Below are 51,184 nucleotides of genomic sequence, written 5' to 3'. Positions count from 1 at the left end.
ATTGACCGCACGGATGCGGTTGCTCTTAGCGGGGCTACCATCAATAATTAGACTCAAACGAGCCAAACTAGTTTTCCTAGCTCCCTACACGATTCAGTTTTCAAAGAACGACTTGGCGCTTTAGCGCCTTAGCGTTACTTGTGCCCTTGCGGTGCAAAGAACGACTTAGATCAGGATGATCCACTCCAGGTTATCGCCATGAATGACGATTTTCTTAGTGGAGATCCTCTCATTTTCCACGAAAGCGACTCCACTATATTAACACATCCAAATTACCATTTCAACTGGTAATTTTTAGATCAGGATGATCTATCCCGCGTGTCACCATGGACGGTGACGTTCTTAGCCGGGTGTCCTCTTGTTGTTCTTTCCTTCGCTCTCTCGCGAGGCGACAAAAGTTATACTATCACGAACCGGACTGGAGACTCAACTTAATAGGCAGAACAAAAAACGACAAAACACTTCAAGTTTCCCGTTTTGAAATCATTTATCTCACTTTTTCTCCGCCTAATCCCTGCTTCGGCTTAAACTTCAATTCACCCGCATAGTTGTTTTTTTTCCGTACATCCTACTAAAGAATCTAGAAAAATGAGGTGACCGTCCGATGGACATCCCCAGATGGAGGATTGCCTTGGCAGTGTTATCTTTAACGACACTGTTGAGCAATCCCCATGCTGTTGCTGAAGCGCCTAGTGCCGTACACGCAGCAGCGACCTTATCTCCCGTTCGTTCTTTTTTTACTTATGAAGTTCAACCAGGAGATACACTTTGGAAAATCGTCCAACGCTTTCAAGTGGATCTGGATCAGCTTACAGAAATAAACCCTGATGGCAATCTAAAAAAGCTTGGACACGGCACAAAATTAAGCATTCCCGGAAAGCCGGCAGTCGCTACAACCCAGCCCGTGCTTGCCCCTCAAAAGCAAGTCGTCTACAGCCGATCAGGTCAACCTCTCCGGTATAGCCGGGCGTTGAACTGCAAACTGACGGCCTATACAGCAGGACCGGAATCTACCGGAAAGCATCCCGGCGATCCGGGCTACGGAATCACCTATTCCGGGAAACAGGCCGCTGAAGGACGAACCATCGCAGTAGACCCTGCGCTGATTCCTCTTGGCAGCAAAGTATATATAGAAGGGATCGGATTTCGAACCGCGGAGGACACCGGAGGCGCCATTAAAGGAGAACATATCGACGTATTCTTCAACGATATACGAACCGCAGTTGAATTTGGAGTCCAAAAAGGCATCGCCGTCTACATCTTGGAGTGACGGCGATAAAGAAAACTTGGCTCCGCCAAGATTCTGGCGCAGGTGGAGCCTTAGTTGCCCTTATGTCGATAGGACAAAATTTATAATTTCCTATCGACCAAAAGAAAGTGGCATGGTTATTTCCAACCGTGCCACTTTAGTTATGAAAGAACCGGTTTCAACTGCTTGCAGACGTATAAAACCGCAAAGCACGTTTCCAAAACCAACGGCTTAGAAGAAACGTGACCCACGCTATCACGATTGAGATCCCGACATGGCCGAATTCCAATTTTCCAATTAACGAAGCTGCCGGGAAAGTTGTGAGCACTGCAACAGGAAACACATAGGTAAGCAGAAAGCGCAACCAGTCCCGGTAGAGTTGAACCGGATACCGCCCCGTCTCAAACAGAGAAGAAAACAGAAACGAGATATTCTCCACCTTCACAAACCAGAAAGAAAGCGTCATGACCCCCATCCACAGGGAATACAGCGTCACAACCGACGCAAGCATCAGCAGCATAAACAAAAGTACGTCGTCAAACTCCAACCGAATTCCGGCCCCATATACCCCAAAGGCCACGATCGCCAACCCCATCAGGATATCAAAAAACTTCCAGATTCCAATGTGACGAAACGATATGAAAAATTGGCTGTCAACCGGCTTGGTTAAGATGAAATCAAGTGTCCCTTTGCGGATGTGCTGCACAATGCGGCCAATATTAGGCCGCAGCACCATGTCCACAAAACCTTGTAACGCATTAAAAACTCCCAACAAGATCAACACTTCATAGAAACCCCATCCACCAAGGCTTTTCGTTTGATAAAAAAAGACCTGCACCGTTAACACAGCCATGGCTACTCCGAACAGAGTCATCAAAAGATTCGATACAAAGTGGGAACGGTATTCCATTTCCTCTACCAACGCGGCCCGGAGAAACTCACGAAGAATCCTCAAGTGACGCATTACACCGGACATCCCATCAACCTCCTGCAGCCCCGTATTTCTTCAAACCCCTCCGCCATAATCCTGCATACATCAGCAAGCAGAGAACCAACCATACACTCTGAAACATAAATCCGCGTACGACATCGATTTCCGACCAGGGACGGGTTAACAAATCGACCGGAAATCCGAGCATCCAATAAAAGGGGCTGATCTCAGCAATCGTCCGGACGAACGGCGGCAGCAAAGCCAAGGGAGCTATCAACCCGCGCAGAAAGTATCCGATACCGTCTATCAATGTGAAAAGAGCCACTGAACGGTTGGTCCAAAAAGCCAGCAATCCAATGCAGTAACCGAATAAATAACGAATCGCTGCAGCAAACACAACCGAGATAATGGCGCCGCCCCACTGCAGTCCCGTCAGTTCCAGCCGGATCACCGGCAAAAAGATCCATGAAATTCCCCACGCCAAGACCATAAGAACCAAATAGAACAGTTTATAGACCAGATTCTCCGCAATCCGCCAGTGAATGGGGTTAAAGGGACGAACCAAGTAGGATGAAAACGTACCTTCCCGAATCTGCGCATCCAACTCCCAGACATCCCACGAAATGGTCAATCGCATGACAAACATAGCGGCTAAAAAGTAACGGATAAAATCAGCCTGCCCGTATCCGCCCACCGTCCCTTCGCCTGAAACAGCCAACCAGACGGCAAGCGTCACCAGCGGCGTTACAAAAGAACCGAACATGTAAAAGAAAGTTTCGCCCCGGTATTCCACCAGAATTAACCAGGCCACCCGCATTAATTGACTGTACTTATGAAAGAGCCGCTGCATCCGAATCCCTCTCAAACGCCCGCGAGATAACATCTTCCATAGACGGGTCTTCGATTGTGAAGTCCACTATCGGAAGCATCGCCAGAATTCCGGCAGAGCGTGAAGAAACTTCCTCACGCGGCACACGCAACGAGACCCTGGGATATTCGGAGGACAAAATTTCGCCGTGCATCGATAATTCTTCAGATGACACCGGATGTTTCAATACCAGGTTCGCTACCTTATAGGGTGCAAATCGCTCGACCAGCGCATCCAATTCCCCATCATACAAAATTTGCCCCCGATTGATGATAATAACACGCTTACAGAGAGCGACCACGTCCGCCATGTAATGACTCGTCAACAGAATTGTCGCTTTGTACTTCTCATTGTATTCCTTAATAAACCGGCGAATCGACTCCTGCATATTCACATCCAGCCCGATCGTCGGTTCATCCAAAAACAGAATCTGCGGACGGTGAATCAAAGAGGCAGCCAGCTCACATTTCATTCGCTCCCCCAAAGACAACTGCCGTACGGGCTTGCGAAGTACCGGTTCCAGCTCCAATAGCTCAATTAGGCCGTCTAGAGTCTGCCGGAATTCCTCATCGGGGATCTCATAGACCGCCTGGTTCACCAAAAAAGTCTCCATAGGCGGCAAATCCCATATCAATTGCGATTTCTGTCCCATCACAAGTGAAAACTTTCTTTTAAATGAAGTCTCGTGTTTAAACGGAACATGTCCCGCCACCTCAACCGTACCCGATGTTGGGTACAGCAGCCCGGTCAACACCTTCATGGTCGTAGTTTTCCCGGCCCCGTTGGGTCCCAAGAATCCAACAATCTCGCCGGGTTCGATATGAAAAGAGATATCCTCAATCGCTTTTACCAAACGGTATTGCCTCCGGAACAAGCTTTGCACCGCCCCGCGAAAACCTGCTTCCCGTTCATGCACTCTGAAAAATTTGCTCAACTGCTCAACGCGGATCCCTTCCGTCATGCCTAGCTCCCCAATTGTACGTAGTCGGCCACATAGTTCCGGAAAGCTGCAAACTCCAGCTTATGAGTCTGTATCATGAAGAACAATCGATCGATATCCCGTTCCAAATAATCATGGGCAAGCACACGCCGGAATTTTACGGCTTCCATGAACGACTGGGCAAATTCCTTCGGGAACATATTCTCTTCTGCAAGAACCTGCACAATATCTTCGTAAGAACTGGGATCCCGCATAATCAATGCATCAATAATCAGATTTCCCACATCGGTAACGCATTCAAGGGCAATATGGAAAGCGCGTTCTCCAGCCGCCTGCAGGATTCCGTCAGCACAGAAATCTTCGCGTGACGTGTCAGCCACTTTTTCCAAAATCTCGACACAGCGATTCATCTCCGTAAAATACTGCCGAATCTGCTGCCTATGTTGATCGGTAATGAACATCTTCTCTCGTCCTTTCCATCATGCTTCCTCTATTGTACATATTTCGTACCCAATTTTACCATCCCCGATGCGGTATCCCATGGAGGTTTTGGGGTGATAGTAATTCTGTAACAATTGTACAAGGGGTGAGGAGAGCACTTGTTGAATCTGCCAAACACTTTGACAATCGCCCGTCTCTTCTTGATTCCTGTCTATCTTTTTGTTTTCTTTTCCGATTTTGAATCCAAGAGTCTGCTGGCGTTTGCAGTTCTCTTTCTGGCTGGACTTACGGATATAGCCGATGGATACTTCGCCCGAAAGTACAAGTTAAGTACTGAACTGGGAGTCATACTTGACCCATTGGCTGACAAAATGTTTATGATTTCGGTCCTTGGCTCCTTTATTATCTCCGGGACGATCAGTTGGTGGGCTGCCGGCAGTGTAGTGGTCCGTGATTTGAGCATGATTATCGGTTCGGCGGTGTCACAAGTTCGGATGGGAAAGATTCTGCCGGCGAATATGTACGGAAAATTAACGACGCTGCTGTTTTATGTTTCCTTTTTCTTGCTTATTTTGGAATCCCCTATCGGACAACTGTTCTTGTGGTGCATCATCTTGTTTTCCTTTGTAACCAGTACGTTTTATCTTGCGGAATATAAGAAAATGAGCCGCCTGCAGCATGAAATTTAAAACTGGTGGATTCGTCAGAAAGGCGGGATGAAAACTGCATGGAATTATCACCGAAATGGTACCATTGGTTCGTCCGTCCCAAATGGGTGACCCACAGATATATCCATAATGTCATTCAGGATTATTTTGATTTTAACGGAAAAACGGTTATCGATTTCGGCTGCGGGGTAGGATCCAACAGCTCAATGTTTGCCCCGGCTTCTTATCTCGGATTGGATTGTGATTCACAAAGGATCTCCTATGCACAGCGGTTATACCCCGATTATAGTTTTCAAGTGTTTGACAGGAACCGTGTGCCTGTTGCAGACAATTCGGTGGATTATATCCTGATCGTGGCAGTCTTGCATCACATCCCCTCTGAGGAACTGCATGCTTATCTGCAAGAGTTTCGCAGAATATTAAAACCTTATGGAAAAATCATTGTCATGGAACCGTGTTTGGATCTCAATTCTCCGGTGTCGAACTGGTTTATGACATTTTTTGACAAAGGTCATTATATTCGAAACGAAGATGATTATATGAAGTTATTCCTCCGAAATGAATATCAAATCAACAGGCTGAAACAGTTTAAGAAGCTTCTTTTATACAATGAACTGTTTTTTTCTGCCGTTCCCAAATAATCATATTCATTGATTGACCCTGTTTAAAAATGGGTGTTACAATGAGAGACAATAGACTGGTACAGTAGAGTGAAACTGGCCGCCATCCACCCATAGTCACATCGTCGACAGACTCTTTGTCACTATGAGGTAGAGCGGTTTTTGTTTTTGAGTCAACGAAACGGTTGAGTAAGAACCGAATTGCAGTAAAACGAATAGGAGCAGCTTGCATGTCAACAAATCAACGGTTTCAATTGCACATGATTACAGATGGAATGAAACAAGCGGAGGAACTGCGTGTAATCGTCGCTAAAGCACTCCACGGGGGTGTGGATGCGATTCAACTCCGTTACAAATCGGCTCCGGCACTCGATATCTATTTGTTGGGAGAGATTCTAAAACCGGCCATTGACCGGTCTGGAGCCAATCTGCTCATCAATGACCGGGTGGACGTCGCACTCGCCTTAAATGCGAACGGCGTCCATCTTGCGGGAAAAAGCCTGCCCGTAGATGCCGCAAGAAAAGCAACCGGTCCCAATATGCTTCTGGGGTGTTCCGTTCATTCTGTGGATGAAGCGAAACGTGCGGAAGAACTGGGGGCTGGTTATATAACGTATGGCCATATTTTCACCACGAATTCGAAGCCGGGGTTGCCTCCCCGCGGTGTGGAAGGACTCCAGGAGGTCGTGGATGCCGTCTCCATTCCTGTTTTGGCTATCGGCGGCATAACGGCTGAGAACATCGATCAGGTGTTGGCGACAGGTTGTGCGGGTATCGCGGTGATTGGAGCCATTTCCCTGGACCGGGATCCGGAGGCTGCAGCGCGTCTGCTGCGGGAAAAGATGGATAGAAGTCCACATAAACCGCGCTTCTGCCTGCCGCGAGGATGAATGTTACGGTGAGGGGGAATACGGGAATGCAAGGGTACGATGTTTGTATTGTTGGCGGCGGAATCATTGGATGCTCGATCGCGTATAACTTGGCGAAAAGAGGGCTGCGCTCTGTCGTGATTGAGAAAAACGCGCTTGGCAGTGAGTCCACACAGGCGGGTGCAGGAATGCTTGGTGCACAGGTCGAGATGGAGAAACCGGGTGCTCTCTTCGATCTCGGGATACTTAGCCGGGCACTTTTCAGAGACCTCCAGCAGGAATTGAAAGAGCTATCCGGTGTAGATATCGAACTGCAAACTTCGGGCATACTCCGGCTGGCGGTGTCGGAAGAGGATCGTCGCAGTCTGCTTGATCGACGAGAATGGCAAAGTGCTGCGGGCCAAAAAACCGAGTGGCTGGAAGATGACGACCTGCGTAAAGAGGTCGGCGACTTGTTTGGCTCTACATATGGCGCCCTTTTTCTGCCGAAGGATCACCAAATCCGCGCCATGGCGTTTCTGAGAGCCCTAGTTTCTGCTGCCGGGAGACTTGGAACCGTTTTTCTAGAACACACAGAACTGATTGGATTTGTGCGGAAAGGCGATCGGATTGTCGGTATCGAAACCAACAATGGGCCGTTTGCAGCGGATGCGGCGGTGATTGCCGCCGGGGCTTGGAGTGGGATAGTAGGGAAAATGGCAGGACTCGAATTGCCGGTCTTCCCCGTCAAAGGACAGTCAATTCTGGCGGATTTTCCGACACCGGTTACGCCATTCACCGTCTTTACTCATGGAACCTACATGGTACCGAAAGTCACTGGTCATCTTTATATCGGTGCTACTATGGAAATGGCCGGATTTGATAAAACTGCAACGCTGCAGGGATTGAATCGATTGCTGTCTGATGCGGCCCGTATTATGCCATCGGTTGGAAAACTCGGCTGGAGCGGGAATCTGGTTGGACTGCGGCCAGGATCGCAGGATGGCCTGCCATTTTTGGGGCAGGTGCCGGGGCTGGACGGACTTTATGTGGCATCGGGACATTTCCGCAACGGTCTGCTGCTTTCACCTATCACCGGTGTTGTAATGGCTGAACTGATTACCAGCTGCACTCCTCGTGTGGATTTGTCGCCTTTTCGTGTTAGCCGTTTGTGGTGATAAGGGATTTCAGCCGATCCGGATAATTTGTGATGATGCCATCGACTCCCATCTGCAGGATCCTTTTCATCGAGAAGGCTCTGTTTACTGTCCATGTATTAATTTGAAAACCAAGTTTATGAAACTGTTCCACTTTTTCTTTTGTTACCAATCGGTAGCTTGGGTGGACCGCATCGCCACCCAGTGACTGCAGATACTCAAATAGATTTGCCGGCTCCCGATCGTAGAGGGTTCCTGTCCGAATATGGGGAGCCAATTTTTTTATTCTTCGAACGGATTCATGGTTGAAAGAAGACACGATTACTTTCTTACTATCACAGTAACTGTCAATCAGAGAAACGACTTTTTCTTCCAGTCCGGGGTAAGGCACCTCGGAGTTCTTGAGTTCGATATTCAGATACATTCCATTAAATTCCGCGAGTACCTCTTCAAGCGAAGGTATCTTTTCCCCCTTCCACCGTTTTCCTTTCCAGCTTCCTGCATCTGCCGATTGGATCCCATTCCATGTATACGTGGACACTTGTCCACGTTTATCCGTGGTCCGGTCCATTTTTTCGTCATGAATTACAACGGGAATCCCATCTTTTGTAAGCTGTACATCGAACTCCAGTCCATGACACCCCATTTCTTGAGCCAATCGAAATGCCGAAATAGTGTTCTCCGGCGCATAAGCAGAGGCTCCACGATGTCCGTAAATCAATGGATTCATAATTAACAACTCCAATCTTTTTTAATCAATAAAATTTTAACGAAATGTGAAATTTCCCTTTCAGATAGTCGTGTATTGGAGTATAATAATAACGAAAGGGGACTTGGATTAATGGATTAGTCCAATTGCTCTTTGGCAGTACCAATATGGGGGGTGAAGTTGATGCCGTTTCCGATTGTCCGTAAAAACGGAATTCCGTTATATGTACAAGTAAAAGAAGCAGTAATGGCGGAAATTAAAAGTGGACAATGGAAAGCGGGCGACAAGCTGCCCACCGAGCGTGAACTCTCCGAGAAATTAAAGGTTAGCCGGAACACGGTCAGCCAAGCCTATCAAGAGTTGGAAGCAGAAGGTGTTTTAACCTCGGTTCAAGGCCGGGGCACATTTGTGTGCGATCGCGATGATGCGGTTTTAATCGAGAACCGCAAAGACCTTTTGCATAAAATTATTGATATTGCGATGGAAGAGGGTTTGCAGCTTGGATTTACGATCGACGAATTTGTCGAGATGACCGAATTGAGAGCCAAGGAAAAGAAAGAGTTTCTTAACAATGTACAGGTTGTATTTATTGAATGCAACCGGGAACAGGTTGATTTCTTTGCCAAAAAGCTTCAGTTTGGATCCGGAGTTACCATTACGCCGCTTGTGTTGGATGAGTTTCGACTGAAAACGGAAGAATACCTTCCTACAGTACTTTCCTCTGACCTTGTCGTCACCACTTTCTTCCATTATGAAGAAGTGAAAGAGCTGGTCCAAAACCGCAATCAGGTTTTGGCAATTGCTTTGGATCCACAGCTCGAAACGATCGTGAAGATCGCTCGGGTTCCACACGGAAAACGGGTAGGTCTCGTCTGTCGTTCCGACAATTTTGCAAGCAAGGTTCTCCTCGCCTTGAAAAATGCGGGTCTCGATATGACCATTAACGTGTCCACCAGAATGAACCTGGAAGAACTTGCTTCATTTGTCTCGACACATGATGTATTGATCGTTTCACCCGGACGCCGCCGTGATGTTGAATCTTTACTTAACCGCAGGCAGGAAATCATTGAGTTTGTTTACAAACCGGATGTCGCTTCCATTAACTTGTTGCGCGCTGCTTTGATAGATATTCGACGCCAATAACAGTGCGATACAGATTACGGTGAAAGCGTTGTCCAAGGTTTTGTATATAGGCGCACTGCGCCACTATTAGTCATTAGGGAGTGTACAGGATGCTAGAACAACTTTCATGGAAGGTTGGAGGGCAACAAGGGGAAGGGATTGACTCCACGGGTGAAATCTTTGCCACCGCTCTCAACCGTAACGGGTACTTTGTTTACGGGTACCGCCACTTTTCATCCCGGATCAAAGGCGGTCATACAAACTACAAGATCCGTGTAAGCACGAAACCGCGTCCAGCGAACGCTGACAATCTGGACATCTTAATTGCTTTCGACCAGGAAACAATCGATTTTAATGCCCATGAGCTTCGTCCGGGCGGTGTCATTATTGCCGATGAGAAATTCAAACCGGTTGCACCTGAAGGACTGGACGTGCGTTTCTTTATCGTTCCTTTAACCAAATTTGCCGAGGAAGCCGGTTCTGCAATCATGAAAAACATGGTGGCCCTGGGTGCTTCTGCCTGTGTACTCGGTCTTCCTGCATCTACATTTGAAAGCTTGATCTCCGACATGTTCCTTCGGAAGGGACAAAAAGTCGTGGATTCCAATATGACAGCGATCCAAAAAGGGATCGAATTTATGAAAGAAAACGGCGGAGAGATCGCAGAATTCCGCCTTCAGCCGGGCGACGGCAAACAGCGCCTGTTCATGATGGGAAATGACGCGATCGGACTCGGAGCATTGGCTGCCGGTGCGCGCCTCATGCCTGCTTACCCGATTACTCCTGCATCCGATGTGATGGAATACTTGATCAAGAAGTTCCCGAAAGTTGGCGGACACGTAATCCAAACAGAAGATGAAATCGCTGCGATCACGATGACAATCGGTGCCAGTTACGGCGGTGTTCGCTCGCTGACTGCGACTTCCGGTCCGGGACTTGCGCTCATGATGGAAGCGATCGGTCTTGCCGGCATGACAGAAACTCCGGCCGTAATCATTGACACTCAGCGCGGCGGTCCGTCTACCGGTATGCCGACCAAACATGAGCAATCTGACATGTATGCAGTGCTGTTCGGTACACACGGTGAAATTCCAAAGATTGTACTTGCTCCTGCTACAGCGGAAGAATGTTTCTATATGACGGTTGACGCATTTAACTATGCTGATCAGTACCAGCTGCCGGTTATACTGATCACTGACCTTGCTCTGTCACTCGCAAAGCAATCAGTAGAGCCTCTTGAGTACGACAAGGTCACAATCAACCGCGGTAAGTTGGCAACTCCTGAACAACTTGCAGCAGTTGAACCCGGAAAGCTGTTCAAGCGTTACGAGTTCACCGAAGACAACATTTCACCGCGGGTATTCCCTGGACAAAAAGGCGGAATTCACCACGTAACCGGTGTCGAACATACTGAAGTTGGACGCCCAACCGAAGATGCGGCAATCCGGATCAAGATGATGGATAAACGCCTCAACAAAGTTCAAGGTGAACTGCCGAATTCTGTATCCTATACTGGTTCTGACAATCCGGATCTGCTGGTAATCGGAATCGGATCCACAATCGGTGTTATCGATGAAGCTTTGGAACGTCTCGCAGCGGAAGGCATGAGTGTTGGCCACGCTCAAGTTCGAGTGCTGTCCCCATTCCCAACCGAAACGCTTCAAAAATATGTTGATAAAGCGAAAAAAGTGCTGGTTGTTGAGAACAACGCCACCGGCCAGTTGAAGAACCTGATGCAGTTCTTTGGTGTTAAGGGAGAATTCCACTCACAGCTTAAATATGACGGAAACCCTTATCTGCCGCATGAAATTTACTCCCATTGTAAGGAGCTGTTCTAAGATGGCAACAGTTAAAGATTTCCGAAATGAAGTCCGTCCGAATTGGTGCCCTGGCTGTGGAGACTTCTCCGTACAGGCAGCCATCCAGCGTGCACTTGCCAATACAGGTAAAGAGCCTGAAGAAGTTGCAGTAATCTCCGGTATCGGATGCTCCGGCCGTATCTCCGGTTACATTAACTCTTACGGTCTGCACGGCATTCACGGGCGTTCACTTCCAATTGCGCAAGGTGTTAAGCTTGCAAATCGCAATTTGACTGTCATCGCGTCCGGCGGGGACGGAGACGGCTTCGGTATCGGTTTGAATCACTTTATGCATGCGGTTCGCCGGAATATGGACATTACCTATATCGTGATGGACAATCAGATTTACGGTTTGACCAAAGGTCAAACTTCTCCGACTTCGGCTCACGGGTTCAAAAACAAAACAACCCCGGAAGGGAACATCGAGCATGCATTGACTCCAACCCAAGTGGCGCTTGGAGCCGGCATCTCCTTCCTGGCACAGGGATTCTCAACTGATATTAACCAGTTGACCCATTTGATCGAAGAAGCAATTAACTACAAAGGATTTTCACTTGTGAACGTATTCTCCCCTTGCGTAACGTTCAACAAGATCAATACCTACGACTGGTTTAAAGAAAATATTGTCAACCTTGACAATGACCCGAACTATGATTCTTCCAACCGTGCAGCGGCAATGGCAAAGGTTGTGGAAACAAACGGTCTTTGCACCGGCCTCATCTTCAAAGAAGACCGCGTTGCTTACGAGGAACTCATTCCGGGTTACAAGCCGGAACCGCTTGTCAATCAGGACATTGCGCTCGACCGCGCCCTGTTTGATCAGTGCCTGAAAGAGTTTGCTTAATATCTAAGAAAAGCTTCCTCAAAGTATCGCGCTATCCTCAAGGGTATGCTTCGATTGAAGCTTTTCTTAATAAAAAACGGACCCCTGCTCCCAGCAAAGGAAGCAGGGGTTCTTGCTTCATTTTTTATCGGTTAACCAAGTCTGGTTCCAACATATTCCTCCAGCATCCGGACTTTTACTTCAACTCGCGTGATTTTGCCGCCCACGATGTCAGCGAGACTGTCCAGCATACGCTCCATGTTTTTTTGGCCTTCTTTTAGTTCTGTGACATCGGATTTAAGTTGTCCGATGTTCGCTTTCATTTCTTTCATATCCGTTTCCATCGACACCAGTTTCTCAAAAATCTTTTGCGACAAATCATTTTCCACAGGGCGACATCCTTTCAAATATTTTCAACTCTAGCGTATCACAAAGAGAATATGCGAACGAGTGTTTGTTTTCACTTAACCTTCCCTCTTGCAATCACTTGCCATCGGTCCCTGAGTCCTCTATCGTCCACTACAATCAATTCATCCGCCAGGTTGACTACCGGACAGGCGTGATTTGGGATGATTTCGAGCAAATCCCCAACCTGAATCGGGTCAGCCGGTGAAACTTTCACCACTCCATGCTCTTCCGACAACCGCTCGATTTCCGCAGCAGGATAGTCCACAATCAAACCGTATCCCGAGACTCCTTCCACTCCGTGAGCACCCCGATCCAGTGCCAGTGTTTTCGCACCAGCATCAGTCACAATTCGATCAGGAGCCGGACGGCTTACGACTTGGGTCAATATGCGGAGTGCACAACGCTCCATCGGCACCACCCCCAACCGGACTTGGGTCATGTCATAAAACACATAATTCCCGGGTCGGATTTCAGTGACTCCCGGTACGGATCCTGAGATTTTAACCGTAGGCGTAGAACCAACTGAAATCTCGGAAACCTGAAGCCCTGCCTGATTGAGAAGTGCCGCTGTGTCTAACAGACTCCTAGCTTCGTCCCGTGCGATTTTTTCAAGCAAATGGGGTTCAGAAGCCCCGTAAGCGTGTCCGGCATGAGTCAGCAATCCGATCAACCGGATCCCCGGCAAATCGGCTATCCGCCTTGTGAAGTCGGCTGCTTCCTGCCCGGGCTTTTTCCCGCATCGCTGCAGCCCGCTGTCCACTTTCACGTAGACATCGATTCGTCTGTTCTGACTCGCAAAAAAACTGGAAAGAGCCTGGGCCCCCTCGAGAGAATCAATGATCGTCGAAACCTGAATTTGTTCGGCAAGAGCCAGTAGCCTCTTCAGTTTTGAGTGTCCGATGATCGGATAGGCAATCAGAATGTTCGCGCATCCTCGGATTGCCATTTCTTCCGCTTCCCCGATTTTTGCGACGGTTATTCCTATGGCTCCCCGTTCTCTTTGAAGTTGTGTGATCTCTGCCGTTTTGTGTGTCTTCGCATGGGGCCTCAATTTAACCCGGCTGGCTTCGGCAAATTCCGCCATATCATCGAGATTCGCGATCAACTTGCCATAGTGCACCAGCACCATGGGAGTATCTGCCGAATCCGTTTTCCAGAACCGTTCCATCCATCTTCCCCCGATATCCGTCATTTTGAATAAGGGTGATCCAACTCGCGAATTCGTTCCATCACATAGGGATACACGCTGTCCCGAAGAATGGGAGAATATGTGGCGTCGTTTCGGATCTCATCCGGACTGGGCGACTGGTCACAGATTCGAACATCCTCAGTCTCAAAATCGGCAGGCAAAGGGTGCAGGCGTGCCACACGCGCAATATAGATCGATTTGATCATCGTTTTACGCTCTTCGGTTATTACATACTGCCCGATCCATTCGATGGCATCGATTTCCCCCCCTGTTTCTTCAAAGGTCTCCCGGATGGCCGCCAGAACGGGCAATTCATTTACTTCAATCGTCCCGCCTGGAACTTCCCAGCCGCGAGTTCGATGTTTTGTAAGCAGCAGTTTCCCTTGATAGAAAGGGATCACGAGGACATATCCCGCCGGTTGCAAATTCGCCGGATCGAACGACAAGGTCACTTGACCTCCGTAAGCCCCCGGAAATTGAAAGGTAGTAGGCTTTCCAGAAGTCATTCCGCCACCTCCCCGGCTTCCAGCCGGCAGGAGATTGTTTTGGCTGCTGCCATACCTTGTGCGGCCGACCCTGCAATACTCGAAAACAGTGGACGTGTACAGAGATCCCCTACGGCAAAGATATTGCGCACACTTGTTTCACCAACCTCATTCACCCGTACATACCCGTCTTCATCCAACTGCACTTGACCTTTCAAAAGATCACTGTTAGGGGCGACACCAATCCTCACAAACACAGCGTCCACAGGAATTTCTTGCAAAGTCCCCTGGGTGTTCGCCACAATCGATTCTACGCATTGCTTGCCTACAATCTTCTGCACAACTGAATTTGTCTGCACATTGATCCTTGGATGCTTCAAAACGGGATCTAAGAACTCTTTTCTTGCACGAAATCGTTCATTGCGATGAATCAAAATGACATTCGCTCCATTCTCAGCAAGCAGGAGAGCCCCTTCTGCGGCACGGTCTCCGCCCCCGATCACCGCCACATTTTTTCCGCTGAATTTTTCTTTGTCGCGAGAGGCTGAATAGACTTCATTCCGCGCAATCATCTCCGATTCGCCGGGAATTTCAAGCCTCCTGTCCCGTGATCCGAGTGCAAGAATGAAAGCTTTGGCCCGGTATTCGCTATCCTCCGTAATCAATCGTTTCTCGTGCAAGCGCAATTCCCTTACCTCAACACCACATTCGTACAGGCTGCCTGCTTCTTTCACATGGGAAAGAAAGCGTTTCTGCAGCTCTTTGCCATTGGGTGCCGGAATCCCTAAGTAATCGATAATCGGATTGTTAATGCCCCGCAGTTGGCCGCCCAGTTCATCGCTTCGTTCCAGCAAAATCGCATGCAAGCCTAACCGGTGGCACCAAATCAGAGCCGAGAGTCCGCCGGGCCCGCCTCCGACAATCACTACATCATACATCCGCACCTCTCCCATCACTTGAGCCCACCGAATGCCAAAAAAGAATCAACTTTCTCCTCAAATTCCAGCCAGCCGGATACACGCAGACAAGAGACATCCCGGTTATAGGGGTAATCCATTGCCACAGCCACCCTTCCGCTATCGAGGAATGCCTGCAGATTGTGAGGCGCATCGTCAAACAGGAGATCCCCGCAGATCATGTTTTTCCGGTGAGCAAAAATCAAATTTTCCCGTCCGATGAATGGCAGATATTGCGCCACCCACTCTTCTTTTTCCCGGTAAGCAAAAACTGATGGGGATGCTGTTACAATCAGGATATCAAACCGTTTTGACAGCCTTTCGAGAACCTCAATCGCATGCGGCACCGGTTTTAAAACGGAAAAGAGACCGGGCTCGTTCAGATAATCATAGATTTTTGTCCCGCATTCCGGCTTAACGTAAGATTTCGCATCCCAACGAACCACCCGTTCCACCGTCAAATCATCCGCAAAATCCCGGTTGTAGCGCCCGTACCACTCGCTCATCAAATCCACAATCACAGAGTCCATATCCATACAGAGTACTTTTTTCAAAATCAATTCCCCTTCTCTTGTATCAGGACTTTACAATCTTCTCCCAGCCCCTGCGGCAAATAAAGTGTCAGCATCTTTTGCAATTCAAAATCGGCCCGCAGATCCCGAAACGCCAAGCGCTGCAGTTCCGTTACCTTTTCAAGAAATCCGAGTTTCTCCAAGAACTCCGATTGAGTGACAAAACGAATCGTCTTGACCCCTTTGTTCGCCCCTTCTCGCTGCAAATAACTGAAATCCACATCGGCTGTAATGTCCTGTTCCCCGACTCGTTCGTAGGGGTTGGAGCCAAGCGTTTGCTTGTAATAACATCGAATGCCGCCTGAACGAACAGACTTCCAGTAGACTGCCGGGGAAAGATCCCCATAATCGACCGTTAGGATATACCCGCGCTGCAGCGCATCTGCCATATCCATAATGACCTTGCCCGCCAGTGGACAGACCTCCAACCGGTCCCTTTCTTCCAATTGGGACCGCACGCCTTCGTCAAGAATATCGGCCAATCTGGCATCCGACAGCGGGCCGGTGATTTCTTCAAAAATCCACCCCTCCTCCGTTTCACGAAGGGTCACATATCGCTCCTGCAGGTGCCCGTTCTCCATAATTAATCGATGTACCGGGAGGGCGTCAAACAGTTCGTTGCTCAAAATCACACCGGTCAAAGAACCATAGCCCGGCACCTCCTGCAAAGCGGAGTGCCAAGAAATACGCCCGCCACTAACTTCTTTCGTAGTTTCTCTTTGGGTCTCCCGCAAAACCGGGCTTTGCTCAACAATTGCATATTCTAATTCAACGCCGGTTGTTCCAAGTCTTCCCCATTCAGTTAACAGGTCGCTAGCCAGGGCACCGGTTCCTGCCCCCATTTCAACAACCGTAAATGCAGCCGGAGAACCAAGCCTCTGCCAGAATTCAAAGATCTGTCGGGCAACGCACTGTCCAAAAATCGGATGAACCATTGGCGATGTATAGAAATCACCGCGCTCCCCAATTGTCATGTTCTCTCGATTGTAGTATCCCAATGTCGGATGGTAAAGGACTTCATCCATATATTCGGCAAACGAAATCCGCCCGTTTGAAGACCTGATTTTCGCCGCGACCACCTTATGTAACTCATTCATAATTCCACCTCAAATCTGCCTGCCGCCGCAGAGAACAACAGCCACTCGCCTTTATTGTACCAGAGATGCTACAATATGGGGGAATCAACGGGAAGGAGTCGAATCGCAATGTCTGAAAAAAACACCTGGCACACAGTTGAACTCCCTGAAGGGGCGGAACTCTTAAAGAAAGAACTCTATGACTACAACAGCGAAAAAGGCCGGTATCAAATCGAGCTGTTTGAAACCATTCAGGGAAAATTTTTCGCCATTGGCACCGATAAAGATCCTGATGCCAAGATGATTATCTACGGCAGCAACGTGGTTCCCGACAAATTGATGGCAATCCAAACCGTCATTGAAAAAATCGAACGGGAAGGTGCCTGGTGTGACTAAGGCAAAAAAACGGCCACCGCACCGCGGTGACTAAATATTGTCATCGTAATCATACCGGAATCCGTCCTGCTGTGCCTCTGTTCTCTCTTGCCCGACCGTCGGTTCAAGGTCCTGCCACGTCGCCGGGATCGCCTGTTTTGCAGCGCGGCGGATTTCTTCCTCCAAACTTGGGACAGGTGGTTCTTCAGGCTGGTTTTGACGCTCCATAAGCATTCCCCCTTTCAGTGTGCAGCTTCTCAATCAACGCGCTGCGGATCGTCAGGATAGCTTGCCGGTCTGTTTTGTCCTTCTTCCCTTTCAGCCCTTTGTTCCGCAACCTCTGTCATGGAAGCGGTTTGATCGGCCGTCTCGCCGCCGATATTTGCCCGAATAGATGTTTTGATCATGGCAGCTTGGATCGCTTCATCCGCTGTATCCTCAACCTCACTTAACGTTTCTTCAATCAGTTCCGGCTGGTTGTCCACCATATCCCCGCACCCCCTAGGTGAAGTATTTCCGAGTCACTTCCAGGCTTGATAAAACAACAGCGCCCATACACTCCCGAGCATTGCTCCGACCAGTACCTCAATCGGTTGGTGTCCCAGCATTTCCTTTAACCGTTTATGTTTGCGCCGGTAGTCGCGGAGAGTTTTCCCTTTGTATTCTTCCTCGATATGCTTGTCAAAATCCGCCTCCAGCTGATTCAGTGCCATTGCTGTTTCTCCCGCGTGTCTGCGTACGCCCATCGCATCGTACATTACAATGAGCCCGAGAATCGCTGCAATAGCGAACAATGGAGATCCAAATCCTTGTGTCAAACCAACACTGACAGCCAGGCAGGATACAGCAGCCGAATGGGAGCTCGGCATTCCACCGGTATTGATCAGCTGCCTCAGATCCCATTTTCCATGTGTCAAAAAAAAGATCGGTACCTTCACCAGTTGAGCAACCGCGGTAGCGAGCAGCGAGGCAATGAACGGAAAATTCAATAAGATGGTTCTCATGGTTCCCTCCTGAAACAATGGTTATAGTATGCGCCAAAAAAAGAAAAAACCTTCTCGGGCGGCACCCAAGAAGGTTTCGGCTTGCATTATTTCAGAATGGATGCCAATGTTTTATCATCCAACTTCTTGATGACAGAGACAAGCAGTTTCGCAGCATTATCAAAATCGTCACGGTGCATAATTGCGGCATGGCTGTGAATATAGCGGGTCGGAAATCCGATCACGAGCGACGGCACTCCTTTGCCGTACAAATGGACTTTTCCCGCATCGGTGCCGCCGCCTGGCATAGATTCAAACTGTACCGGAATCCCTTCTTCTTCGGCGGTGTCCAACACAAGATCCAACAGCTTTTTGTGGGGGACCATCGAGTAGTCATAAAGCACAATCAACGGTCCCTTCCCTAACTTGCTGTTCGGCATCACTTCTTCCGACATGCCGGGTGTGTCACCTGCGATCCCAACATCCAGCGCAAAAAAGATATCCGGTTCTACAACGTGAGGCAGAGTTGTCGCCCCTCGCAATCCAACCTCTTCCTGTACAGTTGCTCCGCTGTACACGGTGTTCGGGTGCTGCACCTCTTGCAACTGATGGAGCACTTCCACCGCCAATGCGCAGCCGGCCCGATTGTCAAGGGCTTTTCCCATCATGAATTTCTCGTTGTTCATCAATGTAAACGGGCAAATGGGGAGAATCTGGTCACCGGGACGGACGCCGAAATCTCTGGCTTCCTCCGCACTTGAGGCACCGATGTCAATAAACATCTCCTTGATTTGCACCACTTTATTTCTTTCTTCCGGCGGTAAAATGTGAGGCGGTTTGGATCCGATAACCCCCATAATGTCCCCTTTGCGAGTTTTTATTACCACACGCTGCGCCAGCATAACCTGCGACCACCAACCGCCAAGCGGCTGAAACTTGATATACCCCTTGGAGTTGATATGAGTCACCATTAACGCAATCTCGTCGAGGTGTCCTGCCAGCATGATCTTCGGACCACCCTGGGAACCGGTTTTCTTTGCGATAATGCTGCCTAAGTTATCGGACAGGATTTCTTCGGATACAGGTTCCAAATAACCCCGCATCAGCTCCCGAACTTCATCTTCCTGTCCCGGTGCGCCCGCTGCTTCGGTCAATTCTTTAAACATAGTTGTAACTCTGTCCACATGCAGCCCCCCTTGTATATGTAAAAATATCCAGTTTTAATTGTAGTATAAACAACTAAAAAAGTATACCAATCCCATCTCTCTTAGAATATGCAGAAAAAGGGCGACCCATGAGGTCGCCGTCAAATTGTTTGCATATGGGTGCTATTCTGCTCCACCACGAAATAATCGGCTGTCCCGGCTTGCCGGTGGGGTTCATCATAGAAGACCACAACCGTACTCCTTTCTTCTCCGGTTTGCATTGTTTCCGGGTGGAGAACCGCTTTCGCAACATCACAGTGCAGCGTTAGAATAAAGGCGTTTTTCCGCAACAAATGGGACGGCACGTTCGCAAGAACGGGAATGTTGGCTTTCCGCCACTCCTCATCCTGCAGAACGCGGTAGGTTTCCTCCACCTTCTTGTCGTCTTGCTCCTGCCGGATCCAATCCGGCCATTGACGGGATCGTTCGTGCAGTGCGATGTCCAGCTTTAGCAATTCCACAATTACACCAAGGTTCTGCGCATTTTTCGATTTCAAGAAGTTATAGAGGTGTTCATACAAAGCTTTCAGGCGGTGTCCGATTTTAAACAGACCGTTAGCTTCCCAGTAGTCGGCAAACTCTTGAAAGAAGTCAAAAGGAGTCTCAAACTCCCCGGCAATAATATAGGGCAGTGAAACATTAAACTTGCGGGAATTGCCGTAGCGTTCCAGAATATCTTCCACGCCTTTTAAGCGGAGAACATCTTCGTAAGACAGCACATTGTTATAGAAAATCTCGTACGGAGGCTCATCGTTCCACACATATCCGTGTTCAGCAGCCCGAATCTTGACCCCAACCCCTTTCAACATCTTGAGAAAGCCGAGTTGAAGCTCGTCAGGTTTGAGAGCATACACGTCATTAAACGTCTGGCGAAATGACATGTAATCCTCTTCCGGAAGACCTGCGATCAAATCCAGGTGCTGATGGATTTTGCCGCCTTGCCTGATTTTTGTCACCGTGTTCGACAGCTTCTCGAAATTCTGTCTGCGCTGCACCAATTCATTTGTCAGGTCATTCGTCGACTGAACCCCGATTTCAAATTGAAACAACCCTTTTGGGGCATGTTCATTCAAGAAATCAACCACATCCGGTTTCAGAATGTCGGCTGTAATTTCAAAGTGAAAGGTCGTATCCTTCCGATTGTCGATCAAAAATTGGAATACCTCCAATGCATAGCGTTTATGAATATTAAAGGTACGATCCACGAATTTGATCTGCCGAACACCGGCATCAATTAAAGCCTTAAGGTCTTTCTTGACACGGTCCAAATCAAAATAGCGAACCCCGTCCTCAATCGAAGAAAGACAGTACTGACATTTGAACGGACAGCCGCGCGAACATTCAAAGTAGACGATCCGGTTTTCCAATTCCTCAAACCTGTGTTGATAAGGGGACGGTATCACATTCAGGTCGGCCAGCAGCGGCCTTGGCGGATTTTCCCAGATCAAGTCCCCATCACGATACGTAACGCCCCGGATTCCCTCGACTCCTTGCCCCTCCGATAGAGCCTGCAGGAGTTCAAGAAATGTCTGCTCCCCTTCTCCAACCACTACAAAATCGATATAGGGGTGCTGTTCCATAAACTGCTTGGTCTCGTAGGTGACTTCAGGTCCACCGAGAACAATCTTGGTGTCAGGAAGAACTTTTTTCAACCGTTTGATCACCGAAATAGTCTCGGAAATGTTCCAAATATAGCATGAGAAGCCGATGAGATCCGGCTTTTGTTTATAAATGTCGGCCGCGACCTTCTCGGCCAAATCGTTGATCGTGTACTCAACCAGGCGAATCCCCGGAAAATGCGGTTCTGAAAAACTCCGCAAATAGCGGAGAGCCAGTGAAGAGTGGACATATTTCGCATTCAACGTCGTAAGCAGAATTTTCATTCGTGTCCCCCCTTAATGAGTCTTGTACCAGTATAGTACAGATTTAATTTATTTTCACGGGCACCCGCCGTACATTATTAGGATTGTGCCCCATATTTTATAACAGAAGTTGTGTAAGGGGGGAACCATGATGGTTACCGTAAAACCGATTGAAATTGAAGGGCATACCGTAATCGGCGTTCATGTAGAACTGCCCAAGACGAACTTAATCGCGATCAAAACGGATAAAGGATATATCATGTGCGGAGCCTTGGATGTTGCACTCCTGAACGAAAAATTGGCCGATCGGGAAATCATTGCCGGACGTGCAGTAGGCGTTCGAAGCTTGGATGATTTGTTGAATTTACCGCTTGAATCGGTAACAGCGAAAGCGGAAGAACTGGGAATCGTACCGGGGATGACCGGTCGGGAAGCGCTCCTGAAAATGCTGTAAAGAATTAAAGGAGCCGCCACACGGTGGCAGCTCCTGTTCTTTGTTTGTCTACCATTGATTGTGGAGGCAGCCACCCTACTCCAACAAGTCCGGTTGGAGACGAACGATCTTATCCCACAAGGGTTGGAAGCTAAACCACCCCGCCAGCTCCGAGCCGACCTGAGTTCGTGTCAATTCGGCATTTGATTCTTCGATCAAAACAGGTTTGCCGGCCGCTTCTGCCATCAACTGCGCTTGACAGGACCGTTCCATCGTAATAAACCACCACGCGGCCTCATCCACACTCCGCCCTACAGTCAACAATCCATGATTTCGTAAGATCACCGCTTTATGATTCCCTAGTGCAGCGGCGATCCTCCGACCTTCTTCCGACTCCAGAACCACCCCGGTATAATCGTCAAAAAGGGCATGGTCCTTGTGGAAAGCGCATGCATCCTGCGTGATCGGATCCAGTAAACGACCAAGTGCCGACCAGGTCTTTCCGTATACGGAATGGGCGTGAGCGGCAGCGATCACATCAGGTCTTGCGGTATGAACCTGCGAATGAATCGCAAATGCTGCCCCGTTAACCGGTCGATTCCCGTCCACCACCTCTCCCCGATCATTCACGAGAATCAGATCGGATACCCGGATTTGGCTAAAATGCATACCAAACGGGTTCACCCAGAAATGGTCTGTCAGTTCCGGGTCTCTTGCAGTGATGTGACCCGCCACCCCTTCATCGAATCCAAACAATGAAAACAGACGAAAAGCGGCGGCCAAGCGCTCCTTGCGGTGACGGCGTTCTTCTTCAGGACTCTGAAAAGAAGGCGGTTGCGGCACAATCAACTTGGTTTGCATTTGTATCCCCCTTTTGAACTGCATAAATCTACCAAAATCGTATGTGCAGGTGGACCCCATTGTCAAGAATAAAAGCCCACCTCAGCAATTTGTCCCTCTTAATTTTTTAGAAGCAATTTTTGCAATCACCAGATCGGCGGTAAATAGCGCAAGAAACGGCATTAGGGGTACGGAATAGCGTTCATGTGCCAAATAAATCATGTGTAATAGAGTGAAATATCCGCATAAAACCATAACCGCCACAGCCCCTCGATTTTTAACGGAAAACCACATACCTATAAAGCCTAGTACAACAAGCAGAAGATGATAGCTCCATACAAGCGCTTTTGGAATTGATAAAATGGGTAACCAATAAAAAGGCTCCCCCCAAAACTTGGAGAATTTCCCGATTGTATACCATTTCAGATAAAACCAAAACGAATTTTGAAATCCCTCCTTAATTCTTTGTTTCGCCCATTTTGAATCAAATTCGTCGTTCTCCCAGAGGTTCTCGGTCTTATGCCACGTACGCTGTTCCTCGATTGAGGGCAAATGATAGGGAAATGTACCCAGCAGCAACGGATTTCCCCCGGATTTCGTTAGAGGAATAAACTGCCCGCCCGAGACATGGTAGTTACGGACCCACCAGGGGGAAAGACAAAGTATCAGCACAAACGCTGTCACAACACCTATCTTCACCAATTTCGCCCAAGGAATTTGTCTCCAGTAAAGAAGCAGCAAGAAGAATAACCCTGGCCATAACGCTATCGTCGGGCGGATATAAACAGTTAACACCCAAACCAATCCAAACAAAACACCCCATTTGTATGAGGGTGTTTCCATAGCTCGTATTGCGACATAAACAAGCAACATCAGTACAAAGACGAACATCGACTCAGTCAAAATCAAATTCGATACCAGCCACAAAGGTGGATAAAAGGTAGACAAAATTACTGCCAGCAATGCAGCTTTTTCAGAAAACATTCGTTTCCCGATCAGAAACAGAAAATACAATCCTGCTATGACCATAACCGCTTGGAGAATTCGAATCGTTTGTTCCAAAACGAACCCGTTTCCAATGAATTTCATCAGGATTGCAATAAAGGCGGGAAAACCGGGCGTAATGAACACTGTCGGTCGGTTCGGATCGTTATAGGTAAACATTCCGGTTTCCAACCAAATCTGAGCGGTTTTCAAGTATTCACGATCATCTGATTGCAAGTTATACATCTCTCCACTGGTCAGTACAAGTCCGATTTTCACAACTAGGCTAAGTCCAAGGATAAAATAGAGCCAGCATTTCACAAACATATTGTGGATTCCCACCTCATTGGTTAAGTAGAAAACGGCCTCTGCGGGAGGCCGTTTCGATGTGGTCGTTTAGTGACTCATCTCTTCAAGACGGATGGAACGTGTATGAGCAGTATGGCTCCAAGTCTTGTTCTTTTTAGTGAAGAACGCAATTACGGTTATCGGGAACCAGGTAATCAAGAAGATCGGATAAAAAATCAGTCCAAGATATGCACGCCATGGGGCTCTCTCAAGAATCATGGCGAGAGGTAACTGTCCATAGATCAAAATGCTCACGACTGTCCAGAATTCGGTAGGGAACAATTTCTCTTGGATATCCGTGACTGCCCACCAAGACGGCATAACAAGCTGCAAATACAGGATGATCGAGATAAGAAGGATCATCAACAGACGCATCGGTTGGAATAAATAAAGCGCTGCATCGAGCATTGCCAAATTTCGAGTCTTAATGCTCTTCACAAGGAGCGGCCATAAGTACCGGGAAGCACAATCAAAGTGTCCCTGCATCCAGCGCATACGCTGTTTCCAAGAAGCTTTCAACGTATTCGGCTTCTCATCATACACGATCGCATCATGCGCCCATGTCGGATAAATGCCGCGTTCAACGCATCGAGCAGTGAATTCTACGTCCTCTGTTAATGAATGGGCACCCCAGCCCATTTCTTTTAATAACGGAGTGTCAATACAGATACCTGTACCGCCGAGTGCGTTGGCAAGCCCCAAATTATACCGCGGCAGCTGCCACATCCGATTTGTAAAGTAATACGAAATCGCATACGAAATGGAAATCCAGGAGTCATAAGGATTCTTTGTATCCAGATACCCTTGAATCACCCGGGCTCCCTTCAGCAGTTTCTCGTTCATATGACTGAGGAAATCCGTAGCAGCCAAGTTATCTGCATCGAACATAACAATTGCGTCATACTGCTTTTCTCGTTCCCACAATCGTTCCAACATCCACTCAATAGCGTATCCTTTCCCGCGCTTGGTGTCATCAAAACGTTCGCAGGCAATAGCCCCCGCTCTACGTACGATCTCAGCTGTGTTGTCTGTACAGTTATCACAAATGACGTATATATCATACAACTCATTTGGATAATCCATTTTTTTCAAATTATCGATCAGAGGCTCAATCACTTCTGCCTCATTATGAGCAGCCACAATCACCGCAAATGTCTTTTGTGGGGAATTTTGAATGGTCTCTTTTTTATGGCGCAGCCCAAACAAAGCCAAGATCGCTAGGTAAGCACTCGTGCCACCTATAAGAACTTGGATCGCAATGAATAAACCATCCGCAAGAGTTCCCAGAATACTCATAAGAATTTCCCTCGCTTTAAAATGAGATCGGTATTCAGGTTGCGTGTCTCTAAATACCTTCGCATAGCTCCCCTTCTTTATGGGGTCCCTCAACGTCTTACACGTCAATCTACTATATCATGTACGCAAGTAAAGGAACAAGTAGAATGAATGCCTGAATTTATTCGGAAAAAGCGTTTTTCAGCGAATACCGGCGCTCCATTCTTTGATAGGAGAAAAACATAACGATAGCGGCCAGGGATATGCCGGCACCCGCAAAATACGGGAATGTAATTCCCATTTTATACAAAAATCCGCCGACCACCGGCCCCGCAATCCGGCCCAACGAGTCCATCGAACCGATCAGCCCCATCGAACTTCCCTGTCCTGCCTCCGTCTTTCTCGAAACCAACGCCGAAACGGCCGGACGAATCATGCCGTTCCCCATTCCGAATATCGTTAAATAAATCGCTGCCGTGGCAAACGAATTTACCTGCGTAATCAACAGAAATCCAATCAAGGAGACGACCAAACCGATTTGAATCACTCTGGCTTCCCCAAACGCTTTTGTCAAACGTCCGATAAGTCCCCCTTGAACAATCGCTCCGGCAATTCCCATAATCATGAAAATCATGGCCATATCAAACTCATTTGCACCAAATACATCCAAAGCATAATAAGCAAAAGTCGCTTCCAGGCCAGCCAGGGACAGAGTGACGACAAATTGCATGATGTACAGATAGGACAGCGGCGGTTTGAAGGCGGTCCAGGCTTTTTCCTTCTTTTCCGCGTTAGCTTTGCGCTGTTCTGCCGAAACAGACTCCTTCAATATTAGAGCTGCAAAGAGAAAATTGGCCACTACCAGTCCGCCGGCGATCCAGAACGGTACCGCGCTCCCGAATTTCGAGAACGTTCCTCCAATGGCCGGACCAAAGATAAACCCAAGACCGGCAGCCGCACCCACCATGCCCATCCCCTTCGCTCGGGTTTCGGGAGTTGTGATATCAGCGACATACGCCATGACAGTCGGCAACGCTGCGGCAGATAGAGCGCCAGCGAGGATTCGGGTTGCAAACAGTTGCCAAAGCTCGTCTGCCATGGCAAACAAGAAGTAGGACACCGCAAATCCTGCCAAGCCGATCAACAGTACGGGTTTCCGGCCGATACGGTCTGACACACCGCCCCAAACAGGAGCAAACAGAAAGTTCATGACCGAATATACAGCCATCAAATACCCCAGCGTGACCGAATCAGCACCAAAACTCTTCGCGTAATAAGGCAACACCGGAATGATAATGCCAAAACCTAACATGACCATAAACATTATTGCGAATAATACAAGAAATACTCGCTTCATTTTAAAGTTGGCCTCCACTTCCTGTGACAAACTAAATGATCAATCCGTGCTGCACAAGCTTTGCAGCTTTTTTACTATCGGGGCAAATTCTCCATCCAGCGTGATCTTGTCTTTCGGATAATACAACCTGTATTTGATTTCCGGCACAAGGGAGCGGATCAAGTTGGACATTTCATGAATCTCTTGGAGCTTCCCCTGTTCATCCAGAACTCGGATTCCTTCTTTATAGAGAAAACCAGCCGTGGCGATCTCTTGATAAATCAAGTAATATTCGGGATCCAAGCCCCGCGTGGAGAACATGTCCCGTAACGTGGAAAGGGTCTCCTCAGACAGTTTATCACAAGCAATCGATGCATACAGTCTCCGATCCAAAAATCTGCTGGCAAGATCGGACAAAATCGGATCCTCCTCGTCCCTCCAACGCTGAAACGCATGAATCATTACGGGTTCATCGATCCGCAAATATTCAGCCACGAGGATGTCCGTTTCCTCTCTCGAAAAGAAAGGCAGCAGTTCAACCGGGTGAAACCGGAGGCGGTTCTCGTGAAACAGCGTTTTTGCCCGCAGCATCACGGAGCGAAGCAGAAGATCACTGCCGATCGTCTTGTGGTGAAGATATACTTGAGTATACATGAAATAACGGGCGAGGATATACTGTTCCAAAGTATGAATTCCTGAACTCTTTATTACAATATCGTTTTGGAACGGACGCATTACCCGAATTAACCGTTCCAATTCATATTGACCGTAGATCACTCCCGTGTGCAGTGCATCTCGCAGCAGATAGTCCATTCGATCCACATCCAATTGACTCGAAATAATTCGGACAACCAGCGGGAAACTGTCTTCTTTCCCGATCACTCCCGCCACATCACGGGGAAAATCGGCATCGACTGCACTCAGAATTCGGTTGATCTCTTCATCTTCCAATAAAATTCGGCGAGTCCACGTTTCATGATGGGTTTGGAAAGCCCCTTCAAACGCATGCGAGAACGGACCGTGTCCGATATCATGAAGCAAAGCGGCGCAAAGAGCCAATTTGCTTACTCGTTCTTCTTTCGGCCAATCGTGATTTCTTCGAAAATGGGACAGCAGTTTTCGCATTGTCTCATACGTGCCAAGCGAATGGGTTAAACGACTGTGTTCGGCGCCATGAAATACCAAATACGAAGTTCCTAACTGTTTAATGCGGCGCAGTCTTTGAAAAGCTTTTGTATTAATCAAATTCCAAATCATCGGATCTTGTATGTATACCCAATCATGAATCGGATCTTTCAAAACTTTTTCCTCAGGGAACCATTGAACGGACATGTACTTACCTCCTTAGCCCATCCTCAAAAGATTACCATATTTTTTTTGAAAAAGCTTATTTGGAGAGAATGGTTCTCACATTGGGACACTATGGTATAATAGTGAATGGTATCTTTTTTAACTAACGGACCCAAAGGAGTTCAGCATATGAAGGACAAACACGCACAATTTCTGTCATTGTTTGAGCGGCTTACACCGGATCAACAAGAGGATATTATACAAATCATGAAAACATGGAACGAAATGCCTTCCCTGACGAAGACAGCTCCAGCGGGAGAAAAACCGGTTACCGCCATATCCCAACATCCGGAATTGTCAAATGAATGGCGTTGTTTGAATGCGCTGAAGAAAGTTGTGGAGGAGCATTATACACCGCATGTTGAGTTGGCATACATTGCTTTTCACCCTGATTTGGACAGTGTCTCGACCGCGAAAACCCGGGACGCCGCAAAGAAAATGTATGTACTGGAAGCTTCATACGAACTGAAGTCGATTTTTGAGCAGGATCCCAACTCCGATCTGCTCGATAAAGAAATTCTACAGACTTTGCAAAAATATTTGCAACTGTAAGTTGCACGCCCGATTGAAAAAGCCTATGGATCTCTCCATAGGCTTTTTTGCATTATGAGCAGGATCCCGGTTTGCCGGCATCATTTGCAGTCCGGAAGGAGCTTCCGCAACCGCAAGACTGAGTGGCATTCGGATTGCTGATCTTAAAACCGGCTCCCATCAGGGAATCCACATAATCCACTTCGGCACCTTGCAAATACTGAGCGCTCGTTGGGTCGATCACCACTTTGATTCCATTTTCCGTAAATACGCTATCTTCGCCTTTGGCACGATCCAGTGCCATTCCATATGAGAAGCCGCTTCAGCCGCCGGATTTGACGAAAATCCGGAGAGCCATGTCTTCCCCTTTGTCAACCAGCAAAGACTTGACTTTACTTGCTGCTGTTTCAGTCAAAGTTACCACAGTTCTCTCCCCTTTCCACTGTAACTTAGAACTATTTTAACATAGTCCTGCAAATTAACATAGTCCTGACATTTTCATCATATCACTCTGCTTCCATATTTTGAACAAACTGCAGAACTTCTTCCACGTGGCCTTTTACTTTGACTTTTGGGTACACATGTCGTACAATTCCATCCTTGTCGATCACGAATGTGGTTCTTTCGATTCCCATATACTTCTTGCCGTACATGCTTTTCTCCACCCAAACCCCATACGCTTCCGCCAGGTTGTGCTCTTCATCAGACAACAGGAGAAACGGCAGTTCATATTTGGCGATAAACTTTTCATGCGATTTGATAGAATCGGGACTCGCCCCAAGAATTACTGTGTCAGCATCTTCAAAACCTTGAAGATGTGCCTTGAAATCCAAGGCTTCATTGGTTCAGCCCGGTGTAGCGTCTTTCGGGTAAAAATACAACACAATGTTCTTGCCTCTGAAATCGGAGACAGCTACTTCTTTCCCGTTTGTTGCCGGCACCGCGATGTTTGGTGCAGCTTGTCCCATTTCAATTTTCCCCATTTCCTCTCCTCCTGTCTGTTTCTTAGTATGTCCTACTCTTTAAACCGGTAATGGTTTGGATAGTCCAATGACAGAAAATACTTGGCCGCCCGGGTCCGCAATCCCTCAACTGCCGGTTCCTGTTCCACCCTGGCAAAATTGGCCTGCAGCTGTTCCTTAAGTACATGTATCGACTCGGGTAAAGCTGTGGTTGGGTTGATATTCAGCAATCTGGAAAATGCCTGTTCCCTCAATCCCCCAAAACATAAATCGCACATCACATGATGTTCTTCCACCCGTCCTTGACATTTGCAGCAAGCGGCAGCTTTCGATTCCATTGCACTCCATCCTTTCACCAACAAATTATACCAAAAATGCAGGAGAAGGAATTTCGATTTCGCGAGTCGAAATATTCAAACAAAACATTTTCTGCCGTTATAACATCACCGTCGGATATGAACACTATCTTCAAGCGGGGAGGGGTTTGGTATGAATCTGTGGTTCATGGTTTTGCTGGGCGTGCAATTGCTCCTTATTATCGGATTGTTGGCTTATTTCATCAGTACAGAATCATGGGACGAGGATATCAAACATTCGGTGCTGGAAGAAGACGAGACCGATCCGGAAGTGGTTCCGAATCCATATCGAAAGGTGTGGCAGGATTATTTATCTTCCCGATAAGTATCACCCCACAAAGTGACGTGAAGCGTTGCAGCAACACCGAGTACTTTGCGGGGACCCCGAAAATAAACATAGAATCCGAGTACCCGTAAGCCAGTCCCCGCGTATGCGGGGATTCCTTTCATTCTCCATGCGGCCCGGATTCCACCCCGAACCGTTCTTCGATAAACAGGTCGTCAAAGGGAGATTCCCCCGAAAGCTCACGAACCCATGACAAAAAGTGTTCTTCTTCCACATGGATATATTCTTCCGTCTCTCTCAAAGTGCATCCCCCTTTTCTTGAAATCGTCTACGGTTTAGGATGTTCTTTCTTTCAGCATCTCATCCTGAAGACCCGTATCTGTCACAATCCTCTCTTCCATAACCGCTTGTGTCAGAATCCCGACTGCCCCAAATACCATCAATCCGGCGGCGGCAAGCACTCCGGAATCGTTTAGCAGAAAAACGGAAGTGCCGCCTACGAGGAAGCATGGCGCAATGGAACCGGAGGTAGTACCTTCCGGCAATCCCCGAAACAGATTGGGACGAAGCAGATCCAACATCAGAAGCATCAAAACTGCCAAAAACAGCTTCCCCCACACCGACACATCCAGCAGCCACCAATTCATAGCCCATTTTCGAATCGCCATCTGTTTGAATTCGCCAAATTCCCCTCCCAAAAGCAGGGTCACGGCACGGCCAATATGGGTTTGATCAGCCGGAGATACCGCAGCATTCAGAACCGACATTCCGCCGAGTGCCAGTAAAGTTCCCCCAAACACCCACATCCATCTGTTCTTGAAAATTGGAACTCGGGCTTCCGTCACCACTACGTACAGGTAGGTAAGAGCCGCGGCCAGTGCTCCCCCCGCATTTGTGCCAAACTGGGGAGCTGCAAGAAGATACGTCATGGCGGCAAATCCTATTCCCCCGAGTATCCTTACCCGGTTCAGATGATGAGGGTACTGCTTTTGCAGCAAAAAGTATACAAGCAGGGAAGCTCCTAATCCGATACCCATATATTCATTCCCAATCCCGTAAAATCGGGCACCGCCCAACAGATCGTATCCCATTGCCGAGAACTTCATCAAACGTCCTTGCCTGAGCATGTCGAACAGGATAAGGCCAACCGCAACACTCGAAATTGCCAACAATCTCGTCCTCAGTGTCCTTAGGAAAGCAAGGCAGGTCCAAGTGAGAGCGAGCAGCAAAATCAATTTTATGACCATCTCCCTTGGCGGGGAGAATCCCAAGAGCGGGTAGACAAGATAAACAGCTGGCAGTGCTAAAAATCCGGTCAACGAATGATCCACCCATCGGGGCTTCCGGAGATTCAACAACCGGAACCCTGCCGCGGTAATGAGCAGGAAGATCATGATGCAGACATACCCTTTTACCAGGTAAGGTCTGAACTCATTCAATAAAGTGAGGTTTTGAATTTGATTCCGCAGAAAAAGTTGGGAGGGAATTTCAGATGGTATGGAACCGATTCCCTGTCCAAGCCCCCCCTTGATGTACGGCGACAGTCCGAGATGGGACAGCACAGTGGGAGCTATGTCAAAAGTCGTGACGATCCCTTCATGCCGGGTAGAATTGGAGGCGAGTAAAGAGTTTGGCTCAACCCCTCCACCATCCATCAAAACGACTCCCGCCGGTTGGTATCCAATCCCTCCCTCCGCAAACGACACAGGATTCGCAACAATCAAAAGGTGATTCCTGTCTGTCACGTTCAACAGCTTTCCAATAAAACGGTCGAGCTCCGTGAGCTCATTCATATACTCCTTTTGAAGCTGAACAGTTGACATCGCATTTCGCTTCGCCGTTAGACTCATCAGTTTTGCGGGCTCTACAATCAGGAAATTGGTGTGTTCACTGAGCGATAGGTACTCGTTGTACAACTGGTTGTAATCGGTTGTTTGGCCGATGGTCGCAACCCGTCCCCCGGATTCGGTGATTGCATCGAGCAAAGCGGACGAATCGGCAGTTCCTCTGCCGCCGGATTTTACCGCAAGGTATCCGGTTTCATCATTTCCCCGAAACGGCAGGGTCATATTGGCAGCTCCCCCCGACTGCATCATCTGAAACAAATGCGGGGTTCTATCGGGAGATATCGTTTCCCAGCTGAGACCCGGTGCGATCACTAAAATCGCCTGGTTCTCATCAAAACTCAGCGCAGACGCCGGGGCAGCCTGGAACAAACAAAAAAATGCCAGCAACGCGCTCACTGCAATTCCTACACTTCTTTTCATTCATGGAACCTCCTGACAGACAAAACCTCATTGTATACACGAATTGTGTCTTGAATCATTTGATCGATCGAAAAGTATTCCTGCACTCTTCGTTTCCCCGCATCCCCCAATGCCAACTTGCGTTCCTCATCACAAAGCAGCTCTTGTATATACTGGCAAAGCATGACAGGGCTTTGCGCAGGGATTAAAGCACCACACTCATTTATTCCTATCCTTGAGGCTCCGATCACTTCCGGCAGGCCACCGACATTCGTTGCAATTACAGCTACCCCTTCGCGCATGGCCTCTAACACCGCCAACCCGAAACCTTCCCGATGGGAACTCTGTACGTAAAGATCAAATCCCGGGATCAATTGAGAAGCTTCCTCTACAGATCCCAACCAGCGAATCCGGGCTGCAAGATCGGAACAAAGCTCCTGTAACTCCTCTTTCTGCGGGCCATCACCGATAATTACGAGATAGGCCTCGTGCCCGAGATTGGTTAGCATCCGAAAAGCAAGCAGAAGATCCGCAACCCCTTTTTCCGGGATAAGACGAGCAATCGTACCGATCACAGCGACATTCTGCGGGACTTTCATCAAGTTTCGGGCTTCCGTTCGGCTGATCCGCTGTTTTGTGGGCGCCAGACCATTGTATACGATAGAGATTTTATCCGTACGCCGAACAATCTGCTGCTGCAATTGCTCAGCCAATGCATTAGAAACAGCGATGTAACGATCTGTCTGGCTTGAGAGCTTTCTTTCGATCGTAACGAATGTCGATCGCAGAATACGATTTGCGGGTTGGATAAAATTATGCACCGTGCAGATCAGGCGAGGCTTTCGCTTTGCCAATGCGGCTGCCGTTCTCCCGATCAGGGCCGATTTTGCTCCATGCATATGAAGGATGTCAATTGGATGTCTTTCAAGCTGCTGCCGAAGAGCGATGACAGATCGCATGTCCTCCCAGGGTTTTACACCGTCTTTCACTTCCAAAGCGATCTTGTGAACCCGCGAAGGCAATTGGCAAAATAACGCAGACTCTTCGGGGCATGCTACGATCGGCTCAATCTGATCGTGCGGCATCCCCCAGATAAGTTGTTTTACATGCTCCCGCATGCCTCCATCAGCCGGTCGAACGACATGCATGACTCGGATCGGCATCTGCTAATCACCTCGGACGCACCTTTTATCCAGTTAGAATACCCTTGCCTGTGGAAAATATTTCATTCACTGCTTTTCGGAGGCAATAAAAAAAGGCCTGCATGGGCAGACCCCAATATCCGGATTCGAGTTATTTCCCGAGAATCCGCACTTGAACGTTTTGAACTCCAAAATTCTTCAGGCTTTGTGCATCTGCATTGATATAAATATCAATTCGATTTCCGCGAACCGCCCCGCCAATGTCTTCAGCGACAGCCATGAAACCATTGGCCGGAAGATTCGGATGCTGGTAGCCTGAAACCCATACTCGTGTTCCCAGTGGAATCACTTTTGGATCCACTGCGATTACTCCTTGTCTTACAGTCGTCCCCGTATAAGTCTTGCCACCATATTTCCAGTTAATGTTGGCTGGACCATAAGCGGTGGCTTTCATTGTTAAAGACCCGGATCCGGTGGAAGAGGTTTGTTTGGGTGGAACGGACGCTTTCGGTTCGGACATTCCGCTGCGGCTCGCCAGAACCGGAGCGACTTGCGTCGGCTGCTGACCCGAGTTCTCTGCAGGCTCACCATTGTCTGTTTGTTGCACCGCTTGCTGTGATTCCGTTGTTGGTTGCCGGTTGTCGGCCTCGGCTTTGGCAGCACTTGATTCAGCGGGTTGGGCTTGACTGTTCCAGGCTCCATTCACCGTGAAACCGCTCACGAGCAATGCAGATACGATAAGGGCACCCAGTGATCCCTTTTTCCAAGGAAATTTCATATTCAATTTCGACACTCCTTCCAAGCCTCCGAAGTTAGCTGACGGGTTCGGGAGAAGGTTCCCGCGCGAATCCAGGGAACTTATTCCCCGCTGATCGCGATTCACCCCATTTAACCGGTTCCTCCGTACGCATGCTTTTTTTACCAAAAACCGGATGCGATTCGGCTTGCCAAATTCCCGTCTATTCTACTAGGGTTCATGAAAAGAGTCATTAGTGGATTGTTGGAAAAAAACGTCCGGAAATTCCCTCCGGACGTTAGACGACTTGTTACACGTTATACTTTGACGACTTTCACCAACTCGATGTCGGGGTCATCCGGTCCTTGAACCGGCAGGCCCGCTTTGATGTGTTCCCGAATGTAGTCAATATTCTCTTTTGTGACGATTTCACCGGGCAAAAGAATCGGAATCCCCGGCGGGTAGACCATTACCAATTCGGCAAACGTTCTTCCGACCGCCTCATCGAATGGTACCACTTCCGTCTCGGAATAAAAAGCTTCACGCGGGGACATTGCCAGTTTCGGGATCTCCGGAAGGTGAACTTGAACAATCTGTTTGCCCGCTTGGTACACATGACGTTCCGCAATTCTGCGCAGCGCTTTTAAGAGGGCATCAACTGTTTCTTTTGTATCCCCGACCGTGACGATGCACAGGATGTTATACAGGTCGGACAGTTCCACTTCAATGTTGAATTCTTCCCGCAGCACACGTTCCACATCGTGTCCGCTGATTCCCAGGTCTTTGACTGAAATCGTCAGCTTCAGAGGATCCATATCATAAATCGAAGAATTGTGCAGGATCTCTCTCCCAAAACAATAAAGTCCTTCCATCTTGTTAATCTCATCCCTTGCATATTCAGCAAGGGAAATGGCTTCCTCCAACATTTCGTGTCCGTGAATCGCCAGGTTTTTGCGTGCCGTATCAAGCGAAGCCAACAGCAAATACGAAGTGGACGTAGTCGTCAGCATGGACAAGATCGATTGGACATGATCCGGATTGACCAGACCTTCTTTTACATTCAAAACCGAACTTTGTGTCATGGAGCCACCCAGCTTGTGAACGGAGGTTGCCGCCATGTCCGCCCCGGCCTGCATAGCGGAGAGAGGCAGTTTTTCGTGAAAATGAATATGCACTCCGTGCGCCTCGTCGACCACTACAGGCACTCCCCGATCGTGAGCCAATTCGACAATCGATTTCAAGTCGCAGGAAATGCCGAAATAAGTGGGGTTAATGAGCAATACCCCCTTTGCGTCAGGGTGTTCATCAAGAGTTCGGCGAACCGTATCATAAGAAACCCCATGCGCTATCCCGAAGTTCGGATCCAGTTCCGGATGCATGAATACCGGTTCCGCTCCGGACAGAATAATAGCAGCCGAAACTGATTTATGGACGTTGCGAGGCACAAGAATTTTGTCTCCCGGTCCGACCACGGACATAATCATCGTGATGATCGCACCGGTTGTCCCTTGCACGGTAAAAAATGTATAGTCAGCGCCAAATGCTTTTGCAGCAAGCTCCTGAGCGTCCCGAATAATTCCCTTCGGACTATGGAGATCGTCAAGCGGCGCGATATTGATCAAATCAATCGAAAGTGCGTTAGATCCGACAAAATCACGGAATTCGCTCGCCATCCCGGTGCCTTTCTTGTGACCCGGAATGTGGAATTGGATCGGATCCCTTTTTGCATGTTCCAAAAGCGCTGTGAAAAGTGGTGTACGCTCTTGTTCTTTTCTGTTCATTTCAACCTCCCAACCTTTCCTAACAAACATACAGCATGTAGTATACCAAAAGCTTGTCCACTTTGGTACACAAAACATAACTCACAAACAAAACTCCCCAACAAGAGGATGAGAAAACGCAAGCGATAGAAACCGCCTGCGTTCAAGTATTGTTCAAAAATATCTTTTGGCTCCGATATATCGATCCGTATAATAAGGATTTGACAGGTACGAAATGGTTACCCCTTTTGATGAGCTCGCGTGGATGAACTGTCCGCCTCCTATGTAAATTCCCAGATGAGAGGGACCTGGTTTGTAAGTCGTGAAGAATACAAGATCCCCGACTTCCAATTGATTTTTCCCAACCGACACGCCGGCATTATACTGATCCGCAGAGACTCGCGGGAGGGTTAAACCGTTTTGGGCGAACACGTAACTGGAGAAACCCGAACAATCAAATCCTGACGGAGAATTTCCGCCCCAGCGATAAGGAACCCCTATATACTGTTGGGCGGTCGCCACAATATCAGACTGCAGCATCCTCTTCTTGAGGACTTGGAATGTATTCCGTCCGACAATCCCGTCAGCCGATAAACCATTTACTTGCTGGAAACGAATTACAGCCTCCTTCGTGATGGGACCGAAGTAACCGGTGGCCGTCGCCGAGAAATACCCCAACTCTTTCAGTTCCAATTGCAGGATCTTCACATCTTCGCCGGACATTCCCGTCTTCAACATGGTGTCACCAAAAGCCGCGTGGGCTTGTCCGGTAAATTGAAAGGAAAAAAAGATTGCACCGGCAACTAGCATACCCTTCCAGAACTTCTTGTTTTTGTCCATCTAAGGTGTCTCCTCCCTCTGTTCCCTCTATGTGGAAACGTAACCTATTTTTATTGTAAAAGGCTGAGGATCGGAAGAATAGCTGAAAATCTTGGAAAAAACAGATGGCGGAGTGTGACTGAATCACTCCGCCGTGTAACCGGTTATTTGCTACGTGGTGAACTCTTCTTCCTCATATTCCGGATCATTGTCTTGTGACCATTCCTCATCACTCTCTTCTGAAACTTCGATCTCGTGATCTTCCGACAATTCCTCACGAGTTGGCTGTGAGTATGTTAGAGCTTCCTCCTGTGGGAAATGAGGCTCTGATATCTTTTCCCCCATGGCAATCCAGTTCACGATGCCGAATAACTCGGGGCCGACGTTTCTTCGGACAATTGTAATAGTTGCCGAATTGTGGGACTGCTCTTTCACAACAGGATAGCATTCAACGTGATTTGTCATAGCTACGATTACAAAATTCGAGTCCACGAACGGTTCTTCAAAAGGGATGACGATTTCGACCGTTTCATTCCATTCGTTAAATTGGAAGGGAGCCATCCCGAATTGGTGAAGCGTGTTCTTTTTAACAGAATGAACCGGATGGAATGTCAGTTTTTCCTCCGAAATGGAGTGGTTGACCAGATGTTCTCCGGTTACTGCTCCCAACACGATCTTTTCGCCTGTGATCGCGCCGTCCGCCAAATGCTCAGTCTGTATCGTCGAGGATTTAATCTTTAGCCCGTCGATGCAGCGGTCTGCCAATTTTTCTTCCGTAATGGCTTGATCTTCCAAGTGGGAAGTTTCAATCACGCCTCTCTGGATATGGAAGCCGTTGATCGCTTTTTGTTTGACGTGTTCACCATCAATTGCGCGCGCTGAAATCTTGTCGGACGATACAGCACCGTTGGCGAGTTTGTTGTTCGTGATCGACAGGTCCTGAATCATGTTTGTGGAAACTGCATTGGCCTGAATATGTCCGGAAGATATCGCTTCCCCACTGATGTGTTCCGGATAAATTGATTTTTCCGCAATCTTGTCTCGGGTGACAACGCCCGGTGCCAGGTGGTGGTTTTTGACTGCTTGATTGGACAGTTTCCTTGAGGTTACGGAATGATCGGCCAGTTTTGAAGTACTTACGGACAGGTCGATAATCTTGTCTGTTGAGACGGATTCGGGAGCAATTTTCGAGGTCGTGATCAGGTGATCCTCCAAATGGCTTGTCATAATGATTCCGTCTGTCAAGTGTTTTCTTTCTATCGCTTGCTCCGTTATATGAACGGAACCGACGGAGCGCTTTGCCAATTTTTCAAAGGTGACAACCCCGGACCGCAAATGCCGGGAGGTTATGGCTTCATCACTGATGTGTTCCGGTTGTATCGATTTTTCGGCAATCTTGTCTTTTGTGACAACGGACGGCGCCAAGTGATGATTGTTTACCGCTTCAGCAGACAGTTTTCTTGAGGTCACGGAATGATCGGCCAGTTTTGAAGCACTGACGGACAGGTCGATAATCTTGTCTGTTGAAACGGACTCGGGCGCAATCTTTGAAGCAGTGATGAGGTGATCCGCCAAATGACTTGTCATAATGATCCCGTCTGTCAGATGCTTTCTTTCTATGGCTTGTTCCGATATATGCACGGATCCGACCGAACGCTTTGCCAATTTTTCGGAGGTAACAGCCTCTGGGTGCAAATGCCGGGTGGTTACGGCTTCATCGTGAATATGATCACTTTTTACACCCTTCAAAGCAAGATGCTCCGAATTTACTATTCCTTCCGCCAAATGTTGCTGGTTGATAGCTTTTGGTTGAATGTGGGTGGAAGCGATGCTGTTTGCGCCAATCTTAAAGGATGTGACCGCCCCATCAGCGAGCTTTGATGTAGTGACGGCTCCGTCGGCTAGTTTTTCCGAAGTGATCGCATCTTTCTTTAAATGATCGGTATTCACCGCTTCTTCCGAAATGTGCTCTCTTGTGATGCTGTTTAAAGCAATATGTTCACTGCGGACGGCTCCTGTTGCAATGTGATGTTTGTGAATGGATTTCTGCTGAAGGTGAATGGAGGAGATGCTGTTGGCGGCAATTTTATCTTCTGTTACACTAGCTTCGCGCAGTTTGCTTGTGGTTACGGCGCCGTCTGCCAATTTCGCAGTGTTGACTGCGTTATTTGACAGGTTGTTGGTTTGAATTGCCCCTGCTCTGATTTTGTCAGACGTAATCGATTGATCTTGCAGAAGCTCAGTTGTGATCGACTGCTCATGCAGGTGTTTCGTTTGAATGGAACCTTCCGCTATTTTCATTGAGTCAATCGTCTTATCCGCAAGTTTTTCGGAAGTAATGCTGTTGTCCATCAATTTGTTTCCGGAGATGGAACGGTTGAGGATTTTCTCTCCCGTTATTGAATAGTCCACAATGTGATCTTCGGTTACTGAATTGGGGGCAAGTTTATTTGAAGTGACACTGTGGTTTGCAAGCTTTGAATTATCTACCGCATAGTCTGCCAAAGCTTTTGTCCGTACGCTTCCCGGTTTGATCTTGGACGCATCAATGGCGTTGTCGGCAATCTTTTCGGTCGTCACCGCCTGGTTCATCAGATCGCTGGTGTACACGAAAGCACCGGAATCCTCATTTCGTTCTTTTAATAATGAAATTCTGGAATTTGAAGACGGAGGTGAAGTTTTTGTTTCTTTGGGCTTTACTTCGGGTTCAGCAGCTGGAACAACGGCTTCCGGTGCGTTTGGCTTCTCTTTATGAGGTTCCGCCGGAACTTGGTCAAGCTCTTCTTCGTCGTCCTCCCACTCCCAACGATCTAAAGGGTAGGGCACAACGCGCTTATTTTGTTGACCTGACCGGCTGGCACGTTTTTTTGGTGGCATTTAGTGCTTTCCTCCTTCTGATGTGCAGAAGCACGGATTTATTCACAAAATATTCATTCGCCTAACACACTGGTACAGTTTCCGGTAAAATCGTTGAACTCAAATTTTAGAGCCAATGCTTCAAGAATATCGCCACTTCTAGTTCAATGTACAATATGAGAAAATAACCTATCCCGTTCGCCCAATTTGGAACACGGAGTGTCTACATTCAAAAAAGGATGCAACCACTTACCCGGTTACATCCTTTCTGCTGAGAACTTGATGATTGAATTTTTGAGATGCCGGCCGTTGGAGCAGAAACAGTGCAGTAAGGATCAGAGCCCCTCCTGCCATTTGCCAGACCGACATTTGTTCTTGAAAGAACAGATACGCCAACAGAACCGTAAAGACTGGCTCAAAAGTTGACAGAATCGACGCTTTCGTTGCTCCGATCAATTGAAGACTGGCATTGAATAAAGTGATGGCAGCCACGGTAGACAGCAAGGCGATAGCTGCGATATAGCCAATTGCCGGAGGCAGAGGAGTCAGACCGGCAGTTCCTTTTACCAAAGACATTGCGAACAGGGCGAAGAATGCCCCCGTTACCATATAGGCAGTCAGCGTTAGTACCGGCACCTGGCTTCCCACTTGTCTCGTGACCAGAATGAAGATCGAGTAGATCAAACCGGAGCTTGCTCCCAGCAGTATACCTTTTACGCTGAGAGTACCCGTGGATAGTCCTACCAACAGTCCAATTCCGACAGTAGAAATCAGGAGAGCGAGCCCCTTTCGCATTTCCCACTTCTCTTTTCCCAGCAAAAGCGAAAAAATGGTAACAAACAAAGGATATAAATAGAGAAGAAGCGAGGTGAGGGAAGCCGAGATATAAGTCAATGCCGAGAAATAACAATAAGACATAACCGCATAACCGGCGATCCCCAGTAAAAGCGACTTGATCACGGATTCCCAGCCGATCCAAACAGGGGCCCCGCGCCAGATCACAACTACCCAGAGGGCAATCGCCGCAATTAGAAATCTCAAGGTTAGCACTGTGTCCACAGATGCATCGGATTGATAGGCAAAATTTGCAAAAATCGGCATGCATCCAAATCCCAAAGCCGAGAATAATGCAAACCAGATCCCTTTTACATTCGATGACATGGCTTACTCTCCAAAAGCCGCTTTCACCTCAGGACGAGAGTTGTTCCAAAGCTCACCGCCGCGAAATTCTTTCAAGAAATTCGCCAGCTTTTCTCTCTCCTCAAGTTCGAGCATGTCCAGTTTGATAGAGCCTTTCATCGCATCAGTCATTTTATTCACCTGGTCAGGCAGACTTTTGTATCCCAATTTTGCCTCCGCATCAATCCGAAACGGAATGGCTGCACATATGCCGTTGTACCCCATCCCGGTATCCCCTTTTTTCAGAGTAACCCAGATGACACATACCCGGCGGCCGTTTGGAATCTGGTTCGGACTGGTTGCTCCAAACTGGATTCCCCGTTCAACCCGGCTTTTCCCATGGATCGCTCCATTGTCTACAAACACAGAATCCCCGTCAATAACAACGGCTGATAAGGACGCAAAATCATCCGGCGTATCATGTCCGCTTTTCGCAGTTAGATTTAATTCCATATGAAAAACCCCCATTACATGTTTCTTTTAATTTTCGCTTCGGGTCCCTACCCTAAAAATCAATTTTAAACTTCAGAAACCCTGCCTTGCGTAAAGCTTCAAACACGATCACAACCGCCGGCCCCAGGATAAGGCCAAAGAAACCGATCAGTTGGAATCCCAAATACATACCCACTAATGCCGCCAGTGCACTGATTCCCAAACTCGAGCCAAGAATTTTCGGTTCAATGATTCGTCTCACGACCGTAATAACCCCAAACAGAATCAACAAACCGATCCCAAGGCGGGGATTGTCGGTGAGGAAATTATAAATGGCCCACGGCACCAGAAAAGAACCGGTACCAAGAATCGGTAAGATGTCAACAAGAACGATAAGCAATGCAAGCAGGGCAGCATACTTGACATTCAAGATCAGCAGTCCAACGAAAGCAAGTATGTAAGTAATTAAACTTAAGATAAACTGTGCCCGTAAAAAACCAATTGTTGCCCGGCTCAACTGTGAAAACACAAGCTGAACCTTTTCTCGCGCGGAATTCGTAAACATCCGCATGAAGCCCGCTCGAAGCCGTGGAAGATCCAGACTGATCAGAAACAATCCGATCAGATATACGATGGAAAGCACCAGCAATTTTGGAATGGCAGCCACCGCATCTACTACCCAATTCGCAAGACTCGAAGCGGAAGCCACCGCTGAAGTCTTGAGAGCATTTACCACCTGTTTAATGGAAGTGACCGTTTCAGCCGGAAGGGAGGCATAGTACGTTTGCCACATCCAGAGGTACTTCTCCATAGCTTCAAACAAGCGGGATGAAAAAGCAGGCAATTTCTTAGCCAATTCGACACCTTGTACGACCAAGGTCGTACCGAGCCAATACCCGCCAAGCCCGAACACGGCCCCAAAAAACAGAAACGAAACCGTGACGGCTGTAATCCGATTGACCTTAACGGTACGCATTAGAAACAGGACGATCGGTTCCAGCAAGATTGCCGTTAACAAGGCCAAAATGAGCGGTACGCTATACGGAATCAGGAACAGAAGCCCTGCCCCCAGTACCCCTAGGAATATCATTCTGCGAAGTGTCATCCCACTACTCCAGTTCCTTCAGTTTTTCGGGATTCCAGTCCCGAACCCCATTGTCCTCAAGAATCCCTAACGTCACATCTGTTATATCGGGATCGGCGAGGAGCTTATCCCTCACACGAAATTTAATATCATCTGCCTCCGCCAACGAAAAACCGGCACGAAGTTCAATATAACTTTCCACATGGTAAAATCGGCCTTCCTGGAGGATCCGCATTTTGTTGATATCCGTGACATCCGGATCGGACAAGATGATCCCGGCCACCTTTTCCTCCACAACGCGTGGAGCAGCCACACCTATCAACCCTACCATGTTATCGTAACCCACTTTGAACACGACTCCCAGCATTAAGAACCCGATCAGAATCGTGACAATTCCATCCAGCAGATTGAAATCGGTAAAGTGGGAGACTGTAACCCCAATTAACGCCAACAGGGCCCCAGTGGTGGCAATGACGTCTTCATAAAATACCAATCGTGTCGGCGGTGCCGCCCGTCCCACATTCCGAAAAGCAGCCGAAACAATTCCCAGCCCTTTTGCATCCACACGGGTTTCCCGGGAAATCTCCTTCATAGCCTTGACCAAAACAAATCCGTCAACAGCAATCGCCGCAGCGAGGATCAGAGCATTAAGCCAATAACCCGAAGCCTCGACAGGGTGTTGGAGCAGATGGATCCCTTCTCGAACCGTCTCATATGCCATAATGGTAACTACGATAACCGCCACCATGCAAAAAATATTGATCACCCGTCCAAATCCGGTAGGGAAACGACGGGTAGGTCTTCGTTCCGCCAGCACACTCCCGGTAAACACAAAGCCCTGGTTCACCGCATCTGCGACTGAATGCATTGTGGATGCAAACATCGGCCCGCTTCCGCTTATAGCGGCGGCAATTCCCTTCCCAATCGCTAACGCTGTGTTCCCAAGCGCCGCCATCGCTGAAGAGGTATTCCCTTTTTTGATCAGTTCCCATGTTGATTCCATTCGATCACTCCCGTCGTTCCTCCTTCCTATTGTATCCAAAAGTTTAAGCACAACCTTTTTTGGACGGAACAGAAGGTGGAATGGAAGAGAGAATCCTTTTCTTATTCATCGTTCCAAGACAAATACCGAGGAAAACGGTAACGAATCCGATCGCATGAATCCAAGTCAGACGTTCCCCAAGTAGTAAAACGGCAAATACCAAACTGGCTGCAGGCATCCCGTTTAAGAACATCGCAGTACGTCCTGCCCCAATTTTCAGTATCCCATTGTTCCACCAAATTCCGCATAATGCGGTTGCCACCCATCCGGAGAAAAGGAGAACTGCCCAAGTAAACCAGTCGGTTGGCCACACGACCCCACCGAGGGATTCAATTTCAAAAAAGGAAGCTGCTGCGAGACACAACGTACCAACTGCGTGCATGTAAGCGGTGATGACGAGAACCGGCACAGTTTCTGCCGCTTTTTTCACAAGCAAACCGCCAAAAACGTAAGTGAGCATTGCAGCCACAACAAGCATTTCCCCTTCTCCAAACTGTAAACCATCGACTGTACCTTTCAGGATGGAATCGCCCATTACCACGGTAATTACACCACAGAACCCCATGATGACCCCAAGAATCCGGTTCCAAGTCATCGGTTCACGAAATAGAAAATACGCAAGAACGCCCGTCACTAACGGATTCAATCCGAGAATCAACGATCCCGTGGAAGCATTTGCCGTTTGCAGCCCCATCCCGAGCGTGCTCTGATGAACAAAAATACTCGACACCCCGGCCACAATAGTATACGCCCAGGATTTAACGGAGATTTTCTGAAAGCCCGCTTGCCAAGCCAAGATTCCCAACAACAGTAAAGTTGCTGCGCCAATGCGAACCGCCGCCAGTGTTGTAGGAGGAAAGTAGCCGACCAGGAATTTGATCATGACCACATTTAAGCCCCAGATGACTGCAACGGTCCAAAGCAGCGCTTTGACCGAACGCTCTTCGTTCATAAGGCACCCTCTTCTTTTTTTAACGATAGAAGACTCCATCACAGATAAACTCAGCCGGCCCCGTCATATAGACATGACCGTTCTCATTCCATTCAATCTCCAGGTCGCCGCCGAGCAAATGAACCAATACCTTGCGATCCAGCTTCTCGGTTAAGATACCGGCTACCGCAGCTGCACATGCACCCGTTCCGCAGGCTTGTGTAATTCCCGATCCGCGTTCCCAAACCCGAAAGATAATCTCTCCACGATTGACCACCTGAATAAACTCCACATTCACCCGCTCAGGAAAAACCGGATGGTGCTCAATATTCGGCCCTATCCCAGCCACATCCACCTGTTCGACATCTTCCACAAAAATCACAGCGTGCGGGTTGCCCATTGAAACCGCGGTAATCGTATAAGAGGTGCCCTGCACATCAAGAGTTTCCAAAATTGTTGTCGAATTCGGATCCCCTTCCATCGGCAAATCTTTCTTCAACAGCCGGGGGGCCCCCATATCAACCGTAACAAGCTTAACCCGCTTGTCATCTCCAAGGTGAACTTTTGCTTCCACAATCCCGCCCAATGTTTCAATGTGAAACGATTGTTTGTCGGTTAAACCCCGGTCATAAACGTACTTGGCCACACTGCGCAATCCGTTGCCGCAGTTCTTGGCTTCCGATCCGTCATTGTTGAATACCCTCATGCGAAAATCGGCCTTATCGGAAGGACCGATCAGAATCATTCCGTCAGAGCCGATCCCTGTGTTTACATTGCTCACCCGAACCGCTATTTCAGGCAACTCTTCTTCACGCAGGGTTTCTTCAAACAGATTCACATAAATGTAGTTATTGCCCAGTCCGTGCATTTTCGAGAATTTCAATCGATTCACCCCAAAATTCAGTTCGCTGCCTTACTTCTTTGCCTTACTTCTTTTTATTATACATCTTACTTTACCTCTTTGCTTCCGACCGTGACCAGTGTAGCTTTGTTAAGATCCAATACTGTTGCAGCCAGCATCGCCACATCACTCTGGGTAACACCGGCAATCGCCTGCAGATCTTCTTCTATGCTGCGGATCCTGCCAAAAATCGCTTCATCATTCAACAGACGTTCCGCCCGCCAACCAACTTGGTCGAATCCAAAAAACAAATTCGCCTTTAAAGCTGCTTTCGCCAGATCAATTTCGTCAGCTGTTACATCCTGTTGGATCCGGGTGGTTTCTCGCCGCAGCGCCTCAAGTAATTCCTGAGCGTTATCCGGATGCGTGGCGGATTGGATTCCATAAAATCCGATCCCCTTCCACCCCGAGTAAAAACCGCCCACCGAATAGGCGAGTCCCATCTCATTGCGAATCTTGCGGAATAAGCGAGACCATGAGTCTCCTCCAAGAATCGTCGTCAGCACATCGAAAGCAGGCAGCTCTGCATCCCCAAGTGCCGGTGCCTGGAATCCCAAGAACACATGCTCCTGTTCATGCTCCTCTTGAAGATGCAAACGAGGGGACTGTTTGATCGGAACGGCCGCCGGCTGCAGGGCCCTGCGTTGATCCGCACCGAACCATCGCTTGAAGATCTCGACTGCCTGTTGATGCTCGACATCTCCTACAACCGAAACGATCAAATTATCAGGAGTGCAGTAGGAATCGGCAAACGCCCGCAGACGCTCCCGGTCCATTTTGCTAATCGTGTCTTCCGTCCCCAGAATCGGATGTCCAAAATCCCCCAGGACTTGATGATAGAGACAATCTTCTCCCCAAGAAGCGGGTTCATCCCGGGTCATTCGCCATTCTTCCAAAATGATGTCCCGTTCACGATCCATCATTTGCGGTTCCAGATGAAATCCGCTCAATAATTCTCCCATAATGTTTAGAGCATCGAGAATAGAAGCTGCCGGAGCACTTACCTCATAAACGGTTGATTCAAACCCTGTCGACGCATTGGCGGTTGCCCCAAGCCGTGCCAGTTCCATCATGAAAGCGTCATGATTCTTTTGTTGTGTACCCTGAAACACCATATGTTCCAAAAAATGAGCCGTACCCCATCCATCAGCTTGTTCATATGCGGAGCCCGCACCATACCGAAAAAGCGCTACCGCCCCTTTATGATGGGGCGTGCGCTCGCTTACGATTCGCAAACCGTTTGGTAATTGTGTTCGTTGAATGAAAGAACTTACGGTCATTCGGCCAACACCTTATCAGCTTCTTCCGGTTTAAATCCGACGGTCGCTTTGTTCCCTTTTGCGATAATCGGTCGCTTGATTAACATTCCGTCGGAAGCCAGCAGATCGAGGATTTCCTCCTCACTCATCGTTTTCAGTTTGTCCTTGATGCCGAGTTCCCGGTATTTTTGTCCGCTTGTGTTGAACCACTTGCGGATTTCCAATCCACTTTTTTGAATTAAAGTTCGCAGCTCTTCTTTCGTGGGAGGGTTGTCCACAATATGCCGCTCTTCGATTGAGACGCCTTTGCTCTCCAAGTGTTTCTTCGCATTGCGGCAAGTTGAGCATTTCGGGTATTGAATGAATAATACATCAGCCATGATTGAAAAACCTCCTGTCTTACCACTATATCATTTAATGCCTTCCAAAAACTGTGTTTTCTCACCCTGCATACGAAATTCGAAGAATTCTACAATGAGGCGGCTCTCCACATAGACGAATTAGCGGAGCGGACACTCGCTCTGGGTGGTAAACCGATGGCCACGATGCAGGAATATCTGCAGACAGCCAGCGTAAAAGAAGCCTCGCGAAACGAAACCGCCGAACAGATGGTGCAAACCTTGATCAACGATTACTCTACCATTATAGCTGAATTGAAAGAAGGAATGGAACTCGCCCAGCAGGCAAATGACGAAACCACTGCCGATATGCTGCTCGCCATTCACACCCAGTTGGAAAAACACGTTTGGATGTTGACAGCTTTTTTGAAATAGTACTTTGTAAAGAGATAGTGTACAAGCATACGCTGTCTCTTTTCTATTTCGGATTTATATTGGATATTCAACGCCCCGTTCCCATCGGTAAGGAATCGAATCAACCCACACGGTAAGTTGATGGACAAGTCCCTCGGGAATGATATGATCCCAATATGTCCAAACGGCATCCTTCTGACGGATTGTCCGTTCTCTCCATTGACTTTCGTCCCTCGTTACCTTTACCACATTGACCTTCTTACGTCTCTGATCGACAAAAATTCCGTACGGTTCATAATGCAAAACGTGTAGTGCTTCCTCCACACTGGAGAATATGGAGGTCGGGGGCAGCTCGTTGACATCTTCCAGACTTAGCCGCGCTCTAGCATTTCCAAGTCCGTCGTCCGAATTCTCGATCTTGAAGTCGATTGTGCGATCTGCCTTGGCCAGTGTAATGTCCGCGAGATGAAAGCGAAAGTCAGTCAGGAGATTGCCTGCCTTTTTCATGAGCGGGTTGTTTGCCTCGCTGCGCAAGAAATACAGCCCTTGAATCGGCTCCTGTCCAGGCGGAGTATATTCTACATAGATCCGATACGCCACATGTCGGTACCCAATTCCCGTCCACTTTGGAAGCGGCCACGGACGCATATGTTTTAAGCGGGAGACGACGACCCCGATAATTGCGTTGCCCTTGTAAGTAACCAACTCCAGACACTGAGGCACCAGATGACGTACCTTATCTGCCGGGCAACAGTACATAAACAGCAGACATCCATCCAATTGTCCAAGCATTGTAAATGGATTCAGTCTCATGGCAGCACACCCTGAAAGAATTGAAAAAATAAGGCACCGTATACCCCCGAACCTCCAAACGCGACCAGAGTGAGCAGCAGCCATCTTTTCCAAGGTACAGAGTTACGAAGCATTCGCACGTCCCCTCAGTTTCAAATTACACCTTTTCGCGGAAGGGATCCATTTTTGAATCAAAAGCACGACTATTGAACAGGCGATCAGTCCGGCATTCTTGGTGATAGCGCCAAACGGGTTATACAGCAATTCGGGTTCAACCCATGGAACCACAAGCGAAAAGAAAAGAAGCAGTACAAGAGAGACTCCTGCGGTCAAACGCGGGAACACCCCTGCTATTAAAGCGAGTCCCAAGAGAATCTCCCATACGCCCAGAAACGGGATAAATGAACTCGCCTCCCACCAGGCAAGTCCGGTCCGGTTGACCATTTCGATTTCTTCGGGGGAAGGGAACAGGATCTTTGGAACAAGTCCTTCCCAGATCCAAACGAAACCGAGTGCCGTCTTACTTATGATAGAGATCATCCACAGAATAAACGACAACTCAGGCAAGATCCCTTTTTCCAGCCACAGACGAAGCCGATCGAAGCTCCAGGCAGTTGCCCATCGCATCAGCGGTCGGAACATCAATGAATCAATCACACGCCCCATAACACCGTATCGTGGATGATAATCATATACGGTTCGAAACAAGATCCCTTCCTGGTGGGGCAAATACACCCACGACCCTTCACCTTCCACAATCAGTGACTTCCAATCATCCGTTGAAAATTGGAGAGCGGAATACCGGCCCTCTTTGACTCCTTTGGAAACCCCTACGCCTTCAATCTTCAATCCGAAGCCCAAGCGAGTCACATAGGAGAAACGAACGGGATCGTCTTCATTTTCTCGTTCCTTATAGTCAATATTCGAGAAACGAAGGTCCCAACGGACATGATGAACGGGATTCTGCGTGTGTTCCCAGATGTCTTCAAGGGTCGTTTTGATGGGAAACTCTACAAAAATGGGCTTCATTTCGGCTCCCTCCTCACTCGAAAACGGCCGTGGTACCCGAAGAAGGCCCCTATCCACGGATGGCTGACACGAACATCGATCCTGATCTCAGTCACTCATCCCCGGCTCCGCCCACTCTTTGACCGTTGCTTGCGGCTGCAGCCAGTTGGGAAGCTTGACCCGCATACTTCCAATACGAATGCAGTGAGCGCCTGAACGAATCAATAAACCCGAAGCCTCTTGGTCTTGCCATGGTTCTACCAGAAGATCTACTTCCATTTCTCCCTTCCGTCCGAAATAGTCAACAATCACATTCCGGGCGGGGTCATATTTCATCACTGCGTTGAACATCCGGGTGCGTCGTGGAAAGAAGAAACTGCGCTTCCAATCCATGCGGATTGTCCCGTCTTGATCCCGATAGGCAGTATTTTCAAGCCGCAGTTCTACCATCTTGCCTGTATCCGGAAAAAGGGTGTCTCCCAGGCTAAGCAAAGCCAGCACCGGTTTGATCCATTGCGGGCGGTGCCACACTTCTTCCATGTGTCCTTCCAGCACGATCTTGTAGGCAGCATCGGCAGACAGAAAGAAATGGTTTTGAACCGGCTCCGGCAGTCCATCTGCTTGCTTCCCCAGTACTAGCTCAAATATAGACGGGTGCATTTTGACGCCCCCTACACAAGTTGGTTTGTGATATATTTCACAAATTCGACACCTGATCACAAATCCCTTTTGTCAAAAGAATATAAAGTTGCCTTTTTGTCCGGGACACAAACATACCGTACAATTAGTACAGTATTTTGAGCAGATCTTATTGAGATGTAAGCGTCAAATCCTGCACACCTATAAAGCTACTTTGCCCCATGAGATAATCTTCCTCAGAATGAAGTGAGGAGGATTTTTTTATGACACAAGCAGAGCTTAGAGAGGTATGGATCGCTCAGATCCAAGACTACCGGTCTAACGGAGAGCGTACTGCAACCTGGTGTGAACGCCACAAGGTTACGCCGCGCCAACTGTGGTATTGGATGCGAAAATTAAAAAAGGCTGATGAACAAAAACAGGAAAACAGGAAACCGCAGTGGGTTCCCCTTCATATGGACGAAATAACATCTGACGGAGCATCACCCCTGCTAGTCAAAGTCGGTTCGGCAACCATTGAGGTGAGACCCGGCTTCGAACCATCCCTGCTAGCCGATATCGTCAAGGCACTGCAAGTCTTATGCTAAGCGAAATTCAGGTGGATCGGGTGTATTTGGCTTCTGGCAGCACGGATATGCGTAAATCGATTGACAGCTTGGCCGCGCTGGTGCAGGAAGGTTTTCAACTTGATCCGTTTTCGCCCAGCTTATTTGTCTTCTGCAATCGTGGGCGCGACAAGTTGAAAATGCTCTACTGGGAGCACAATGGTTTCTGGCTGTTTTACCGTCGCCTGGAGCGGGGCACGTTTGCCTGGCCGAACGAAAATTGCTCCGCACCGATATCCATTAGCCGCAGACAATTGCGCTGGCTGCTGGACGGCCTTTCTCTGGAACAACGTCAGGCCCATCTGGAGGTGCGGGCCGAGATCGTCCTATAGGACTCCACCCGTCCTAAACGTTCACCCGATGGACACCGGCAATAGCAGGAGAATCAGGGGCGATGGCGAATTTCTTTGGTTATGGAAAACCAAGCCGATATGTCCCTACCTATAATTGAAGAATTACGGAACCAGAATGTCGAACTGGCGAAACAGAATGCGGAGCTCAAGGCCAGAGTCTCCTGGCTTGAGGAGCAGTTCCGTATCGCGCAGCATCGGCGGTTTTGTGCATCCAGTGAAAAAACCGATCCGAGTCAATTGCCGCTGGATATGTTCAACGAAGCGGAAGCCGAAGCCGATCCGTCGGTGCCGGAACCCACCGTGGAAACCATCACCTACCGCCGAAAGAAAAGGCGTGGAGCGCGGGAAACGAAGCTTGAGGGGTTGCCGGTGGAGACGATTGAATACCGGCTGACCGAGGAGGAGCAGGTCTGCCCCTGCTGCGCCGGCACGTTGCACGAAATGAGCACCGAGACGCGGCAGGAGCTCAAGATCATCCCGGCGGAAGTCAAAGTGGTTCGGCATGTGCAGTCAAAGTGGTTCGGCATGTGCGCCATGTCTATGGCTGCCGCCGGTGCGAGCAGGAGGCGATCCGCACACCGATTGTGACCGCGCCGATGCC

General features: G+C 48.4%; 56 protein-coding genes, 2 pseudogenes and 1 riboswitch. Of the genes and pseudogenes, 16 read left to right on the top strand and 42 right to left on the bottom strand.

Annotation, left to right across the window (positions count from 1 at the left end; genetic code table 11):
• Positions 1 to 637: 637 nt before the first annotated feature.
• Positions 638 to 1,270 (top strand): 3D domain-containing protein, encoded by a 633-nt coding sequence (locus ACFO8Q_RS01860; protein WP_380023878.1) that lies wholly within the window; start codon positions 638 to 640, stop codon positions 1,268 to 1,270.
• A gap of 157 nt (positions 1,271 to 1,427) precedes the next feature.
• On the opposite strand, the gene ACFO8Q_RS01855 is transcribed toward ACFO8Q_RS01860, so the two are convergent.
• Genes ACFO8Q_RS01855 through hepT form a run of 4 tightly spaced genes read right to left on the bottom strand, consistent with a single transcriptional unit; the run spans position 1,428 to position 4,449 of the window.
• Positions 1,428 to 2,225, bottom strand: coding sequence for an ABC transporter permease (locus tag ACFO8Q_RS01855; protein ID WP_380023874.1), 798 nt, complete (start codon positions 2,223 to 2,225; stop codon positions 1,428 to 1,430).
• 4 nt (positions 2,226 to 2,229) lie between these two features.
• Positions 2,230 to 3,030 carry an ABC transporter permease gene (locus tag ACFO8Q_RS01850; protein ID WP_380023872.1) on the bottom strand — a complete coding sequence of 267 codons (801 nt, stop codon included), beginning with the start codon at positions 3,028 to 3,030 and terminating at the stop codon, positions 2,230 to 2,232.
• A complete protein-coding gene (locus tag ACFO8Q_RS01845) occupies positions 3,011 to 4,009 on the bottom strand; it encodes an ABC transporter ATP-binding protein (RefSeq protein WP_380023871.1) in 999 nt (332 codons plus the stop codon). Before ACFO8Q_RS01845 ends, ACFO8Q_RS01850 begins: the two co-directional genes overlap by 20 nt.
• 2 nt (positions 4,010 to 4,011) lie before the next feature.
• Positions 4,012 to 4,449, bottom strand: a complete 438-nt coding sequence (hepT, locus tag ACFO8Q_RS01840) for a type VII toxin-antitoxin system HepT family RNase toxin (RefSeq protein ID WP_380023869.1) — start codon at positions 4,447 to 4,449, stop codon at positions 4,012 to 4,014.
• Positions 4,450 to 4,590: 141 nt separating this feature from the next.
• Between hepT and ACFO8Q_RS01835 the strand changes: the two genes are divergently transcribed.
• The 4 genes from ACFO8Q_RS01835 (at position 4,591) to thiO (ending at position 7,743) form a co-directional block, all read left to right on the top strand.
• A complete protein-coding gene (locus tag ACFO8Q_RS01835) occupies positions 4,591 to 5,118 on the top strand; it encodes a CDP-alcohol phosphatidyltransferase family protein (protein WP_380023868.1) in 528 nt (175 codons plus the stop codon).
• 38 nt (positions 5,119 to 5,156) lie between these two features.
• Positions 5,157 to 5,738 carry a class I SAM-dependent methyltransferase gene (locus ACFO8Q_RS01830; protein ID WP_380023866.1) on the top strand — a complete coding sequence of 194 codons (582 nt, stop codon included), beginning with the start codon at positions 5,157 to 5,159 and terminating at the stop codon, positions 5,736 to 5,738.
• Positions 5,739 to 5,947: 209 nt separating this feature from the next.
• Positions 5,948 to 6,607, top strand: a complete 660-nt coding sequence (thiE, locus tag ACFO8Q_RS01825; RefSeq protein ID WP_380023865.1) for a thiamine phosphate synthase — start codon at positions 5,948 to 5,950, stop codon at positions 6,605 to 6,607.
• A gap of 26 nt (positions 6,608 to 6,633) precedes the next feature.
• Positions 6,634 to 7,743 carry a glycine oxidase ThiO gene (gene thiO / locus ACFO8Q_RS01820; protein ID WP_380023862.1) on the top strand — a complete coding sequence of 370 codons (1,110 nt, stop codon included), beginning with the start codon at positions 6,634 to 6,636 and terminating at the stop codon, positions 7,741 to 7,743.
• Here thiO and ACFO8Q_RS01815 read toward each other — a convergent pair.
• The gene (locus tag ACFO8Q_RS01815) at positions 7,727 to 8,452 is read right to left on the bottom strand and encodes a glycerophosphodiester phosphodiesterase (protein WP_380023860.1); all 726 of its coding nucleotides are present in this window, start codon (positions 8,450 to 8,452) and stop codon (positions 7,727 to 7,729) included. The two genes, thiO and ACFO8Q_RS01815, sit on opposite strands and share 17 nt — an antisense overlap.
• 162 nt (positions 8,453 to 8,614) lie before the next feature.
• On the opposite strand from ACFO8Q_RS01815, the gene ACFO8Q_RS01810 reads away from it, so the two are divergent.
• From ACFO8Q_RS01810 to ACFO8Q_RS01800, 3 genes are all read left to right on the top strand, one after another.
• The gene (locus ACFO8Q_RS01810; protein WP_380023857.1) at positions 8,615 to 9,574 is read left to right on the top strand and encodes a GntR family transcriptional regulator; all 960 of its coding nucleotides are present in this window, start codon (positions 8,615 to 8,617) and stop codon (positions 9,572 to 9,574) included.
• Positions 9,575 to 9,663: 89 nt separating this feature from the next.
• Positions 9,664 to 11,391: a 2-oxoacid:acceptor oxidoreductase subunit alpha gene (locus ACFO8Q_RS01805; protein ID WP_380023855.1), complete on the top strand. Its 1,728-nt coding sequence runs from the start codon at positions 9,664 to 9,666 to the stop codon at positions 11,389 to 11,391.
• Position 11,392: 1 nt separating this feature from the next.
• On the top strand, positions 11,393 to 12,256 hold the full coding sequence (locus ACFO8Q_RS01800) for a 2-oxoacid:ferredoxin oxidoreductase subunit beta (RefSeq protein WP_380023854.1): 864 nt from the start codon (positions 11,393 to 11,395) through the stop codon (positions 12,254 to 12,256).
• A gap of 131 nt (positions 12,257 to 12,387) precedes the next feature.
• On the opposite strand, the gene ACFO8Q_RS01795 is transcribed toward ACFO8Q_RS01800, so the two are convergent.
• The 6 genes from ACFO8Q_RS01795 to ACFO8Q_RS01770 form a co-directional block, all read right to left on the bottom strand.
• On the bottom strand, positions 12,388 to 12,624 hold the full coding sequence (locus tag ACFO8Q_RS01795) for a hypothetical protein (RefSeq protein WP_380023851.1): 237 nt from the start codon (positions 12,622 to 12,624) through the stop codon (positions 12,388 to 12,390).
• Between the two features lie 71 nt (positions 12,625 to 12,695).
• Complete coding sequence (locus ACFO8Q_RS01790; protein ID WP_380023849.1) at positions 12,696 to 13,811, bottom strand: alanine racemase; 1,116 nt, start codon at positions 13,809 to 13,811, stop codon at positions 12,696 to 12,698.
• Between the two features lie 20 nt (positions 13,812 to 13,831).
• Positions 13,832 to 14,338, bottom strand: coding sequence for an NUDIX domain-containing protein (locus ACFO8Q_RS01785; RefSeq protein WP_380023847.1), 507 nt, complete (start codon positions 14,336 to 14,338; stop codon positions 13,832 to 13,834).
• Positions 14,335 to 15,255 carry an NAD(P)/FAD-dependent oxidoreductase gene (locus ACFO8Q_RS01780; RefSeq protein ID WP_380023846.1) on the bottom strand — a complete coding sequence of 307 codons (921 nt, stop codon included), beginning with the start codon at positions 15,253 to 15,255 and terminating at the stop codon, positions 14,335 to 14,337. Before ACFO8Q_RS01780 ends, ACFO8Q_RS01785 begins: the two co-directional genes overlap by 4 nt.
• Before the next feature lie 14 nt (positions 15,256 to 15,269).
• Positions 15,270 to 15,827 (bottom strand): 5' nucleotidase, NT5C type, encoded by a 558-nt coding sequence (locus ACFO8Q_RS01775; protein WP_380023844.1) that lies wholly within the window; start codon positions 15,825 to 15,827, stop codon positions 15,270 to 15,272.
• Positions 15,828 to 15,829: 2 nt separating this feature from the next.
• Positions 15,830 to 16,942 (bottom strand): class I SAM-dependent methyltransferase, encoded by a 1,113-nt coding sequence (locus ACFO8Q_RS01770; protein WP_380023843.1) that lies wholly within the window; start codon positions 16,940 to 16,942, stop codon positions 15,830 to 15,832.
• Between the two features lie 108 nt (positions 16,943 to 17,050).
• On the opposite strand from ACFO8Q_RS01770, the gene ACFO8Q_RS01765 reads away from it, so the two are divergent.
• Positions 17,051 to 17,317 (top strand): hypothetical protein, encoded by a 267-nt coding sequence (locus ACFO8Q_RS01765; protein ID WP_380023841.1) that lies wholly within the window; start codon positions 17,051 to 17,053, stop codon positions 17,315 to 17,317.
• A gap of 30 nt (positions 17,318 to 17,347) precedes the next feature.
• Here the strand turns inward: ACFO8Q_RS01765 and ACFO8Q_RS01760 are convergent, their stop codons facing one another.
• The 5 genes from ACFO8Q_RS01760 to ACFO8Q_RS01740 all read right to left on the bottom strand — a co-directional run bounded on the left by ACFO8Q_RS01760 (position 17,348) and on the right by ACFO8Q_RS01740 (position 21,367).
• Positions 17,348 to 17,524 carry a hypothetical protein gene (locus tag ACFO8Q_RS01760; RefSeq protein WP_380023839.1) on the bottom strand — a complete coding sequence of 59 codons (177 nt, stop codon included), beginning with the start codon at positions 17,522 to 17,524 and terminating at the stop codon, positions 17,348 to 17,350.
• Between the two features lie 29 nt (positions 17,525 to 17,553).
• A complete protein-coding gene (locus ACFO8Q_RS01755; RefSeq protein WP_380023838.1) occupies positions 17,554 to 17,784 on the bottom strand; it encodes a hypothetical protein in 231 nt (76 codons plus the stop codon).
• Positions 17,785 to 17,817: 33 nt separating this feature from the next.
• Positions 17,818 to 18,300 (bottom strand): divergent PAP2 family protein, encoded by a 483-nt coding sequence (locus ACFO8Q_RS01750; protein WP_380023837.1) that lies wholly within the window; start codon positions 18,298 to 18,300, stop codon positions 17,818 to 17,820.
• A gap of 86 nt (positions 18,301 to 18,386) precedes the next feature.
• The gene (locus ACFO8Q_RS01745) at positions 18,387 to 19,445 is read right to left on the bottom strand and encodes a M42 family metallopeptidase (RefSeq protein ID WP_380023877.1); all 1,059 of its coding nucleotides are present in this window, start codon (positions 19,443 to 19,445) and stop codon (positions 18,387 to 18,389) included.
• A 140-nt stretch (positions 19,446 to 19,585) separates the two neighbouring features.
• Positions 19,586 to 21,367 carry a B12-binding domain-containing radical SAM protein gene (locus ACFO8Q_RS01740; RefSeq protein WP_380023836.1) on the bottom strand — a complete coding sequence of 594 codons (1,782 nt, stop codon included), beginning with the start codon at positions 21,365 to 21,367 and terminating at the stop codon, positions 19,586 to 19,588.
• 130 nt (positions 21,368 to 21,497) lie between these two features.
• Here ACFO8Q_RS01740 and ACFO8Q_RS01735 point away from each other — a divergent pair, with 130 nt between their 5' ends.
• Positions 21,498 to 21,800 (top strand): YunC family protein, encoded by a 303-nt coding sequence (locus ACFO8Q_RS01735; protein ID WP_380023835.1) that lies wholly within the window; start codon positions 21,498 to 21,500, stop codon positions 21,798 to 21,800.
• Between the two features lie 75 nt (positions 21,801 to 21,875).
• Here the strand turns inward: ACFO8Q_RS01735 and ACFO8Q_RS01730 are convergent, their stop codons facing one another.
• The 5 genes from ACFO8Q_RS01730 to ACFO8Q_RS01710 all read right to left on the bottom strand — a co-directional run bounded on the left by ACFO8Q_RS01730 (position 21,876) and on the right by ACFO8Q_RS01710 (position 27,894).
• Complete coding sequence (locus ACFO8Q_RS01730; RefSeq protein WP_380023834.1) at positions 21,876 to 22,640, bottom strand: class II aldolase/adducin family protein; 765 nt, start codon at positions 22,638 to 22,640, stop codon at positions 21,876 to 21,878.
• A gap of 81 nt (positions 22,641 to 22,721) precedes the next feature.
• Positions 22,722 to 23,930: an ArnT family glycosyltransferase gene (locus ACFO8Q_RS01725; RefSeq protein ID WP_380023833.1), complete on the bottom strand. Its 1,209-nt coding sequence runs from the start codon at positions 23,928 to 23,930 to the stop codon at positions 22,722 to 22,724.
• Positions 23,931 to 23,999: 69 nt separating this feature from the next.
• The gene (locus ACFO8Q_RS01720; protein WP_380023830.1) at positions 24,000 to 25,247 is read right to left on the bottom strand and encodes a glycosyltransferase family 2 protein; all 1,248 of its coding nucleotides are present in this window, start codon (positions 25,245 to 25,247) and stop codon (positions 24,000 to 24,002) included.
• 160 nt (positions 25,248 to 25,407) lie between these two features.
• Complete coding sequence (locus ACFO8Q_RS01715; protein ID WP_380023828.1) at positions 25,408 to 26,583, bottom strand: MFS transporter; 1,176 nt, start codon at positions 26,581 to 26,583, stop codon at positions 25,408 to 25,410.
• Positions 26,584 to 26,622: 39 nt separating this feature from the next.
• Positions 26,623 to 27,894 (bottom strand): HD domain-containing protein, encoded by a 1,272-nt coding sequence (locus ACFO8Q_RS01710; RefSeq protein WP_380023826.1) that lies wholly within the window; start codon positions 27,892 to 27,894, stop codon positions 26,623 to 26,625.
• Between the two features lie 147 nt (positions 27,895 to 28,041).
• Between ACFO8Q_RS01710 and ACFO8Q_RS01705 the strand changes: the two genes are divergently transcribed.
• Positions 28,042 to 28,464, top strand: a complete 423-nt coding sequence (locus tag ACFO8Q_RS01705; protein WP_380023825.1) for a hypothetical protein — start codon at positions 28,042 to 28,044, stop codon at positions 28,462 to 28,464.
• Between the two features lie 52 nt (positions 28,465 to 28,516).
• Here ACFO8Q_RS01705 and erpA read toward each other — a convergent pair whose 3' ends face one another.
• The 3 genes from erpA to ACFO8Q_RS01690 all read right to left on the bottom strand — a co-directional run bounded on the left by erpA (position 28,517) and on the right by ACFO8Q_RS01690 (position 29,743).
• Positions 28,517 to 28,867: an iron-sulfur cluster insertion protein ErpA gene (gene erpA / locus ACFO8Q_RS01700; RefSeq protein ID WP_380023823.1), complete on the bottom strand. Its 351-nt coding sequence runs from the start codon at positions 28,865 to 28,867 to the stop codon at positions 28,517 to 28,519.
• 82 nt (positions 28,868 to 28,949) lie between these two features.
• Positions 28,950 to 29,426 (bottom strand): thioredoxin-dependent thiol peroxidase, encoded by a 477-nt coding sequence (gene bcp / locus ACFO8Q_RS01695; protein ID WP_380023822.1) that lies wholly within the window; start codon positions 29,424 to 29,426, stop codon positions 28,950 to 28,952.
• Positions 29,427 to 29,458: 32 nt separating this feature from the next.
• Positions 29,459 to 29,743, bottom strand: coding sequence for a hypothetical protein (locus ACFO8Q_RS01690; RefSeq protein ID WP_380023819.1), 285 nt, complete (start codon positions 29,741 to 29,743; stop codon positions 29,459 to 29,461).
• A gap of 151 nt (positions 29,744 to 29,894) precedes the next feature.
• Between ACFO8Q_RS01690 and ACFO8Q_RS01685 the strand changes: the two genes are divergently transcribed.
• The gene (locus ACFO8Q_RS01685) at positions 29,895 to 30,086 is read left to right on the top strand and encodes a hypothetical protein (RefSeq protein ID WP_380023817.1); all 192 of its coding nucleotides are present in this window, start codon (positions 29,895 to 29,897) and stop codon (positions 30,084 to 30,086) included.
• Between the two features lie 121 nt (positions 30,087 to 30,207).
• Here the strand turns inward: ACFO8Q_RS01685 and ACFO8Q_RS01680 are convergent, their stop codons facing one another.
• The 15 genes from ACFO8Q_RS01680 to ACFO8Q_RS01610 form a co-directional block, all read right to left on the bottom strand.
• A complete protein-coding gene (locus ACFO8Q_RS01680) occupies positions 30,208 to 30,348 on the bottom strand; it encodes a hypothetical protein (protein ID WP_380023816.1) in 141 nt (46 codons plus the stop codon).
• A 34-nt stretch (positions 30,349 to 30,382) separates the two neighbouring features.
• Complete coding sequence (locus tag ACFO8Q_RS01675) at positions 30,383 to 32,314, bottom strand: hypothetical protein (protein ID WP_380023814.1); 1,932 nt, start codon at positions 32,312 to 32,314, stop codon at positions 30,383 to 30,385.
• The gene (locus tag ACFO8Q_RS01670) at positions 32,311 to 33,456 is read right to left on the bottom strand and encodes a glycosyltransferase (RefSeq protein ID WP_380023812.1); all 1,146 of its coding nucleotides are present in this window, start codon (positions 33,454 to 33,456) and stop codon (positions 32,311 to 32,313) included. The genes ACFO8Q_RS01675 and ACFO8Q_RS01670 overlap by 4 nt, the downstream gene beginning before the upstream one ends.
• Before the next feature lie 130 nt (positions 33,457 to 33,586).
• Positions 33,587 to 34,213: a 3D domain-containing protein gene (locus tag ACFO8Q_RS01665; protein WP_380023876.1), complete on the bottom strand. Its 627-nt coding sequence runs from the start codon at positions 34,211 to 34,213 to the stop codon at positions 33,587 to 33,589.
• A gap of 7 nt (positions 34,214 to 34,220) precedes the next feature.
• Positions 34,221 to 34,390: riboswitch (cyclic di-AMP (ydaO/yuaA leader) on the bottom strand.
• A 98-nt stretch (positions 34,391 to 34,488) separates the two neighbouring features.
• Complete coding sequence (locus ACFO8Q_RS01660; RefSeq protein ID WP_380023810.1) at positions 34,489 to 35,952, bottom strand: aminotransferase class I/II-fold pyridoxal phosphate-dependent enzyme; 1,464 nt, start codon at positions 35,950 to 35,952, stop codon at positions 34,489 to 34,491.
• Between the two features lie 153 nt (positions 35,953 to 36,105).
• Entirely contained in the window at positions 36,106 to 36,771 is a 666-nt protein-coding gene (locus ACFO8Q_RS01655) for a C40 family peptidase (protein WP_380023809.1), read from the bottom strand.
• A 150-nt stretch (positions 36,772 to 36,921) separates the two neighbouring features.
• Positions 36,922 to 39,627 (bottom strand): WIAG-tail domain, encoded by a 2,706-nt coding sequence (locus ACFO8Q_RS01650; RefSeq protein WP_380023807.1) that lies wholly within the window; start codon positions 39,625 to 39,627, stop codon positions 36,922 to 36,924.
• Between the two features lie 228 nt (positions 39,628 to 39,855).
• The gene (locus ACFO8Q_RS01645; protein WP_380023805.1) at positions 39,856 to 40,767 is read right to left on the bottom strand and encodes a DMT family transporter; all 912 of its coding nucleotides are present in this window, start codon (positions 40,765 to 40,767) and stop codon (positions 39,856 to 39,858) included.
• A 3-nt stretch (positions 40,768 to 40,770) separates the two neighbouring features.
• Entirely contained in the window at positions 40,771 to 41,238 is a 468-nt protein-coding gene (locus tag ACFO8Q_RS01640) for a YwhD family protein (RefSeq protein ID WP_380023803.1), read from the bottom strand.
• Positions 41,239 to 41,290: 52 nt separating this feature from the next.
• Positions 41,291 to 42,322, bottom strand: coding sequence for a sporulation integral membrane protein YtvI (gene ytvI, locus ACFO8Q_RS01635; RefSeq protein ID WP_380023802.1), 1,032 nt, complete (start codon positions 42,320 to 42,322; stop codon positions 41,291 to 41,293).
• 4 nt (positions 42,323 to 42,326) lie between these two features.
• A complete protein-coding gene (locus ACFO8Q_RS01630; RefSeq protein WP_380023801.1) occupies positions 42,327 to 43,304 on the bottom strand; it encodes a cation diffusion facilitator family transporter in 978 nt (325 codons plus the stop codon).
• Between the two features lie 43 nt (positions 43,305 to 43,347).
• Positions 43,348 to 44,295 carry a DMT family transporter gene (locus tag ACFO8Q_RS01625; protein WP_380023800.1) on the bottom strand — a complete coding sequence of 316 codons (948 nt, stop codon included), beginning with the start codon at positions 44,293 to 44,295 and terminating at the stop codon, positions 43,348 to 43,350.
• A 19-nt stretch (positions 44,296 to 44,314) separates the two neighbouring features.
• Positions 44,315 to 45,166 carry a diaminopimelate epimerase gene (gene dapF, locus ACFO8Q_RS01620; protein WP_380023799.1) on the bottom strand — a complete coding sequence of 284 codons (852 nt, stop codon included), beginning with the start codon at positions 45,164 to 45,166 and terminating at the stop codon, positions 44,315 to 44,317.
• A 56-nt stretch (positions 45,167 to 45,222) separates the two neighbouring features.
• Positions 45,223 to 46,455, bottom strand: a complete 1,233-nt coding sequence (locus ACFO8Q_RS01615; RefSeq protein WP_380023797.1) for a M16 family metallopeptidase — start codon at positions 46,453 to 46,455, stop codon at positions 45,223 to 45,225.
• Positions 46,452 to 46,814 (bottom strand): arsenate reductase family protein, encoded by a 363-nt coding sequence (locus tag ACFO8Q_RS01610; protein WP_380023796.1) that lies wholly within the window; start codon positions 46,812 to 46,814, stop codon positions 46,452 to 46,454. The genes ACFO8Q_RS01615 and ACFO8Q_RS01610 overlap by 4 nt, the downstream gene beginning before the upstream one ends.
• Before the next feature lie 57 nt (positions 46,815 to 46,871).
• Between ACFO8Q_RS01610 and ACFO8Q_RS01605 the strand changes: the two are divergent.
• Positions 46,872 to 47,207, top strand: a pseudogene (locus ACFO8Q_RS01605) (Dps family protein); the annotation flags it as partial.
• A 54-nt stretch (positions 47,208 to 47,261) separates the two neighbouring features.
• Here the strand turns inward: ACFO8Q_RS01605 and ACFO8Q_RS01600 are convergent.
• The 3 genes from ACFO8Q_RS01600 to ACFO8Q_RS01590 form a co-directional block, all read right to left on the bottom strand.
• The gene (locus ACFO8Q_RS01600) at positions 47,262 to 47,999 is read right to left on the bottom strand and encodes a DUF2071 domain-containing protein (protein ID WP_380023794.1); all 738 of its coding nucleotides are present in this window, start codon (positions 47,997 to 47,999) and stop codon (positions 47,262 to 47,264) included.
• A gap of 102 nt (positions 48,000 to 48,101) precedes the next feature.
• Positions 48,102 to 49,007: a DoxX-like family protein gene (locus ACFO8Q_RS01595; RefSeq protein WP_380023792.1), complete on the bottom strand. Its 906-nt coding sequence runs from the start codon at positions 49,005 to 49,007 to the stop codon at positions 48,102 to 48,104.
• An 87-nt stretch (positions 49,008 to 49,094) separates the two neighbouring features.
• Positions 49,095 to 49,646, bottom strand: a complete 552-nt coding sequence (locus ACFO8Q_RS01590; protein ID WP_380023790.1) for a DUF4166 domain-containing protein — start codon at positions 49,644 to 49,646, stop codon at positions 49,095 to 49,097.
• Positions 49,647 to 49,888: 242 nt separating this feature from the next.
• Here ACFO8Q_RS01590 and tnpA point away from each other — a divergent pair, with 242 nt between their 5' ends.
• From tnpA to ACFO8Q_RS01575, 3 genes and pseudogenes are all read left to right on the top strand, one after another.
• Positions 49,889 to 50,212: an IS66 family insertion sequence element accessory protein TnpA gene (tnpA, locus tag ACFO8Q_RS01585; RefSeq protein ID WP_380023788.1), complete on the top strand. Its 324-nt coding sequence runs from the start codon at positions 49,889 to 49,891 to the stop codon at positions 50,210 to 50,212.
• A 26-nt stretch (positions 50,213 to 50,238) separates the two neighbouring features.
• Entirely contained in the window at positions 50,239 to 50,562 is a 324-nt protein-coding gene (gene tnpB, locus ACFO8Q_RS01580) for an IS66 family insertion sequence element accessory protein TnpB (protein ID WP_380023437.1), read from the top strand.
• Positions 50,563 to 50,643: 81 nt separating this feature from the next.
• A pseudogene (locus ACFO8Q_RS01575) lies at positions 50,644 to 51,184 on the top strand (IS66 family transposase zinc-finger binding domain-containing protein); the annotation flags it as partial.

Origin of the sequence: Effusibacillus consociatus (genome assembly GCF_042652925.1) — a bacterium.
GTDB classification, from domain to species: Bacteria; Bacillota; Bacilli; order Tumebacillales; family Effusibacillaceae; genus Effusibacillus; species Effusibacillus consociatus.
This window is presented reverse-complemented; position numbering and strand designations above follow the sequence as displayed.

Bases quoted from the DNA above. Each gene is read 5' to 3' on its own strand.
- ACFO8Q_RS01655 (WP_380023809.1), bottom strand. From the start codon at position 36,771: ATGGACAAAAACAAGAAGTTCTGGAAGGGTATGCTAGTTGCCGGTGCA.
- thiE (WP_380023865.1), top strand. From the start codon at position 5,948: ATGTCAACAAATCAACGGTTTCAATTGCACATGATTACAGATGGAATG.
- ACFO8Q_RS01705 (WP_380023825.1), top strand. From the start codon at position 28,042: ATGAAGGACAAACACGCACAATTTCTGTCATTGTTTGAGCGGCTTACA.
- ACFO8Q_RS01640 (WP_380023803.1), bottom strand. From the start codon at position 41,238: ATGGAATTAAATCTAACTGCGAAAAGCGGACATGATACGCCGGATGAT.
- ACFO8Q_RS01735 (WP_380023835.1), top strand. From the start codon at position 21,498: ATGGTTACCGTAAAACCGATTGAAATTGAAGGGCATACCGTAATCGGC.
- ACFO8Q_RS01725 (WP_380023833.1), bottom strand. From the start codon at position 23,930: ATGTTTGTGAAATGCTGGCTCTATTTTATCCTTGGACTTAGCCTAGTT.
- ACFO8Q_RS01805 (WP_380023855.1), top strand. From the start codon at position 9,664: ATGCTAGAACAACTTTCATGGAAGGTTGGAGGGCAACAAGGGGAAGGG.
- ACFO8Q_RS01815 (WP_380023860.1), bottom strand. From the start codon at position 8,452: ATGAATCCATTGATTTACGGACATCGTGGAGCCTCTGCTTATGCGCCG.
- ACFO8Q_RS01650 (WP_380023807.1), bottom strand. From the start codon at position 39,627: ATGCCACCAAAAAAACGTGCCAGCCGGTCAGGTCAACAAAATAAGCGC.
- ACFO8Q_RS01745 (WP_380023877.1), bottom strand. From the start codon at position 19,445: ATGTTTAAAGAATTGACCGAAGCAGCGGGCGCACCGGGACAGGAAGAT.
- ACFO8Q_RS01720 (WP_380023830.1), bottom strand. From the start codon at position 25,247: ATGAGTATTCTGGGAACTCTTGCGGATGGTTTATTCATTGCGATCCAA.
- ACFO8Q_RS01685 (WP_380023817.1), top strand. From the start codon at position 29,895: ATGAATCTGTGGTTCATGGTTTTGCTGGGCGTGCAATTGCTCCTTATT.
- ACFO8Q_RS01760 (WP_380023839.1), bottom strand. From the start codon at position 17,524: ATGGAGCGTCAAAACCAGCCTGAAGAACCACCTGTCCCAAGTTTGGAG.
- ACFO8Q_RS01710 (WP_380023826.1), bottom strand. From the start codon at position 27,894: ATGTCCGTTCAATGGTTCCCTGAGGAAAAAGTTTTGAAAGATCCGATT.
- ACFO8Q_RS01645 (WP_380023805.1), bottom strand. From the start codon at position 40,767: ATGTCATCGAATGTAAAAGGGATCTGGTTTGCATTATTCTCGGCTTTG.
- thiO (WP_380023862.1), top strand. From the start codon at position 6,634: ATGCAAGGGTACGATGTTTGTATTGTTGGCGGCGGAATCATTGGATGC.
- ACFO8Q_RS01850 (WP_380023872.1), bottom strand. From the start codon at position 3,030: ATGCAGCGGCTCTTTCATAAGTACAGTCAATTAATGCGGGTGGCCTGG.
- ACFO8Q_RS01800 (WP_380023854.1), top strand. From the start codon at position 11,393: ATGGCAACAGTTAAAGATTTCCGAAATGAAGTCCGTCCGAATTGGTGC.
- ACFO8Q_RS01690 (WP_380023819.1), bottom strand. From the start codon at position 29,743: ATGGAATCGAAAGCTGCCGCTTGCTGCAAATGTCAAGGACGGGTGGAA.
- ACFO8Q_RS01670 (WP_380023812.1), bottom strand. From the start codon at position 33,456: ATGCCGATCCGAGTCATGCATGTCGTTCGACCGGCTGATGGAGGCATG.
- ACFO8Q_RS01590 (WP_380023790.1), bottom strand. From the start codon at position 49,646: ATGCACCCGTCTATATTTGAGCTAGTACTGGGGAAGCAAGCAGATGGA.
- ACFO8Q_RS01810 (WP_380023857.1), top strand. From the start codon at position 8,615: ATGCCGTTTCCGATTGTCCGTAAAAACGGAATTCCGTTATATGTACAA.
- ACFO8Q_RS01595 (WP_380023792.1), bottom strand. From the start codon at position 49,007: ATGAAGCCCATTTTTGTAGAGTTTCCCATCAAAACGACCCTTGAAGAC.
- tnpA (WP_380023788.1), top strand. From the start codon at position 49,889: ATGACACAAGCAGAGCTTAGAGAGGTATGGATCGCTCAGATCCAAGAC.
- ytvI (WP_380023802.1), bottom strand. From the start codon at position 42,322: ATGACACTTCGCAGAATGATATTCCTAGGGGTACTGGGGGCAGGGCTT.
- ACFO8Q_RS01660 (WP_380023810.1), bottom strand. From the start codon at position 35,952: ATGAACAGAAAAGAACAAGAGCGTACACCACTTTTCACAGCGCTTTTG.
- ACFO8Q_RS01625 (WP_380023800.1), bottom strand. From the start codon at position 44,295: ATGAACGAAGAGCGTTCGGTCAAAGCGCTGCTTTGGACCGTTGCAGTC.
- ACFO8Q_RS01730 (WP_380023834.1), bottom strand. From the start codon at position 22,640: ATGCAAACCAAGTTGATTGTGCCGCAACCGCCTTCTTTTCAGAGTCCT.
- ACFO8Q_RS01830 (WP_380023866.1), top strand. From the start codon at position 5,157: ATGGAATTATCACCGAAATGGTACCATTGGTTCGTCCGTCCCAAATGG.
- ACFO8Q_RS01610 (WP_380023796.1), bottom strand. From the start codon at position 46,814: ATGGCTGATGTATTATTCATTCAATACCCGAAATGCTCAACTTGCCGC.
- ACFO8Q_RS01750 (WP_380023837.1), bottom strand. From the start codon at position 18,300: ATGAGAACCATCTTATTGAATTTTCCGTTCATTGCCTCGCTGCTCGCT.
- ACFO8Q_RS01600 (WP_380023794.1), bottom strand. From the start codon at position 47,999: ATGAGACTGAATCCATTTACAATGCTTGGACAATTGGATGGATGTCTG.
- ACFO8Q_RS01740 (WP_380023836.1), bottom strand. From the start codon at position 21,367: ATGAAAATTCTGCTTACGACGTTGAATGCGAAATATGTCCACTCTTCA.
- ACFO8Q_RS01665 (WP_380023876.1), bottom strand. From the start codon at position 34,213: ATGAAATTTCCTTGGAAAAAGGGATCACTGGGTGCCCTTATCGTATCT.
- ACFO8Q_RS01755 (WP_380023838.1), bottom strand. From the start codon at position 17,784: ATGGTGGACAACCAGCCGGAACTGATTGAAGAAACGTTAAGTGAGGTT.
- ACFO8Q_RS01780 (WP_380023846.1), bottom strand. From the start codon at position 15,255: ATGTATGATGTAGTGATTGTCGGAGGCGGGCCCGGCGGACTCTCGGCT.
- ACFO8Q_RS01615 (WP_380023797.1), bottom strand. From the start codon at position 46,455: ATGACCGTAAGTTCTTTCATTCAACGAACACAATTACCAAACGGTTTG.
- ACFO8Q_RS01845 (WP_380023871.1), bottom strand. From the start codon at position 4,009: ATGACGGAAGGGATCCGCGTTGAGCAGTTGAGCAAATTTTTCAGAGTG.
- ACFO8Q_RS01790 (WP_380023849.1), bottom strand. From the start codon at position 13,811: ATGGAACGGTTCTGGAAAACGGATTCGGCAGATACTCCCATGGTGCTG.
- ACFO8Q_RS01765 (WP_380023841.1), top strand. From the start codon at position 17,051: ATGTCTGAAAAAAACACCTGGCACACAGTTGAACTCCCTGAAGGGGCG.
- ACFO8Q_RS01675 (WP_380023814.1), bottom strand. From the start codon at position 32,314: ATGAAAAGAAGTGTAGGAATTGCAGTGAGCGCGTTGCTGGCATTTTTT.
- ACFO8Q_RS01770 (WP_380023843.1), bottom strand. From the start codon at position 16,942: ATGAATGAGTTACATAAGGTGGTCGCGGCGAAAATCAGGTCTTCAAAC.
- ACFO8Q_RS01855 (WP_380023874.1), bottom strand. From the start codon at position 2,225: ATGTCCGGTGTAATGCGTCACTTGAGGATTCTTCGTGAGTTTCTCCGG.
- ACFO8Q_RS01630 (WP_380023801.1), bottom strand. From the start codon at position 43,304: ATGGAATCAACATGGGAACTGATCAAAAAAGGGAATACCTCTTCAGCG.
- ACFO8Q_RS01715 (WP_380023828.1), bottom strand. From the start codon at position 26,583: ATGAAGCGAGTATTTCTTGTATTATTCGCAATAATGTTTATGGTCATG.
- hepT (WP_380023869.1), bottom strand. From the start codon at position 4,449: ATGTTCATTACCGATCAACATAGGCAGCAGATTCGGCAGTATTTTACG.
- ACFO8Q_RS01785 (WP_380023847.1), bottom strand. From the start codon at position 14,338: ATGACTTCTGGAAAGCCTACTACCTTTCAATTTCCGGGGGCTTACGGA.